This window comes from Pseudomonas sp. GW821-FHT11D10 (genome assembly GCF_058808435.1).
In genome coordinates, this window is record NZ_JBXARR010000004.1 from 422149 (window position 1) to 479819 (window position 57671).

43 protein-coding genes and 1 pseudogene (2 of these 44 only partly in view) are annotated in these 57671 nt (G+C 63.2%); 18 read left to right on the forward strand and 26 right to left on the reverse strand.

Going from position 1 to position 57671, the window contains the following annotated elements; all coding sequences use genetic code 11:
* Positions 1 to 299 carry the 5' end (the start) of a DUF1615 domain-containing protein gene (locus tag AC1RT4_RS15635; RefSeq protein WP_493086131.1) on the reverse strand. It extends 790 nt beyond the left edge of the window, so only the first 299 of its 1089 coding nucleotides appear in the window; it begins with the start codon at positions 297 to 299; the stop codon falls past the left edge of the window.
* A gap of 194 nt (positions 300 to 493) precedes the next feature.
* Here AC1RT4_RS15635 and AC1RT4_RS15640 point away from each other — a divergent pair, with 194 nt between their 5' ends.
* On the forward strand, positions 494 to 2029 hold the full coding sequence (locus tag AC1RT4_RS15640; protein WP_493086133.1) for an FAD-dependent oxidoreductase: 1536 nt from the start codon (positions 494 to 496) through the stop codon (positions 2027 to 2029).
* 4 nt (positions 2030 to 2033) lie between these two features.
* Here the strand turns inward: AC1RT4_RS15640 and hemB are convergent, their stop codons facing one another.
* Positions 2034 to 3008, reverse strand: a complete 975-nt coding sequence (hemB, locus tag AC1RT4_RS15645) for a porphobilinogen synthase (protein WP_493086135.1) — start codon at positions 3006 to 3008, stop codon at positions 2034 to 2036.
* A 142-nt stretch (positions 3009 to 3150) separates the two neighbouring features.
* The gene (locus tag AC1RT4_RS15650; RefSeq protein WP_007958984.1) at positions 3151 to 3849 is read right to left on the reverse strand and encodes a glutathione S-transferase family protein; all 699 of its coding nucleotides are present in this window, start codon (positions 3847 to 3849) and stop codon (positions 3151 to 3153) included.
* 295 nt (positions 3850 to 4144) lie between these two features.
* On the opposite strand from AC1RT4_RS15650, the gene AC1RT4_RS15655 reads away from it, so the two are divergent.
* On the forward strand, positions 4145 to 4819 hold the full coding sequence (locus AC1RT4_RS15655; protein ID WP_007958986.1) for a hypothetical protein: 675 nt from the start codon (positions 4145 to 4147) through the stop codon (positions 4817 to 4819).
* A 27-nt stretch (positions 4820 to 4846) separates the two neighbouring features.
* Here the strand turns inward: AC1RT4_RS15655 and mnmH are convergent, their stop codons facing one another.
* The 3 genes from mnmH to AC1RT4_RS15670 form a co-directional block, all read right to left on the reverse strand.
* Positions 4847 to 5950: a tRNA 2-selenouridine(34) synthase MnmH gene (gene mnmH, locus AC1RT4_RS15660; RefSeq protein ID WP_493086137.1), complete on the reverse strand. Its 1104-nt coding sequence runs from the start codon at positions 5948 to 5950 to the stop codon at positions 4847 to 4849.
* Positions 5950 to 6984 carry a selenide, water dikinase SelD gene (gene selD, locus AC1RT4_RS15665; RefSeq protein ID WP_493086139.1) on the reverse strand — a complete coding sequence of 345 codons (1035 nt, stop codon included), beginning with the start codon at positions 6982 to 6984 and terminating at the stop codon, positions 5950 to 5952. Before selD ends, mnmH begins: the two co-directional genes overlap by 1 nt.
* A gap of 99 nt (positions 6985 to 7083) precedes the next feature.
* The gene (locus AC1RT4_RS15670) at positions 7084 to 17610 is read right to left on the reverse strand and encodes an autotransporter-associated beta strand repeat-containing protein (RefSeq protein ID WP_493086141.1); all 10527 of its coding nucleotides are present in this window, start codon (positions 17608 to 17610) and stop codon (positions 7084 to 7086) included.
* A 409-nt stretch (positions 17611 to 18019) separates the two neighbouring features.
* On the opposite strand from AC1RT4_RS15670, the gene AC1RT4_RS15675 reads away from it, so the two are divergent.
* On the forward strand, positions 18020 to 18979 hold the full coding sequence (locus tag AC1RT4_RS15675; RefSeq protein ID WP_493086143.1) for a nucleoside-specific channel-forming protein Tsx: 960 nt from the start codon (positions 18020 to 18022) through the stop codon (positions 18977 to 18979).
* A gap of 47 nt (positions 18980 to 19026) precedes the next feature.
* Here the strand turns inward: AC1RT4_RS15675 and AC1RT4_RS15680 are convergent, their stop codons facing one another.
* The 3 genes from AC1RT4_RS15680 to AC1RT4_RS15690 all read right to left on the reverse strand — a co-directional run bounded on the left by AC1RT4_RS15680 (position 19027) and on the right by AC1RT4_RS15690 (position 21066).
* Entirely contained in the window at positions 19027 to 19983 is a 957-nt protein-coding gene (locus tag AC1RT4_RS15680; protein ID WP_493086146.1) for a quinone oxidoreductase family protein, read from the reverse strand.
* A 31-nt stretch (positions 19984 to 20014) separates the two neighbouring features.
* Positions 20015 to 20188: a DUF1427 family protein gene (locus AC1RT4_RS15685; RefSeq protein WP_007958996.1), complete on the reverse strand. Its 174-nt coding sequence runs from the start codon at positions 20186 to 20188 to the stop codon at positions 20015 to 20017.
* Between the two features lie 89 nt (positions 20189 to 20277).
* Positions 20278 to 21066, reverse strand: a complete 789-nt coding sequence (locus AC1RT4_RS15690; protein WP_085608280.1) for an AraC family transcriptional regulator — start codon at positions 21064 to 21066, stop codon at positions 20278 to 20280.
* A gap of 137 nt (positions 21067 to 21203) precedes the next feature.
* Between AC1RT4_RS15690 and AC1RT4_RS15695 the strand changes: the two genes are divergently transcribed.
* Both AC1RT4_RS15695 and AC1RT4_RS15700 read left to right on the forward strand, forming a co-directional pair.
* Positions 21204 to 21431: a DUF6555 family protein gene (locus AC1RT4_RS15695; RefSeq protein ID WP_011335095.1), complete on the forward strand. Its 228-nt coding sequence runs from the start codon at positions 21204 to 21206 to the stop codon at positions 21429 to 21431.
* A gap of 38 nt (positions 21432 to 21469) precedes the next feature.
* Positions 21470 to 21742, forward strand: a complete 273-nt coding sequence (locus tag AC1RT4_RS15700; RefSeq protein ID WP_273898807.1) for a hypothetical protein — start codon at positions 21470 to 21472, stop codon at positions 21740 to 21742.
* 24 nt (positions 21743 to 21766) lie between these two features.
* Here AC1RT4_RS15700 and AC1RT4_RS15705 read toward each other — a convergent pair whose 3' ends face one another.
* The 3 genes from AC1RT4_RS15705 to AC1RT4_RS15715 form a co-directional block, all read right to left on the reverse strand.
* On the reverse strand, positions 21767 to 21934 hold the full coding sequence (locus AC1RT4_RS15705) for a metallothionein (RefSeq protein WP_074689145.1): 168 nt from the start codon (positions 21932 to 21934) through the stop codon (positions 21767 to 21769).
* A gap of 481 nt (positions 21935 to 22415) precedes the next feature.
* Positions 22416 to 22871, reverse strand: a complete 456-nt coding sequence (locus AC1RT4_RS15710; protein ID WP_493086152.1) for a DMT family transporter — start codon at positions 22869 to 22871, stop codon at positions 22416 to 22418.
* 3 nt (positions 22872 to 22874) lie between these two features.
* Complete coding sequence (locus tag AC1RT4_RS15715; protein ID WP_493086369.1) at positions 22875 to 23363, reverse strand: DMT family transporter; 489 nt, start codon at positions 23361 to 23363, stop codon at positions 22875 to 22877.
* A gap of 112 nt (positions 23364 to 23475) precedes the next feature.
* Between AC1RT4_RS15715 and AC1RT4_RS15720 the strand changes: the two genes are divergently transcribed.
* Positions 23476 to 24411 (forward strand): LysR family transcriptional regulator, encoded by a 936-nt coding sequence (locus AC1RT4_RS15720; protein WP_493086154.1) that lies wholly within the window; start codon positions 23476 to 23478, stop codon positions 24409 to 24411.
* 21 nt (positions 24412 to 24432) lie between these two features.
* Here the strand turns inward: AC1RT4_RS15720 and ctpM are convergent, their stop codons facing one another.
* Both ctpM and AC1RT4_RS15730 read right to left on the reverse strand, forming a co-directional pair.
* Complete coding sequence (gene ctpM / locus AC1RT4_RS15725) at positions 24433 to 26115, reverse strand: methyl-accepting chemotaxis protein CtpM (protein ID WP_493086156.1); 1683 nt, start codon at positions 26113 to 26115, stop codon at positions 24433 to 24435.
* Positions 26116 to 26203: 88 nt separating this feature from the next.
* On the reverse strand, positions 26204 to 27523 hold the full coding sequence (locus tag AC1RT4_RS15730) for a Na+/H+ antiporter family protein (protein ID WP_007955962.1): 1320 nt from the start codon (positions 27521 to 27523) through the stop codon (positions 26204 to 26206).
* Positions 27524 to 28980: 1457 nt separating this feature from the next.
* Here AC1RT4_RS15730 and AC1RT4_RS15735 point away from each other — a divergent pair.
* Both AC1RT4_RS15735 and AC1RT4_RS15740 read left to right on the forward strand, forming a co-directional pair.
* Positions 28981 to 29127, forward strand: a pseudogene (locus AC1RT4_RS15735) (HAMP domain-containing protein); the annotation flags it as partial.
* Between the two features lie 102 nt (positions 29128 to 29229).
* Entirely contained in the window at positions 29230 to 29985 is a 756-nt protein-coding gene (locus AC1RT4_RS15740; RefSeq protein ID WP_371807414.1) for a methyl-accepting chemotaxis protein, read from the forward strand.
* Between the two features lie 214 nt (positions 29986 to 30199).
* On the opposite strand, the gene AC1RT4_RS15745 is transcribed toward AC1RT4_RS15740, so the two are convergent.
* Genes AC1RT4_RS15745 through AC1RT4_RS15760 form a run of 4 tightly spaced genes read right to left on the reverse strand, consistent with a single transcriptional unit; the run spans position 30200 to position 32819 of the window.
* Positions 30200 to 31513 carry a sensor histidine kinase gene (locus tag AC1RT4_RS15745; protein ID WP_493086158.1) on the reverse strand — a complete coding sequence of 438 codons (1314 nt, stop codon included), beginning with the start codon at positions 31511 to 31513 and terminating at the stop codon, positions 30200 to 30202.
* Complete coding sequence (locus AC1RT4_RS15750) at positions 31510 to 32178, reverse strand: response regulator transcription factor (RefSeq protein WP_011335105.1); 669 nt, start codon at positions 32176 to 32178, stop codon at positions 31510 to 31512. Before AC1RT4_RS15750 ends, AC1RT4_RS15745 begins: the two co-directional genes overlap by 4 nt.
* 3 nt (positions 32179 to 32181) lie before the next feature.
* Complete coding sequence (locus AC1RT4_RS15755; protein WP_493086160.1) at positions 32182 to 32508, reverse strand: PepSY domain-containing protein; 327 nt, start codon at positions 32506 to 32508, stop codon at positions 32182 to 32184.
* Positions 32508 to 32819, reverse strand: a complete 312-nt coding sequence (locus AC1RT4_RS15760; RefSeq protein WP_493086162.1) for a PepSY domain-containing protein — start codon at positions 32817 to 32819, stop codon at positions 32508 to 32510. The genes AC1RT4_RS15755 and AC1RT4_RS15760 overlap by 1 nt, the downstream gene beginning before the upstream one ends.
* 148 nt (positions 32820 to 32967) lie before the next feature.
* Between AC1RT4_RS15760 and AC1RT4_RS15765 the strand changes: the two genes are divergently transcribed.
* The 6 genes from AC1RT4_RS15765 (at position 32968) to AC1RT4_RS15790 (ending at position 39785) form a co-directional block, all read left to right on the forward strand.
* On the forward strand, positions 32968 to 34047 hold the full coding sequence (locus AC1RT4_RS15765) for a patatin-like phospholipase family protein (protein WP_493086164.1): 1080 nt from the start codon (positions 32968 to 32970) through the stop codon (positions 34045 to 34047).
* An 86-nt stretch (positions 34048 to 34133) separates the two neighbouring features.
* Positions 34134 to 34490 (forward strand): 6-carboxytetrahydropterin synthase QueD, encoded by a 357-nt coding sequence (gene queD / locus AC1RT4_RS15770; protein WP_007955941.1) that lies wholly within the window; start codon positions 34134 to 34136, stop codon positions 34488 to 34490.
* An 85-nt stretch (positions 34491 to 34575) separates the two neighbouring features.
* On the forward strand, positions 34576 to 35388 hold the full coding sequence (locus tag AC1RT4_RS15775) for an alpha/beta fold hydrolase (RefSeq protein WP_493086166.1): 813 nt from the start codon (positions 34576 to 34578) through the stop codon (positions 35386 to 35388).
* A 173-nt stretch (positions 35389 to 35561) separates the two neighbouring features.
* Positions 35562 to 36833 (forward strand): cytosine permease, encoded by a 1272-nt coding sequence (gene codB, locus AC1RT4_RS15780; protein WP_493086168.1) that lies wholly within the window; start codon positions 35562 to 35564, stop codon positions 36831 to 36833.
* Between the two features lie 13 nt (positions 36834 to 36846).
* On the forward strand, positions 36847 to 38088 hold the full coding sequence (gene codA, locus AC1RT4_RS15785; RefSeq protein ID WP_493086170.1) for a cytosine deaminase: 1242 nt from the start codon (positions 36847 to 36849) through the stop codon (positions 38086 to 38088).
* 131 nt (positions 38089 to 38219) lie between these two features.
* Positions 38220 to 39785, forward strand: coding sequence for a glucan 1,4-alpha-maltotetraohydrolase domain-containing protein (locus AC1RT4_RS15790; RefSeq protein ID WP_493086172.1), 1566 nt, complete (start codon positions 38220 to 38222; stop codon positions 39783 to 39785).
* 10 nt (positions 39786 to 39795) lie between these two features.
* On the opposite strand, the gene AC1RT4_RS15795 is transcribed toward AC1RT4_RS15790, so the two are convergent.
* Positions 39796 to 40791: a diaminopimelate epimerase gene (locus tag AC1RT4_RS15795; protein ID WP_493086174.1), complete on the reverse strand. Its 996-nt coding sequence runs from the start codon at positions 40789 to 40791 to the stop codon at positions 39796 to 39798.
* A gap of 136 nt (positions 40792 to 40927) precedes the next feature.
* Between AC1RT4_RS15795 and AC1RT4_RS15800 the strand changes: the two genes are divergently transcribed.
* Complete coding sequence (locus AC1RT4_RS15800; RefSeq protein ID WP_221535659.1) at positions 40928 to 42079, forward strand: MFS transporter; 1152 nt, start codon at positions 40928 to 40930, stop codon at positions 42077 to 42079.
* A 44-nt stretch (positions 42080 to 42123) separates the two neighbouring features.
* Here AC1RT4_RS15800 and AC1RT4_RS15805 read toward each other — a convergent pair whose 3' ends face one another.
* From AC1RT4_RS15805 to AC1RT4_RS15820, 4 genes are all read right to left on the reverse strand, one after another.
* Positions 42124 to 44547, reverse strand: a complete 2424-nt coding sequence (locus AC1RT4_RS15805) for a TonB-dependent siderophore receptor (protein WP_007955926.1) — start codon at positions 44545 to 44547, stop codon at positions 42124 to 42126.
* A 98-nt stretch (positions 44548 to 44645) separates the two neighbouring features.
* Positions 44646 to 45629, reverse strand: coding sequence for a FecR family protein (locus AC1RT4_RS15810; RefSeq protein WP_493086176.1), 984 nt, complete (start codon positions 45627 to 45629; stop codon positions 44646 to 44648).
* Positions 45630 to 45669: 40 nt separating this feature from the next.
* Positions 45670 to 46170 carry a sigma-70 family RNA polymerase sigma factor gene (locus AC1RT4_RS15815; RefSeq protein ID WP_045121794.1) on the reverse strand — a complete coding sequence of 167 codons (501 nt, stop codon included), beginning with the start codon at positions 46168 to 46170 and terminating at the stop codon, positions 45670 to 45672.
* Positions 46171 to 46279: 109 nt separating this feature from the next.
* Positions 46280 to 46993, reverse strand: a complete 714-nt coding sequence (locus AC1RT4_RS15820; RefSeq protein ID WP_493086178.1) for a class I SAM-dependent methyltransferase — start codon at positions 46991 to 46993, stop codon at positions 46280 to 46282.
* Between the two features lie 180 nt (positions 46994 to 47173).
* Between AC1RT4_RS15820 and AC1RT4_RS15825 the strand changes: the two genes are divergently transcribed.
* From AC1RT4_RS15825 to AC1RT4_RS15835, 3 genes are read left to right on the forward strand one after another with little or no spacing between them, the layout of a single operon-like run.
* Entirely contained in the window at positions 47174 to 48343 is a 1170-nt protein-coding gene (locus AC1RT4_RS15825) for an aromatic ring-hydroxylating oxygenase subunit alpha (RefSeq protein ID WP_493086180.1), read from the forward strand.
* A gap of 39 nt (positions 48344 to 48382) precedes the next feature.
* Complete coding sequence (locus tag AC1RT4_RS15830; RefSeq protein WP_493086182.1) at positions 48383 to 50044, forward strand: choline dehydrogenase; 1662 nt, start codon at positions 48383 to 48385, stop codon at positions 50042 to 50044.
* Positions 50045 to 50057: 13 nt separating this feature from the next.
* Positions 50058 to 51092 carry a GlxA family transcriptional regulator gene (locus AC1RT4_RS15835; RefSeq protein WP_493086184.1) on the forward strand — a complete coding sequence of 345 codons (1035 nt, stop codon included), beginning with the start codon at positions 50058 to 50060 and terminating at the stop codon, positions 51090 to 51092.
* A gap of 1 nt (position 51093) precedes the next feature.
* On the opposite strand, the gene AC1RT4_RS15840 is transcribed toward AC1RT4_RS15835, so the two are convergent.
* The 3 genes from AC1RT4_RS15840 to AC1RT4_RS15850 all read right to left on the reverse strand — a co-directional run.
* On the reverse strand, positions 51094 to 51822 hold the full coding sequence (locus AC1RT4_RS15840; RefSeq protein WP_493086186.1) for a class II aldolase and adducin N-terminal domain-containing protein: 729 nt from the start codon (positions 51820 to 51822) through the stop codon (positions 51094 to 51096).
* A gap of 145 nt (positions 51823 to 51967) precedes the next feature.
* On the reverse strand, positions 51968 to 56437 hold the full coding sequence (locus AC1RT4_RS15845; protein WP_493086188.1) for a hemagglutinin repeat-containing protein: 4470 nt from the start codon (positions 56435 to 56437) through the stop codon (positions 51968 to 51970).
* Between the two features lie 94 nt (positions 56438 to 56531).
* Positions 56532 to 57671, reverse strand: partial view of a ShlB/FhaC/HecB family hemolysin secretion/activation protein gene (locus AC1RT4_RS15850; protein WP_493086190.1) — the 3' portion only. Its footprint extends 588 nt past the window's final position; only the last 1140 of its 1728 coding nucleotides appear in the window; its start codon lies beyond the right edge, outside the window — the gene reads right to left on this strand; the stop codon is at positions 56532 to 56534.

Here is a 57671-nt window from a genome sequence, read left to right on the forward strand (position 1 = left end):
CGGGCGATCTTGCCCAGGCCGGGCACTGGCGGATCGACCTGGAAAGTGGATTCCTGCTCGGCGACGGCCAGCACCGAACACAGATTCTGCGTGGTCGGGCTGATGCCCTGGGCGGCGAACGCCGCGTAGATGTCGGTGGCCCAGCCTTGGCGGTCGACGGTTTTTGCCGGCAACAGGCGCACGATCTGCGCCTTGACCTCGGCGGGCGGGCGCGGCGCCGGTTCTTCGCTGCGTTGACCGGCGCAACCGGCCAGCACCAGCAGCGCGGCGAGGCTGACGATTAATCGAGGGGTGTGCATAACGCTTCATCCAGTCCGTTGAGCCGGGTTAACCCTACGCGCAATCGCAGGGTGCAGGATAGGACTGCGGGCCGGCGGCGCTGTTCCATCGCCCCGTTTGGCAGGCCGACTGGCCGCCCTCGCCGTCTGATCCATACTTGCTGCTGCACACTCAGTGGCAAGCCTGGGGTCAGGACACGCGAGGAGGACAGACCATGAACCGCAGTGATGTTCTGATCATCGGCGCAGGCCCCACCGGACTGGTGCTGGCCCTGTGGCTGAGCAAACTGGGCGTGCGCGTGCGCATCATCGACAAGGCTTCCGCGCCGGGCACCACTTCGCGGGCGCTGGCGGTGCAGGCGCGCACCCTTGAGCTGTACCGGCAACTGGATCTGGCCGATGCGGTGGTGCGCAACGGTCACCGGGTGGCGGCGGCGAATTTCTGGGTCAAGGGCAAACCCGTGGCGCAGCTGCCGCTGAACCGGATCGGCGAAGGCCTGACGCCCTATGCCTTTCTGGAAATGTACCCGCAGGACGAACACGAGCGACTGTTGATCGACCGCCTCGAAGACTACGACGTAACCGTCGAGCGCAACACGACGCTGGAGAGTTTCACCGAAAACGGCGACGGCCTCACCGCCCATTTGCGCCTGCCGGATGGCGAGCAGGAAATCTGCCAGGCCTGCTATCTGGCCGGGTGTGACGGAGCCCGTTCGGTCGTGCGCAAAACCCTCGACACCGGTTTTCCCGGCGGCACTTATCAGCAGATTTTCTACGTCGCGGATGTGCAGGCCAGCGGCCCGGCGCTCAATGGCGAGTTGCATCTGGACCTGGATGAAGCGGACTTTCTCGCGGTGTTCCCGCTGGCCGGCGAAGGCCGTGCGCGGTTGATCGGCACTGTGCGTGACGAACGTGCAGATCGCGCCGAAACCCTGGAATTCTCGGATGTCAGCAATCGCGCCATCGAACATTTGAACGTGCACATCGACGACGTCAACTGGTTCTCCACCTACCGCGTGCATCACCGGGTGGCGGATCACTTTCGCAAGGGCCGGGCGTTCCTGCTCGGCGATGCGGCGCACGTACACAGCCCGGCTGGCGGTCAGGGCATGAACACCGGCATCGGCGATGCGATCAATCTGGCGTGGAAACTCGCGGCAGTGCTCGGCGGCGCGGCCACACCCAAACTGCTCGACAGCTACCAAACCGAGCGCATCGCCTTCGCCCGGCGACTGGTGTCGACCACCGACAAGGTCTTCAGCTTCGTCACCGCCGAAGGCCGTATGGCCGACCTGTTGCGGACGCGGCTGGCGCCGTTCCTGATCCCGAAAATGGCCTCATTCGAGACCAGCCGCGAATTCCTGTTTCGCACCGTCTCGCAAATCACCGTCAACTATCGAGGCATGACGTTGAGTGAAGGCGTGGCCGGGCACGTGCACGGCGGCGACCGCTTGCCGTGGGCCCATGATGGCGAGGGGGATAATTACGAGCCGTTGCGCCATCCGTGCTGGCAGGTGCATGTGTACGGCGACACCAGCGACGAGATGATCGCCTGGTGCAATGAACATCACTTGCCGCTGCACGTGTTCGATTGGCGTCCGGCGTTTGAAACGGCGGGACTGGGGCGCAACGGCTTTTACCTGCTGCGCCCGGACACCTACGTGGCGATTGCCGACAACAGCGCGGATCCGAAGGTGATCGAACGGTACTTCCGTGACCACGGGATCCGGCCGTTTTTCAATTGCCCCTGAAGGATCAGATCCCGGCCAGGGCCAGGTCCATCGCAAAGTAGGTGAAGATCAGATCCGCACCCGCGCGCTTGATCGCACCGAGGCTTTCGCGCACCACGCGATCTTCGTCGATGGCCCCGGCCTGGGCGCCGAACTTGATCATTGCGTACTCACCGCTGACCTGATACGCCGCCAGCGGCAGGGTCGTGGCTTCGCGGATGTCGCGGATGATGTCCAGGTACGCACCGGCCGGTTTGACCATCAGCGCATCGGCGCCTTCCTGCTCGTCGAGCAACGATTCGCGCAGGGCTTCGCGGCGGTTCATCGGGTTCATCTGATAGCTTTTGCGATCGCCCTTCAGCGCGCTGCCACCGGCCTCGCGGAACGGGCCGTAGAGCGCCGAGGCGAATTTGGTCGAGTAGGCCATGATCGGAATCTGCGTGAAGCCGGCATCGTCCAGCGCCCGGCGAATCGCCCGCACCTGGCCGTCCATCGCTGCCGACGGCGCGATCACGTCGGCACCGGCACGCGCTGCCGCCACCGCTTGCTTGCCAAGGTTGATCAGGGTCTGGTCGTTGTCGACTTCATGGTTGTGCATCACGCCGCAATGGCCGTGGTCGGTGTACTCGCAGAAGCAGGTGTCGGACATCACGATCATTTCCGGCACGGCATCCTTGGCGATCCGCGACATGCGCGACACCAGACCGTTTTCGCGCCAGGTGTCGCTGCCGCTGGCATCCAGGTGATGGGACACGCCAAACGTCATCACCGACTTGATCCCGGCCCGGGCGTAACGCTCGATCTCGCCGGCCAGCTTGCGCTCCGGAATGCGCATCACGCCGGGCATGCTCTTGATCGGCACGAAGTCGTCGATCTCTTCTTCGACGAAGATCGGCAACACCAGATCGTTGAGGGAAAACTCGGTTTCCTGGAACAGGCTGCGCAGGCTCGCATTGCGGCGCAGACGGCGTGGACGTGCTTCGGGGAACTGACTGGACATGGGGCCTTTCCTGAAAACAGCGAATGAGACGAAAGTCGTAGGGGGCGAAGCTTATGCCTTGCGGGGGACGGGGTACAAACCTGGATCAATCAACAGTGCATTACCGGGCACGCAATAATCTGCGCACCCGGCTGCAACAGGGTCAGGAAGGGATGGTCAGGCCGCGCACAACCGCCGGCCGCGCCAGGAAGCGCTCCAGCACCCGGGTGACGTTCGGGAAGTTGTTGATGCCGACCAGATCGCCGGCTTCGTAGAAGCCGATCAGGTTGCGCACCCACGGGAACGTGGCGATGTCGGCGATGGTGTAGCGCTCGCCCATGATCCAGTCGCGCCCTTCCAGGCGGGTGTTCAGGACGCTGAGCAGGCGTTTGCTTTCGTCAACGTAGCGGTCACGGGGACGCTTGTCTTCGTAGTCCTTGCCGGCGAATTTGTTGAAGAAACCGAGCTGGCCGAACATCGGGCCGATACCGCCCATCTGGAACATCAGCCACTGAATGGTTTCGTAGCGCAGCGCGCCTTCCTGGGCCAGCAACTGGCCGCTCTTGTCGGCGAGGTAGATCAGGATCGCGCCGGACTCGAACAACGGCAGCGGTTTGTCCTCGGGGCCGTGGGGGTCGAGGATCGCTGGAATCTTGTTGTTCGGGTTCAGCGACAGGAACTCCGGGGACATCTGGTCATTGGTGTCGAAACCCACGCGGTGCGGCTCGTACGGCAGGCCGATCTCTTCGAGCATGATCGAGACCTTGACGCCGTTGGGGGTCGGCAGGGAATAGAGCTGAATCCAGTCAGGGTACTGCGCCGGCCATTTCTGGGTGATCGGGAACGCGGACAGATCAGTCATGTGTAGCATCCAGTCACAAAATGAAAGGCCTGAGCATAATCCACGATCAGCGCTCTGGCTCGGGTTCTTTACGCCTCTCTCCGCAGGCTTACTTAAATCCGCAACATCCTGTGGTTAACCTTCCCTTCAATCGCACAGGCTGAACGGTAAAGTGCGGCGCACGTAGCCGGATCGAACCAAACGGGCCTCAGGGGGCTCCAAGCAAGCCATTGATGACAGGGAAAACATCCGGCGCGCGAGCCCCGGTGCAGAGGTTTGTCAGCCTTAACCGAACAGACTGAAGAATCCTTATCCCATGACGAACTTGATGAAAGTCGCCAAACGCTTCAAACATCGCGCGTATGTGGCCCTGCCCACCCTGCTGGCGGTCAGCGCGCTGTTCCTGTCGCTGGAATCCAGTGAAAGCCGTGCGCAACCGGTGGATGGCACCCAGACCCTGGTGTTCCTGCGCCACGCGGAGAAACCGGCCGGAGGTCTCGGTCAGCTCAACTGCCAGGGCCTGAACCGGGCCATCGACCTGTCGACCCTGCTGCCGGAAAAATTCGGCAAGGCCGACTATGTGTTCGCCGCCAACCCGACGCGCAATGTCGAGGAAGGCGAACTGGACAACTCCTACAGCTACATCCGCCCGCTGATGACCATCAGCCCCGCCGCGATCAAGCTCGGCCTGCCGGTGAACATCGAGTTCTCGGCCAATGACACCAGCGATCTGGCCCGCGAGCTGATCGAAGACAAGTACCACAACTCGACCATCTACACCGCCTGGTCCCACGGCTACCTGCCGGAACTGATCAACAAGGTCGCGGGCAAGGCTGTCGGCGAGAAGCAGAAGATCACCGAGGATTGGGAATCCAGCGATTACGACTCGCTGTATGTGCTGACCCTGACCTGGCACAACGGCAAGGCCAGCCTGCAGAGCCACAGCTACAAACAGGGACTGGATAACGGCCAGGAAAGCTGTCCGACCTGAGCTTGCCCGGGGCCCGCTCGGGCCCCGTCAGGCCTTGGGTTTGTCGCGTTGACGCAAGTACTCGATAACAGCCTGCCGCTCCCCGGCAAACTCGATCCGCCCCCCCTTCTTCTCGCGCTGAAATACATACATCGGGTCGTAGTATTCGCGCAGCAAACCCTCGATCCATGCGCGGTGCAAATCCACCGCTCCGCTGCGGCCCTGCTCCGCCAGCGCCTCTTCCATCAACACCCGCATCCGTCGATGGCGCTCGCCACCCAGGCGCTTGTGCACGTTGTCGAGGCTATCCAGCAACCGCTCGGAAAACCGCCCGAACCCCTCCTCCCCATGCACCGCCTGAAACTCGGCGGACAAATCCACCACGTAATCGCGCAGGATCCGCTCGACGCGCTGTTCGAAACGATCTTCCAGCCAGACCATCGGGTATTGCTGCATGCCCTGATACAGCGACAGCGGCAGCGCACAGCTGCCCACCACCCGGCTCTCATCCTCCAGCACAAACTGATCGATGCCGGCGGCACGTTTTTTCAGGAAGTCGATGGCCAGCCGGTTTTCGAAATCGATGTTCGACGGCTGACCGGTGGCTCGCTTGCCGAAACTGGAGCCCCGATGATTGGCATGACCTTCCAGATCCACGCTGTGGCGCAGTTGCACCAGCACCTCGGTCTTGCCGGTGCCGGTCATGCCGCCCAGCAACACGAAATCACACTCGGCCTGGGCCGACTCGAGAGTGTCGATCAGAAAGCCCCGCAGCGCCTTGTAGCCACCACCGATACGCGGATAGTCGATGCCGGCTTCCGACTTCAGCCACTGCTGGACGATCTGCGAACGCAGGCCGCCACGAAAGCAATACAGAAACCCCTCGGGATGCGCCCGGGCAAACGCCGCCCAGGCCTGGAGGCGTTCAGCCTTCACCGTGCCGGACACCAATTGATGGCCCAGCTCAAGGGCCGCCTGCTGCCCGTGATGCTTGTAGCAAGTGCCGACTCGCTGGCGCTCGATGTCGTTCATCAGCGGCAGATTGAGCGCGCCGGGAAACGCGCCCTTGTGAAATTCGACCGGCGCACGGGCGTCCATCAGCGGCCGGTCGTTGAGGAAGATGTCGCGATAGTCCGTGAAGTCAACGGCCATCAATTCACCTCGACGGCGGTACTCTTTCGCTCCAGCAGTTCGCCGATAGGTTCCAGTGTCAGGCCCAGTTCGGCAGCGACGGCGAGGAATTCGGCATTGCCTTCGGGGGTCACGGCCACCAGCAGACCGCCGCTGGTCTGCGGATCGCACAACACTCGCTTGTGCAATTCCTGCACCCGCCCGACGCGGCTCGAATAGCTGTCGAAATTGCGCAGGGTGCCGCCCGGCACACAGCCCTGTTCGAGGTAATACTCGACGCTCGCCAGTCGCGGCACCCGCTCATAAAAAATGCGCGCCGTCAGGTGACTGCCGTCGGCCATTTCCACCAGATGCCCGAGCAGGCCGAAGCCAGTGACATCGGTCATCGCGGTGACCCCCGCAAGTTTGCCGAAACGGCTGCCGGGCTTGTTCAGCGTACACATCCAGTCCCGGGCCACACCGATGTCGTCGGGGCGCAGCTTGCCCTTCTTCTCGGCGGTGGTGAGGATGCCGATGCCCAACGGTTTGGTCAGATACAGCAGGCAACCGGCGGTGGCGGTGTCGTTGCGTTTCATGAAGCGTTTTTCCACCAGCCCCGTGACGGCCAGACCGAAGATCGGTTCCGGCGCATCGATCGAATGCCCGCCGGCCAACGGAATCCCCGCCGCATCGCACACCGCACGTCCGCCACGAATCACCTCGCGCGCGACTTCCGGCGCCAGCACATTGACCGGCCAGCCGAGGATCGCAATCGCCATCAGCGGATCGCCGCCCATGGCGTAGATGTCGCTGATGGCATTGGTGGCGGCGATGCGGCCGAAGTCGAACGGATCGTCGACGATCGGCATGAAGAAGTCCGTGGTCGAGACCACCCCGCGCTCGGCATCGATTTCATACACCGCCGCATCATCGCGCGACGCGTTGCCGACCCACAGTTTCGGATCAAGGTTCTGCGCCCCGCTGCCGGCCAGAATCACCTCCAGCACCTTGGGCGAAATCTTGCAGCCACAACCGGCGCCGTGGCTGTATTGGGTCAGACGGATGGGCTCGGTCATGGGGCAGTCTCCGGGAGGCAGTGGGAGGGATTTTAGCAGAGGGGTCGACGGGCAAAAAAAAACCGCCCTTGCGGGCGGCTGAAGTGCTTCGCTCCTGAATCAGAACCCAAGACTGAAGCTGATGGTCATCGCGTGGTCGTTGCTCTCGTTCGACAGCTGCCCCGAATAGCCGATGCCGAGTTTGCCGGTCGGGCTGATCTGGAAGTCCACGCCTGCTTCGACCACCGCGCTGTCCTTGGCAATCGGCACGCCCTGGGTGTTGAACGAGGCGCCGCCGTCGATGAAGGTCAGGTCGGCGTCGGGTTTGGTGTCGCCGAAGGCATGTCGCCAGCCGAGGGCCGCGCGCGGGGTGAACTGCCCGCCGTTGGCCAGAGTGATGACCTTGCCGGCGCGCACGCCCAGGGTCGAGAAGGTGATGTCCTGATCCGACTCCGCGCGCAGGCGCCCTACTCCGCCTTTCTCCTTGGCCTTGTCGCTGTCGTAGTTGACGTACGCCAGGCCGGCGAACGGTTCCAGAGCAATCCCGGCCGCTTCGATGGCATAGCCGACTTCACCGAATACCTGGGCGCTGCGGGCGTCGTAATTGGCCTTCAACCGATCGTTGTAGGCACCGACGCTGACGTCGCGCTTGGTCTCGATGTCGTGCCAGCTGTATGCCGCGCCGAGGCGCACCGCCAAAGCATCGAATTGCGAGTTGAGGTACGCCGCCAGGTGGTAGCTCTCGACCGTGGCATCCGAGCGACGATCGTGAGCATCCAGATCGCTGCGGGTGTAGCCGGCGGCCATGCCGACGCGCCATTGATCGTCGAGCTGCTTGTCGGTGCCGAGCATGAAGCCGCTCAGGTTGCGATCCAGTTTCGCACTGTTGCTGTCGCCGTCCGACTCGCCCCAGGCGCCGAGTGCGCGGGCCCAACCGACCATTTCGCCGTGGCAGCCGTTGCTGCTCAGTTGGTTGTCGCTCGGGGCCAGAGCACGACGTGGATCGTCCGGTGCGCTGCACGACGGCTGGCGCATGCGATCGTTGACCGCGTCCCGCACGTAGCGCGAATCCTCGAGGATTGCGCTGGCGGTGCTGGCATGGATTTCACCCGACAGACTGTCGAAGGCGTTACGTGCACCCGCCACGCTGAGGTTGACGATTTCGTTCTGCAACACCGCACCGGCTGCGCCATTGCGCATCAACGCCGAAGCGGTGTTGCCCTGGTTGCCGGTGGCGGCAACGTCGACGAACGAATTGCCGTTGCGGCTGACGACCAGATTCACCGCGTTGGCATCGTATGCCAGCGTCGTATTCAGGAACGCGTATTGCGGCAGATCAGCGGCGCTGAAGGTACCAGTCACCCCGCCGCCAGCGGTGATCAACGAATACACGGCGTTACCGGTAAATGGCGCAAGGCTGTTGACCAGCAGGCCACCACCAAGGGTCGCCGTGCCACCGATGGTCAGCGGTGTCGCCGTTGGCGAACTGACGGTCAGGGCCAGCAGACCGTCGGCGGCGTTGGTCAGGTTACCGGTCACGCTCAGCGTACCGGCCTCGGCACCGGAAGAAACCACCCCGTGGTTGACCACCGAACCGACGCTGCCATTACCGCTCAAGCCTGCGCCATTGGCTACGGTCACCTGCCCGGCCAGCGAAGCCCTCGCCGCTGGACTGCCGATCTGCAGCACGCCCTGGTCCACCGACACTGTGCCGCTGAACGGATGATTACCGGTCAACAACAACGTCCCGGTGCCACGTTTGGCCAATGCCCCGAGACCGCTGAGTGTCCCGTTGAACTGACCGTTGGCGTTTTGCTGGAACACCAGCGATGCGTTGTTGAGGATGTTGCCCTGCAGGCTGGTGGTGTTGCCGATCAACGTACCGCCGCTGACCGTGGTTCCTCCGCTGTAAGTATTGGCGCCACTGAGGATCAGGGTGCCGGAATCCAGCTTCTCGATCCCGCCGCTGCCAATCAGCGGTACGGAAATTTCCGCGCTCGCCCCGGCATTGACCCGCACCGGAGCAAGACTGCCCCCAGGCCCGTTGACCGGCGTCAGCGTGCCGCCGGCGCCCGGAACCAGACTGTAACCGCCGGTGAGGAACTGCAACCCGGTGAAGTTCTGATTGCCTTGCACGGTGACCGTGCCGGCCTGTCCGCCGAATACGGCGAACTGACCGCTGGAAGCCTGCGCCTGAGTGCCGGTCGGATCGGTCCAGTTGGTGCCCGGCCCCCACACGCCGCTGCCACCACCGATGCTGCCGTCCGGATTGGTTTTGCCGCCGTTCCAGAACTGCACTTCATTCGGCGCGTTCTGCACCAGCAGGTTGATCTGATTGGCCAGTGCGGTCTGCAGGGTCAGGTTGGCCACCGGCACCGGCAGGCTGCCGTAGACCAGACCGTTGTCGGTCAGGCTGCCGCCGTAGGTGAACAGTTGATAGACCCCGGTGCCGAAACCGCCAGCGTTGCTGATGTTCAGCGTGCCGTCGAGGGTCAGGTTGCCGGCGACGTTGACCACGGTTGTGGAGCTGGCGGCCGAGCCGAGGGAGAAGTCCAGGTTGGTGCCCGAAGACAACGCCAGCGAACCGACTGACAACGGCGTTGCAGCGCCGCCGCCGGTCAAAGTCGCACCGTTGGCCAGTTGCACGGCGCCTGCAAACACGCCGCTGCCGCCGATTTTCGCCCCGCTGGCAACGTTGACGCTGGCACTGTTGAGCGCACCGTTGACGTTCAGCGAACCGGCCTGCACCGCGGTGTTGCCGGTGAAGGTGTTGTTGCCGGTCAGCAGCAAGGCGCCGGTGCCGGTTTTGTTCAGAGTGCCGACGCCCGTCAGGTTGCCGGTGTAGCTGCCGTCGCTGTTCTGCTCGAAGGTCAGCGTCGCGTTGTTGGCGATGGCGCCTTGCAGGCTGCTGGTGTCGCCGCGGGTGCTGCCACCGTTCAACGTGGTGCCGCCACTGTAGGTGTTGGCACCGCTGAGGACGAGATCGCCACTGCCGTTTTTCACCAGGCTGCCGCTGCCGGTGATCGCACCGATCAGCGTGGTGTTCTGGTTACCGGCCAGGGTCAGTTGCGCACCCAGGTTGATGGCGTTGGCCAGTTGCAGCGTAGAGGTGCTGTCGAGGGTGCCGTTACCCAGCACGCTGAGGGCGCCGCTGCTGATCGCGCTGTTGTTGCCCAGGATCAGCGAGCCGCCGGACAGTTGAGTACCGCCGCTGTAGGTGTTGCTGCCGTTGAGGGTCAGGCTCGATGCGCCGGTCTTGATCAGACTGCCGCTGCCGCTGACCACGCCGCCGAGGGTCAACGCGTTGGAGCCGGCGACGGTGAGTCCGCCGTTGAGCACCACATCGTTGGCCAGACTGATCGCCGTGTTGCTGTCCAGCGCCGTGCCGTTGGCGGCGGTCAACACACCGGTGCCGAGGGCCGAGTTGTTGCCGACCACGATTTTGCCGCCATTGAGCGCGGTGCCGCCGGTGTAGCCGTTGGGGCCACTGAGTATCAAAGTGCCGGCGTCGTATTTGCCAAGGGTGGCGTTGCCGCCGACATAGATACTGATCGACGCTTCGGAACCCGGGTCCACTCGAATCGACGCATTGCCCAGGGAGCCATTAACCAGGTACAGCAAGCCATGTATACCCTGAGTCAGGGTATACATGCCGGTGCTGGCGAACTGCATGCCCGTTACCAATTGCGCACCGTTGATCGATACGGTGCCGCCCGCCCCCTGGAATACGGCAAAATTATTGCTGCCCCACGTCTGATTGACGGTACCGTCGACATTGGTCCAGTTCGTACTGCCGAACACCCAGCTACCGGAGCCACCGTCCACCGAACCATTGGCAACCGTCTGGTTGCCGTCCCAGAACTGCACATTGACGCCCGGTGCGGTGACCAGCAGGTTGACCTGGTTGGCCAGCGAGGTTTGCAGGGTCAGGTCGCCCGGGGTGACGCTGCCCGGCACGGTACCGATCAGCATGCCGTTGTCGGTCAGACCGCCGGTGTAGTTGATCAGCCGGTACACGCCGCTGCCAAAACCACCGATGTCGCTGACGTTGAGCGTGCCGTCCAGGGTCAGGTTGCCGCCGACATTGACCAGCGGGTTGCCGCCACCGGAAACCGGTGTACCGAGGCCGACATCGAAGTTGGAGTTGGCGTTGAACACCAGCGAGTTCACCGACAGCGTGCTGCCGGTAGCGCCGGCCAGATGACCGCCATCCGCCACGGTCACCGCCCCGCCGAGCGAGCCGACGCCGGTCAGGGTGCCGCCGCTGTTGACCAGCACACTGGCGCTGTCCAGCGAACCACTGACGTTCAACGTACCAGCGTTGATAGTGGTGTTGCCGGTCAGGCTGTTGAGGCCGGTCAGGGTCAGCGTACCGGTGCCGAGTTTGCTCAACTCGCCGGTGCCGGTGAGCACACCATCGAAAATGCTGCTGGCGTTGTTGCCGCCGATGCTCAGCGTGTTGCCGCCGCCGATCAGTGCGGTGCCGCTGCCGGTCAGGCTGGCGAGGCTGCCGGAGCCGCCGAGGTTGAGGGTCGCCGCGGCGCCGAGATTGACCCCGGCATTGCTGCCCAGTGCCGAGTTGCCCAGGGTGGTCAGGCTGCCGGATTGCACATCGAAGGTGCCGCTGAAGGTGTTGTTGCCGGACAGCGTCAGGTCGGCCAGACCGTTCTTGGTCAGGGTGCCAGCCCCGGCGATCACGCCGCCAAGGGTCAGGTTGTTGTTGCCGGCCACGCTCAGGTTGGCATTGACGTTGAGGTTGTTGGCCAGCACCAGCGGCGCCGTGGTGTCGAGAGTCGACGCACCCGCCACGGTCACTGCGCCGGAGCCCAGGCCCGCCGAGGTGCCGAGGGTCACGGTGCCGGCGTTCAGCGTGGTGCCGCCGCTGTAGGTGTTGATACCGTTGAGGGTCAGGTTGGAAGCGCCGTTCTTGATCAATCCGCCGGTGCCGCTGACCACGCCGCTGAGGGCCACGTCGCTGTTGCCGGTGTTGGTCAGGTTGGCGTTGAGCACCACGTTGTTGCCCAGCGAGACCGAGGTGTTGCTGTCCAGCGCCGAGGCACCGGCCACGGTCAGGTTGCCCAGACCAAGGGCGCCGTTGCTGCCGGCGGTCAGGGTGCCGGCATTGAGGGTAATGCCGCCGAGGAAGTTGTTGGCACCGCTGAGGATCAGGTTGGCCGCGCCGTTCTTGGTCAGGCTGCCGGCGCCGTTGATGGCCCCGCTGAGTGTCAGATCGTTGCTGCCGACGATGCCAAGGTTACCCGCCAGGTTGATCGCGTTACCCGCCGTGAAAGCGCCGCTGGCATCCAGAGTGGTGCCATTCGCCGCGTTCAGCGTGGCCGAGCCCAGCGCGCTGTTCGACGCCAGAATCAGACCGCCCGCGTTCAGTGCCACCGGCCCGAGGAAGGCGTTGTTGCCGCCGAGGGTCAGGCTGGCCGAGCCGTTTTTGATCAAGCCGCCAGTGCCGGAAATGACACCGTTGAGGGTCAGCGCATTGCTACCGAGCACAGTGAGGTTGCCGTTCAGCGTGGCGGCGTTGGCCAGGGTCACGGCGGTGTTGCTGTCGAGTTGCGTGCCGGCATTGGCGATCAGCGCGCCGCTGCCCAGCGCGGTGTTGCTGCCGACGACCAATGTGCCGCCGTCCAGTTGCGTACCGCCGGTGTAGCTGTTGGCGCCGTTGAGCACCAAGGTGCCCGCGTCGAGTTTGTTGATGATGCCGCTGCCGTCGATGTTCACACCGACCGTGGCGGTCACGCCCGGATCAACCCGCATTGCCGTGGTGCCGCCGCTGCCGTTGACTGCAGTCAACAGCCCCGACGTACCGTTGACCACGTTGTAGCCATCGGTGAGGAACTGCATCCCGGTGAACAGTTGCGTGCCGTTGACCGACACCGTGCCGGCCGTGCCCTGGAACACCGCGAAGTCGCCGGCCCAGGTCTGGTTCAGCGTGCCGTTGGAATTGGTCCAGTTGGTGCCGCCGGCAGTCCATGTGCCGGTGCCGCCGTCCACTGTGCCGTTCGGGATCGTCTGGCTACCATCCCAGAAACGCAGGTTGGTGTTCGGCGCCGACACCACCAGGTTGATCTGATTGCCCAAGGTCTGCACGAGTATGTCGCCGAGGCCGTAACCCACCGGCACACCGGCCACGGTCAGGCCATTGTCGGTCAGCGCGCCGATGTAGTTGAACAAGCGATAGACACCTACGCCAAAGCCGCCGGCATCGGTGACGTTGAGGTTACCGTCGAGGGTCAGATTGCCGCCGATGTCCATCAGCGATGTGGTCGATGGCGTGGCGAGGCTCGCGTCGACATTACTGTTGGCGGTGAGAATCAGCGACGAGGTGGACAAAGTATTGCCCGAAGACAACGCCAGATGACCGCCGCTGTTGACGGTGATGAAGCCAAGCGCCGAACCGGTACCCGTGAGGGTCGCACCGTTGTTGACGTTGAGCTGGGAACTGGCCAGCGAACCGGTGAGGTTCAGCGTACCGCCGTTGACGTTGGTGTTGCCGGTGATGCCGTTGATACCGGTGAGGTTCAGCGTCCCGGTACCGACTTTGGTCAGGGTGCCGCTGCCACCGAGGTCGCCGTCGAAGGTGCTGGTGCTGCTCACGCCGCCCACGGTCAAGGTGTTGCCGCCGGCGACCTGCACGCTGCCGCTGCCGCTCAGCCCGTTGAGGCTGTTGCTGCTGTTGAGAAAGAGATTGGCACCGGCGCTGATGTTGGCGCCGGAGGTGTTGCCCAGCGCCCCGCTGCTCACCGTGGTGACGCTGCCGGAGGCGATGTTCAGCGCGCCGGTGAAGGTGTTGTTGCCGCTGAGCGTCAGGTCGCCAAAGCCGTCCTTGGTCAGACTGCCGGCACCATCGATCACGCCGCTGAGGTTCAGGGTGTTATTGCCGGCCAGGGTCAGGCCGGCGTTGAGAGTGATGTTGTTGCCAACGCTCATGCCGGTGCTGGTGTCCAGCGTCGAAGCGCCGCCGACAGTCAGGCCGCCACTGCCCAGCGCAGCGGCCGAGCCCAGGGTCAGCGTTCCCGCGTTGAGCGTGCTGCCGCCGCTGAAGGTGTTGGTGCCGTTGACGGTCAGGTTGGCCGCGCCGTTCTTGATCAACTGGCCTGCGCCGCTGATCACACCGCCGAGGGTCAGGTCCTGGGTACCGCCGACGCTCAGCGCCGCATTCAGCACGACCGCGTTCGCCAGGCTGACCAGCGGTGAACTGCTGTCGAGCGTTGCCGCACCGCCGACGGTCAAGGCACCCGTGCCGAGCGCCGAACTGTTGCCGGCTGTCACTGTGCCGGCGTTCAAGGTGGTGCCGCCGGCGTAAGTGTTGGTGCCATTCAGATTCAGATTGGCCGCACCGTTTTTCACCAGGCTGCCGGCACCGGCGACGGTACCGGTGAGGGTCAGATCGGCGCTGCCGCCGATGTTCATCGCACCTGCCAGGTTGACCTGATTGCCCAGGGTGACGGCGGTGTTGGTGTCCAGCGTGGTGCCCGCCGCTGCGTTCAATGCACCGCTGCCGATCGCGGTGTTGCTGCCGACAATCAGCTTGCCGACGTTGAGGGCGGTGTTGCCGAAGTAGGTGTTGGCGCCGTTGAGAATCAGGTCGGCCGGGCCGCTTTTGGTCAGGCCACCGACCCCGGAGACCACGCCCGCGAGGGTCAGCGCATTGCTGCCGCCGATGGTCACGTTGCCACCGAGGTTGACGTTATTCGCCAGACTCGTCGCGGTGCTGGCGTCCAGCGTGGTGTTATTGCCGGCGTTGAGAATGCCGGTACCGAGGGCGGTGTCGGAGCCGACGACCAGTGTCCCGGCGTTCAGCGACGTAGAACCGGTGTAGGTGTTGTTGCCGGTCAGGGTCAGGGTCGAAGCACCGGTCTTGATCAGGTTGCTGCCGCCACTGATGACGCCGCCGAGGGTCAGCGGGTTGGCGCCGCCGGCAGTCAGGTTGGCGTTAAGGGCAATCGCGTTGTTCAGGGTCACATCGGCGCTGCTGTTGAGCGTTGCGCCCGCCCCGCCCACGGTCAGCGTGCCGGTGCCGAGTGCCGCGCCGTTGCCGACGGTCAGGCTGCCGGCGTTGAGCGCTGTGCCGCCGGTGAAGGTGTTGGCGCCGTTGAGGGTCAGGTTGGCAGTGCCGTTCTTGATCAGTTGACTGGCGCCGCTGAGCACGCCGCCCAGGATCATGCCGTTGCTGCCGCCGAGGGTCAGGTTGCCGTTGAGGGCCACGTTGTTGTTCAGAATGACCGAGGTGTTGCTGTCGAGGGTCGCGGCGCCGGCGACGGTCAGATCACCGCTGCCCAGTGCGGCGGCGTTGCCGACGGTCAGGGTCCCGGCGTTGAGGGTGGTGCCGCCGCTGAAGGTGTTGGCGCCGTTGAGAATCAGGTTGGCCGCGCCGTTCTTGGTCAGCCCGCCGCTGCCGCTGACCACGCCACCGAGGGTCAGGTTGGCGTTGCCGGCGATATTCAGGTTGCCGCCGAGGGCGACCGCGTTGCCCAGCGCCACGGTGGTGCTGGCGTCGAGGGTGGTACCCGCCGCCGTGGTCAGTGCGCCGGTGCCGAGCGCGGTGTTGGAGCCGACGATCAGCGTTCCGTTATTCAGCGCGGTGCCGCCGGAGAAAGTGTTGTTGCCGCTGAGGGTCAGGTTCGCGGTGCCGCCCTTGATCAGGTTGCCGGCGCCGCTGATGACACCGCTCAGACCCAGCGTCTGGGTGCCGCCGATGGTCAACCCGCCAGCCAGTGCCACCGCGTTGGCCAGGGTCACGGCGGTCGTCGCATCCAGCGTGGTGCCGGCCGCCGCGTTCAAGGCGCCCGTGCCGAGGGCGGTGTTGCTGCCGACGAACAGGCTGCCGCCGTTGAGCGCGGTGGTGCCGCTGTTGGTGTTGTTGCCGGTCAGGGTCAGGCTGGCGCTGCCGCTTTTGGTGATCGCGCCGGTGCCGGACACGATGCCGGCCAGGGTCAGGGCATTGCTGCCGAGCACGTTCAACGCACCGGTGATGCCGACGTTGTTGGCCAGGGTCACGTTGCCGGTGCTGTCGAGACTGGTGCCGTTGCTGGTGTTGAGGACACCGGTGCCCAGGGCGTTGTTGTTGCCGACGCGCAAGGTCCCGGCGCTGAGGCTGGTGATCCCGGTGTAGGTGTTGATGCCGTTGAGGGTCAGGCTGCCGCTGCCGGTTTTGGTCAGGTTGGCGGCGCCGCTGATCACCCCGCCCAGGGTCAGCGCACCGGTGCCGGTTGCGGTCAGGGTGCTGTTGAGCGTGATCGCGTTAGCCAGCGAAATCGGCGCCGTCGCCGAGATGCTCGAAGAGCCGCCAACGGTGATGCCGCCGGTGCTGAACGCCTGATTGTTGCCCACCAGCACCACACCGCCGTTGAGCACGGTGTTGCCGGAGTAGGTGTTGATACCGTTGAGGTTGATCTGGCCGCTGCCGATCTTGGTCAGGCCGCCCGTGCCGGAGATCACCCCGTTCAGGGTCATGCCGTTGATGCCCTGCAGAGTCAGGCCAGTCCCGCCCAGGTTGATCTGGTTGGACAGCGTCAAACCGGCATTGCTGGCCTGGAGAATCCCGCCGTTGGACGTCAGCACACCGCTGCCGAACGCCGCGTTGTCATTGAACTGCGCGACACCGCCATTGAGGGTGGTCGCACCGCTAACCAATGGCCCCTGCAAGGTCCAGGTGCCGCTGTTGAGGGTCAGATTGTTGAAGTTGACGTAGGTTGCGCTGGACGCGGTGCCGGTCCCGGTGGTGCCGCCGCCGAGGCCGATCGGGTTTTGCAGGATCAGCGTGTTGGTACCGGCCGCGCCGCCATCGATCGTCCCGGTCGGAGCGAAGGTCAGGTTGATGCCGATCAGGCCACCGAGGCCGACGGAGACTTGCACGCCGTCACCGACGTTAACGCTGGAACCGGTGATCGCGTAAAAGGTGTTGGTACTGCCCGCCCCCATCGACACGCCGCCGGTGATGTTACCGGCGTTGGTGAAGGTGTTGCCCGCCACCGACGTCTCGAACGCGACCCGGCCGTTGATCGTACCGGTGGCGCTGTTAGTCATGTTGACTTGCGAACCGCCATACACCCCGACCACTGGCGTATCGGCCAGGGTGATCCCGCCGACCGACAGCCCGGTCGAGGTAATCGTGCCGTCGTTGGTGATGGTCGTGGTGCCCGACACCGAGTTGTTCACGGCAATCCCCAGCCCGTCGATGCTGGTCAGGTTGAGGCCGAGCAACATGCCGGTGCCGCGAATGAGCCCGGTGGTGTTGTTGACGATGCTCACCGTGCTGGTTGCGCCGGTGCCGATGAACGCGCCGCCACTGAGGATCGACACCAGGCCGAGCAGGGCCGGGTCGAGGGTGCCGGAGTTGTTCAGGTTGATGTTGGCCCCGGTCAGGTTGATGACCTTGCCGCCCAGCGTCGCGTTCATCTGCGCGCCGTTGGTGACGTTGACCGTCAGGCCGCTGGTGGCGCTGCTGTAGTCATTGAGAAACAGCGGCAGGGTCGGAACGCCCGAACAGGTAATAGTGGAGCCCGCCGCCGAACAGGTGGCGAACGCCTGCTCGCTGACACCACCGAACAGCAGCCCGGCGACACTCAGATGCACAGCAAGGGACAGAGGGGAAAAACGCGAGACGAGGGCAACACCAAACCTTGCTTCCACGGGCTACTCCTTGCGTGGCCAATTTCGTCCTTGAAGGCGTGTAACAGCGGCAAGATCCAACACGCGTATCAAGCGTATGACGGTCATCAGATAAACCATCTCATTCCAGACACACGCTAGTTGATGCCCTGCGATGGAGCACCGGTTAAATAGTGTTAATACTTTTGTGCGATAAGGCCCTGCGTCGATACTTCCGGCCGTTCTGAGCACGGGTTCGGGCTTTTTCAGGCGCGCTTGAGGCGGAGTTGACCGAGCCGCCAGGTAAACTCACGAATCAATCGATTTTTCAGAGAGTTGAGAAACTGGTACGGCTTGTGCAAACGTTTGCGAGTCGCTGTTGACCGCCTTTTCGTTACAAAACCGTACAGGCCCCATGATTCCGGGCCTTGATCCGCAAAAAGGACTTTGAATGCACGTTTCCTCCTGCCACCGTCGTCGCGGTGCGCGCACCTTTGCTGTTTCCCTGCTACTGGCCGGCGTTACCGGAGTTCTCAGTCAGACCACGCTGGCGCAGCCTGCCCTGCCCGAGGAATCCGCCCAGGGCGAAGCCCTCAGCCCCGAAGCCAGTCCGCCGAAAAAAGGCGCGTACCTGTCGGACTGGTACAACCAGGACCTGATGCTGATCGGCAGCAAAGACATCAGCTTCGGCCCGCAACCGGCCGACGACATCTATCTGGAATATGAGTATTTCGGGCGCAAGGGTCCGTTCGAGCTGTACGGCTACATCGACATCCCGAAGATCTTCAACATCGGCAACAGCCACGACAAAGGCGTGTGGGACCATGGCTCGCCGGTGTTCATGGAGCACGAACCGCGCATCTCCATCGACTACCTCGCCGGCCGCAGCCTGGCCATCGGGCCGTTCAAGGAATGGTATGTGGCGTTCGACTGGATCTACGACCACGGCAGCCGTAAAGAGAACCGCGCCAACACGCTGTACAGCGGTTTCGGCACCGACATCGACACCCATTCGCGGGTCAATCTGTCGGCCAACCTGTACGGGCGCTACCAGTGGGAAAACTACGGCGCCAGCAACGAATACTCGTGGGACGGCTACCGCGCGCAACTCAAGTACATCGTGCCGATCGACAAATTCAGCAACGGCGCCTCGCTGACCTACATCGGCTTCACCAACTTCGATTTCGGCTCGGACATCCACAAGGACAACCCGGCGCGCACCGCCAATGCCACGGTGGCAACCAACGTGTTGCTGTACTCGTTCACCCACTTGCGCTTCACCCTGGTCGGCCGTTATTTCCACAACGGCGGCAACTGGGAAGACGGCAGCGAGCTGAATTTTGGCGACGGTAATTTCCGGGCGCGTTCCAATGGCTGGGGGTATTACGCGGGGGTCGGGTATCAGTTCTAAAGCGCAAGGGCTCGCAGCCATTGGCTGCGAGCCCTTGTCGTTTTGCATCAAGGGATGAGGATGACCTTGTCGCCACTGCCCTGATTCACATCGGCATACCGCGCCAGCCCTTCGGCCAGCGGCGCTTCGACCAGCCCTTGTGGCAGTGGCAGCAGGTCTTCGTCGAAGAACCGGCCGAACTGCTCGAGCATCGCCGCACAGGCTTCAACGCCATACAGCAACGAGTTGATGCCGACCACCGAACCGCCCTTGCGATACAGCGCCAGCGCCGGCAACTGCACATGCCCGTCCACCGGCGCAGCGATGATCGCGATCCGACCGAAGGTCGCCAATGCCGCCACCGAGGCCGGCAGCCAGAAACCGGTGGTGTCGAAGATCACGTCGGCGCCGCCGCGATACACCGCGTTGACCTGCGCGCCCAGCTCCTCGGGTTTATCCAGCTGAATCGTCTGATAACCCTGCGCCTGCAAATCCTTGACCTGCTCCGGCCGCCGCGCCGCCGCCAGCAACTGCGCGCCACGTACCTTGGCCAGCGCCAGCGCCGCCGTCGCCACCGCCCCGCCACCGATCACCAACAAACGGGTTTCGGCACTCACCAGACTGCGCTCCAGCGCATCCCACGCCGTGGTGTAAGGCACGCCGAGGCTGGCTGCCTGGGTGAAACTCAAATGCGAAGGTTTATGCGCCACGCCGTTGGCCGGCAGTTTGACGAACTGCGCGTGAGAGCCATCGGCGAAAAAACCCAGCTCACGCCCGGTGCCCCAGACCTCCTGACCGATCAACGCCTGCGGACCTTCGACCACCACACCGGCAAAGTCCCGACCGGGAATGCGCGGCAGCGTGGTGTAAGGGAAACGCCCGAGCACGTTCTTCACGTCGCTGGGATTGAGGCCCGCGGCCTTGATCTGCACCAGCACCTCGTCAGCGCCCGGCACCGGCGTCGGCACCTCGACGAAGCGCAGGGACGACAGATCGCCGGTTTTATCGAATTGCAGTGCTTTCATGGAAATCTCCACCGAAGGAAAAAGACAGGATTCAGGACAGCCAGCCACTGACCAGTTGCCGGCCCATCGGCCACAACTGCTCGCCCGCCAGCATGCCCAACAGGCCCACCAGCGCGATGGTCGGCGGCGCCGGAGAACGGACATCCAGCGCGCCATACAGCAGGCCGACACCCAGACCGACGCCCAGTGAAATCAGGTAATTCATGGGATCACTCCGCCACACAAAGGGAATGGGCAAAGTCTAGGGAAAGGCGGCGACCGGCATCGGCCAAGGACTTCTGAATTTCGGCCAAATCAGCCGGCAAGCGGCCCGCCATCGAACTGCGAAGGCGCGACACCCAGTTCCCGGCGGAACATGTCGCTGAAACTGCTCGGCGAATAACCCAGCTCACGGGCAATCGCACTGACCGGCACGCCCTGGATCAACTCCGCCACCGCCGTCGCCAACTGCACCTGCCGCCGCCACTCGGCAAAGCCCATGCCCAGCCCTTCCTTGAACAACCGCGCCAGGGTGCGCACGCTGGCCCCGGCGTTTTCGGCATGTTGCTCGAAAGGAATGTCCAGCGACGGCGCGGCCATCACTGCCTGACACAGACTCATCAGCCGCCGGTCGGCATCGTCCGGCAGCGGGATCTTCAACTGCGAACGCCTTGCGCGTTTCAGCTCCAGCAGCGCCAGCCCGACCAACGCCTCGTAATACTCGGCATCACCGCTGTCGCCCTGCGCCACCAGCCCGACGATCAACTCGCGTAGCAGACCACCGACCTCGATCACCTGCACCGTCTGATCCAGCGTCGCCGCCAGCGCCGGGCGCAGGTAGATATTGCGCATCTGCAAATCCGACACCACCCGAATCCCGTGCGGCACCCCCGGCGGCAACCAAACCGCCCGCTGCGGCGGCACCACCAGCGCCTCGTGCGGGGTCTCGACCCACATCACCCCGCTCATCGCATACAGCAACTGTCCCCAGACATGCTCGTGCGGCTCGATGAACAACCCACGCGGATACGTCCGCGCCAGCGGCTGCACCGGCACATCGGTATCACTCAGATCAGGGGGCGCAGCGAGGGCCATGGCGAACATTCATCGAGGTTGGCGAAAGCGCCATGGTAACCAGTCCGGCCGGAACCTCGCCATTGATAGATACCGTCGGACAATCCGAGTGAATTTTCCCGCAGCCCAGCGATCCTTCTATTACCACAGGGAGGAAGATGGGCTTTATGAACAACGCAAAACTGTACGTCATCGATTACACCCTTCACGGCGCGCCAAAGTCGTTCATTATCCGCTCGGACAAAATGGACAACACCGAGGCGTGGCACTGGGCAAGCTGCGACGCAGGGGTCGGCCGCATCCCGCGTTTCGGCCGGGAGAAAGTGCAAAAGACCAGCAAGCCGATGGCAGAAAAATTCGGCGTGGAAAACGTCACATGGCGACCGGCAAGCTAAGCTTGCGCGCAGGCGGGGACTATTTCGGGGGGAACAACATGACAACCATCAACAGCCCGGCGCACCTGGACTACGGCCTGGACACCCTCTTGGGCCGCATCACCAAAAGCGTCGACTGCCCGGTTGGCCTGGAACCCGTCGAAAACGACCCCTACCGCTTCGCCCTGCGCGTCCCGGCCCCCTTGCCGGAAGACCTTGAACAGGCCAAAACCATCGTCGTCAACGTCGAAGGCCGCCGCCTGCAAGGCAACGTCCGCCACACCGAACGCCTGGACGACGACAGCCTGAAACTGGAAGTGGAGCCCGACTAGGCTCCACTCATTCAATACCCAAAATTACTTGGGATGCGCACACTGACACCCCTTGCCAGAACACTCCTCACCACTCTTGTGATGATGCGCACAGGCCTCACAGCAATAATGCTTACCGTGCGCCACATAAGAATGCTCACCCTCCTTGATCGTGCAACGACATCCCGGACAATCGCATTTTCTATCTGCCATGGAACAGACTCCTCTGGTGGTGGTTGCCTGAGGCCGAAAGAACAAGCCGTGCTACCAGTGTAGAAGGTGAAAACCACCAAACAACCAAACAACCAAACCACTCACTCCCCCGCCCACCACGATGAGCGTTAGCTCGAGTACCGCTTTTGATCTCAAGGCCCGTCGGCAGGCTGAGTGGAGGGATTGATCCGGGGGTGGGAGCGCAGCGACCGTGCGGCGCAGCCGCATGCATCGAGAGGAGGTGTAGCGAAGCAAACCGTAGGCGATGCCCCCGGATCAATCCCGGAGCGAAGGAACCCGAGCCACAGCGAGGGCCGTACGTCAGGGTAAAGCCTTTTGGGTTACCTTTTCGCTGGGCCGGCACTCCGGCGTTTGGAAAAGGTGACTCGCCGTAAGGGCGAAACCGCCAGCAGCAGCCCCCGAAGCAACGGATATTCACCCAAAAAACCCATGAATCTGGTCGGCCCGAAGGCCGCCAAGTTCAAACGGACTGGCGCACGCTGCTGCGATACATGAATACCAGCGCCAGCCCCAAACAAACCATCGCCAGAATCCGCGCCCCGGACAATTCGATTGCGGGGTTACCCAGCCAGCCAAAGTTATCGATCAGCATCCCCATTCCAAGCTGCCCGACAATAACCGCCACCGTGGCCACGGCCGTACCAACGCGCGGTACCGCACCGACCATCACCATCATATAAACCACCCCGAACAAAGCACCGCTGAGCTGCCATTTCGGCACATCCAGCAGGCTGACCGCATGGGCCGGTTCGAAAAACAGGATCAGCAGCCCCGTACTCACCGCGCCAACCACGAAAGTCAGGAGGCTACTGCGCAACACACCAACGGTTTCCCCAAGACGCCCATTGATCGCCGCCTGCACACTCAACACCGCACCGGCCAACACCACCACCGCCAACAAAATAACCAGACTCATCACTCACCCCCGCGCAATCAAAATCAAAGCCACCACAATCAACCCCAACGCCAGCCACCGCTCAGCATTGACCTTTTTGCGCGTAGCCCCAAACCACCCGAAATGGTCAATCAGCACACTCTTGCCAACCTGCCCCGACAGAATCGCAATCATCGTCATCGCAATCCCGATATGCGGCGTGGCCAGCGTCAGCACCACCACATACATCGGCCCCAGAAACCCGCCGATCAACTGCCAGCGCGGCAGATCCGTCAGCGCCGGCCCCTTCTGCGGCCCCGCAAACAACAACAGCAAAAACAGAATCGCCGACCCAACCCCGAAGATGCTCAAGGTCGCCCACAAATGCCCGACCTGCTCACCCAACGGCCCCAGCAACCCCGCCTCCACCGACAATCCCATGCCGGCCAGAATCACCAGCGGCAACAGCAACAAACGCAAACCAGCCCGCGCGACCGGGGCCGGCGCGGCACTCACTTCATCAAACGACTGCATCTGAAAAAACCTCTGAAAGAAACGATGGCGCGGATTATCGGCTGGCGCAGCTGTGCGATAAATGGGAGCATCCGGACAACACTTTTGCGCAACTCGCACAGCAGGACACACGATGCACGGACTCAACGAACTGGGATTCAAGGCACTAAGGCTGTTTGTGGCGGTGCTCGACCACGGCAGCTTTTCCGAAGTCGCCCGCCGCGAGGGCGTGGCGCCCTCCTCGATTTCCCGGCAGATCCAGTTGATGGAACAGGCGCTGAACCAGCAATTGCTCTACCGCCACACCCGTGCGGTCACGCCGACCGAGGCCGGGCGCATGCTCGGCCACCACGCGCGGCTGGTGCTGGTGCAACTGGAAGAAGCCGAACAGGCATTGCAGGAACAGCAAAGCGAACCAACCGGCCTGGTACGGATCAACGCCCCGGTGGTGTTCGGCCAGCGCCACCTGACGCCGTGGCTGGGCCGTTTGTGCGAGCGCTATCCGAAGCTGCAACTGGACATCCAGCAGACCGATCACTACATCGATCCACTGCAGGAAGGCGCCGACCTGCTGTTCCGCATCGGCCCGCTGCACGACTCGAGCATGCAGGCGAGGATCCTCGCGCCGCACCGCTTTCAGGTCGCGGCCAGCCCGGCGTATCTCAAGCGACTTGGCACACCACAGCATCCCGACGACCTCGCCCGCCACCAGTGCCTGGCCTACAAGGGCGCGACCGGCCAGCAGCGCTGGTTCTTCCGTCAGGATCAGGGTGAATGGACACCCTATGCAGTCAAGGGCCCGATTACCGGCAACCATGCGGACACGTTGACCCAGGCCGCTGTGCAAGGGCTGGGGCTGGTGATGTTTCCGTCATGGCTGATCGGCGAGGCGGTGCGGGAAGGCACGCTGGTGCCGGTGTTGGGGGGGTATCAGGTGTCGAACAGTGTCGAGCCGCAGCAGATTTCGGTGCTGTGGCCGGGGAGTCGGCGATTGTCGGTGAAGGTGCGGACGGTGATTGATTTCTTTATTGAGTGTTTTGGCGAGGTGCCGTATTGGGACAGACCCTGACGGTCTGTCCCGACTACGCCATCAGATACGGAACTGGCCCACCAGCTTGCCCAACCGCTGCCCCAGATCCGCCAGACTCCGCGAAGTCTGCGCCCCCAACTGGGTCTCATCCGCCACGTTATCCACCGCCACCGCAATCTGATGCACGCTGCGGTTGATCTCTTCCGCCACCGCCGTCTGCTCTTCAGCAGCACTGGCGATCTGCGCGTTCATCGAGTTGATGGTCGCAATCAGATCCGCCATCGCATCCAGCGACGCCCCCGCTTGATTGGCCTGGGCCGACGTGCCGTCACCCGCCTCGCTGGAACGGCGCATCGCTTCAACCGCCGACTGCGTCCCCGCCTGCAAGCGGTCGATCATCCCCTGAATTTCCTGAGTGCTGATCTGCGTGCGCGAAGCCAGTGCCCGCACTTCATCCGCCACCACCGCAAACCCGCGCCCGGCCTCGCCCGCCCGGGCTGCTTCGATCGCGGCGTTGAGCGCCAGCAGGTTGGTCTGTTCGGCAATCGAACGGATCACCCCGAGCACGCCGACAATCGACGACACGTCCTGCTGCAGGCTGTCGAGGGACACGCCGCTGCTGCGGATGTCGTCCACCAGCGCATGAATCTGCTTGATGCTGCCGGCCACCACGCGCTTGGCGGTCTGGCCTTCTTCGTCTGTCTGCTGCGCGGCGACGGCGGCGTTCTGTGCGCTCTTGGCAACTTCCTGCGCAGCGGCGGACATCTCGTTGATTGCCGTGGCGACCTGATCGGTTTCGTGACGCTGACGTTCCATGGCCTGATCGGAGCGCTGGGCCTGATCGGACACCTGCGTCACCAGACCGGTCAGTTGCGACGTCATCTCGGTGATCTGCCGCACCAGGCTGTGGATCTTGTCGACAAAGCGGTTGAACGAGCCGGCCAGTTCGCCGAGTTCGTCCTGGCTGGTGATGGTCAGGCGCCGGGTCAGGTCGCCCTCGCCCGCCGCGATGTCGTCGAGGTTGGCTTTCATCAAGGTCAACGGTCGCAGGATGGTGTTGGCCAGCAACATCCCCGCCGCCGCGATCACCAACAGCACCACCACCGCCACGCCGACGATGCTCAGCACCACGCCCTGCATGCGCTCCTGCACCTTGGCCTCGACCACCGCCACTTGCGCTTCGATGCCGTCGAGGTTGACCGATGTACCAACCGCCATGTCCCACTTCGCCAGGTATTCGGTGTAGCCGAGTTTCGGCACCAGCACTTGCGCGTTACCCGGCAGCGGCGAGCTGTATTGCAGGTAGTGGGTGCCGTCCTTCGCGACTTTCACCAGATCGCGGTTGACGTAAACGCCGTTCGGGTCGCGGTTGTCCTTGAAGCTTTTGCCCACGCCTTCGGGGTCGTTGGCCTTGAACAGGCGCACGGTCTCGGAGTCGTAGCCGAAGAAGTAACCGTCCTTGCCGTACTTGATGCTCGACAGCAGTTTGATCACCTGCGCCCGCGCGTCGGCGTCACCGGGGGCGGCAGCGTCGTACAGCGGTTTGATGGTGGTCATGGCCACGGCGACGTAGCTGGCCAGGGTGGCCTTGGCGTCGCCGAGCAGGCGTTCGCGGGTCTGTTCGACTTCCTTGCGCGCCTGTTCCTGAAGGATGAACAGCGTGGTCAGGCTGATCACCAGCGCAAAGAGCAAGACCGGAAGGACGGCAAGGGACAGGACTTTAGCCTTGAGACTCAGGCGCATGGGGGCTCACTCTTTTGGTTTTATTGGCGTGGATAAAGGCTTTAACGGCACACCGGAACAAAAGTTGAGTGAGTCCCCCCAGGGGGCGTTACAACACCATCGCGGCAACCCAGCCAAACGCCAGCAGCGGCAGGTTGTAGTGCAGGAAGGTCGGAACCACGGTGTCCCAGATGTGGTGATGCTGGCCGTCGACGTTCAGGCCGGAGGTCGGGCCGAGGGTCGAATCCGAGGCTGGCGAACCGGTGTCGCCCAGCGCCCCGGCCGTGCCGACGATGCACACGATCGCCATCGGGCTGAAGCCCAGTTGCACGCACAGCGGCACAAAAATCGCCGCGAGGATCGGCACCGTTGAAAACGACGAACCGATGCCGATGGTCACCATCAGCCCCACCAGCAACATCAGCAGCGCGCCGATGGCCTGGCTGTGATCGATCCACGCCGCCGCGCTTTCCACCAGCGAACGTACTTCACCGGTGGCCTTGAGCACTTCGGCAAAACCCGAGGCGGAGATCATGATGAAGCCGATCATCGCCATCATCTTCATGCCTTCGGTGAACAGGTCGTCGGTCTCACGCCACTTGACGATGCCCGACGCCGAGAAGATCAGGAACCCGGCCAGCGCGCCGATAATCATCGAATCCAGCAGCAACTGAATGATGAACGCCGCCGCGATGGCCAGACCGGCGATGCCGATCGTCATCGGGTTGTAGGCGACGCTGACCTGCTCCACCTGCTCGATCTTTTCCAGGTCGTAGACGCGCTTCTTGCGGTAGCTGAAGAACACCGCCAGCAACAGGCCGAAGACCATGCCCGCCGCCGGAATGGCCATGGCGTGCATGACGTTGATCTGGCTGATGTCAACGCCGGCCTTGCTGACGTTGGCCAGCAGGATCTGGTTGAGAAAGATGTTGCCGAAACCGACCGGAAACACCATGTACGGCGTGATCAGGCCGAAGGTCATGACGCAGGCGATCAACCGGCGGTCCAGTTGCAGTTTGGTCAGTACATATAAAAGCGGCGGCACCAGCAGCGGAATGAACGCGATGTGGATCGGCAGGATGTTCTGCGAGGCAATCGCCACCACCCACAGCAGGCCGATCAGCATCCATTTGACGCTGCCGCCACCGGTCGCATGCTGGCGGTCGACCATCGCCAGAGCCTTGTCGGCCAGCGCATGGGCCAGGCCGGACTTGGCAATCGCCACGGCGAAAGCGCCGAGCAACGCGTAGGACAACGCCACCGTCGCCCCGCCACCCAGGCCACTGTTGAAGGCCTTGAGCGTGGCGTCGATGCCCAGACCACCGGTCAGGCCACCGACCAGCGCACCGACGATCAACGCGATCACCACATGCACCCGGGACAGGCTGAGGATCAGCATGACGCCGACCGCAGCAATCACTGCATTCATTTCACTACCTCAAAAACACGACGGTAAAGCCATTCACCGCCAGACAGGATGAGTCCGGCCGGCAAGCCACGAGGGTCGCCAGCGGATTTGCATAGAGGGTCTTATTAGAAGGGCGCGCACTGTGCCGCAGAGCGGGCGCAGTGTCAAAGCGAGCGGTCGGGGCACTGTGTAACTTTGCATGATCAAAGCGCTGAAGACGGCATATCCGCCACAACATGCGTCAATTCGCCATATTGCATTTGCACCATAAAGAAAGTCGAAACGCGGCCGTTACAGTGCAAAGTCTCAGATATTTATCGAATAAGGACGTCTCCATGTCGCTCAGACAACTTTCCATCCAATGGAAAATCACCCTGCTCGCCGGACTCTGCCTGGCCGGTATCGTGACCCTGTTGGTGGGTCTTTCGCTGTATCGCATGGAGCACAGTTCCGAACTGGTAAAAGCTTCGAGCATGGAAATGCTCACCGAATCGGCCCAGGCTCGCATCGAATCCCAGGGCGAAGTCCAGGCAGCAGGCATTCGCCAGCAGTTCATGGACGCCTATCAATATGGTCACGGTTTCTCGCGTCAGGTACTGTTCCTGCGCGAACAGGCCGAAAAGCGCTTCCTCGATGCCTTCGACCTGCGCGAAGACATGACCCGTCAGGTGAAATCGGCGTTGCAGGCCAACCCGGATCTGCTCGGCCTGTCGCTGGTGTTCGAAGCCAACGCGCTGGACGGCAAGGACGAGCTATTCGCTGGGCAAAATGAATTAGGCAGCAACGACAAGGGCCGCTTCGCCCTGTACTGGTCGCAACCGACCCCGGGCAAAGTGACCTCGATGGCACTGCCGGAAAGCGACATGGCCGACACCAGCACCGGCCCCAGCGGTCAGGCCGCCAACGCCTGGTTCACCTGCCCGCGCACCACGCTCAAACCGTGCGTGATCGAACCCTACTTCTACGTGATCGACGGGCAGAAGGTGCTGATGACCAGCATCGTGTTCCCGCTGATGGTCAACGGCAAAGTCATCGCCTCGCTGTCGGTGGACATCAACCTCAACAGCCTGCAAGCGATCAGCCAGAGCGCCAGCAAAAAGCTCTATGACGGCCAGACCGCCGTGAGCATCATCAGCCCCGCCGGCCTGCTCGCCGGTTACAGCCCGGACGCCAATAAACTCAGCCAACGCCTGGACGCCGTGGACACCACCAGCGGTGCCGAACTGCTGCGTCTGCTCGCTTCGAGCCACACCGTCAGCAGCCTGCACAGCAATGCGCAACTGAAAGTGCTGTCGCCGTTCCAGCCGATTCCCGGCGGCCCGTCGTGGGGCGTGCTGCTCGATGTACCTGAGAAAGTGCTGGTCAGCCGCGCCGAAGCGCTCAAGCAACAACTGGATGCCAGCAACACCTCGGGCACCCTGATCGAACTGAGCCTCGGTGTGCTCGCCGCGCTGATCGGCCTGTTGCTGGTGTGGCTGATGGCTCGCAGCGTGACCAAGCCGATCCTCGGCGTGGCCCATATGCTGGAAGACATCGCCAGCGGTGAAGGCGACCTGACCCGTCGTCTGGCCTACGACAAGAAGGATGAACTCGGTCAACTGGCCGGCTGGTTCAACCGCTTCCTCGACAAGCTGCAACCGATCATCGCCGAGGTGAAACGCTCGGTGCAGGACGCGCGCAACACTGCCGACCAGTCTTCGGCGATCGCGACCCAGACCAGCGCCGGCATGGAGCAGCAATACCGTCAGGTCGATCAGGTCGCCACTGCGTCCCACGAAATGAGCGCCACCGCTCAGGACGTCGCCCGCAGCGCGGCGCAAGCTGCCGAAGCCGCCAAGGATGCCGACCGCGCCACCCGTCAGGGCCTGACCGTGATCGACCGCACCACCGCCAGCATCGACACCCTCGCCGCCGACATGAGCGCAGCGATGGTGCAGGTCGAAGGCCTGGCCGCCAACAGCGAGAAGATCGGCACCGTGCTGGAAACCATCCGCGCCATCGCCGAACAGACCAACCTGCTGGCCCTCAACGCCGCCATCGAAGCCGCCCGTGCCGGTGAAGCCGGTCGCGGTTTTGCGGTGGTCGCCGACGAAGTGCGCAACCTCGCACGTCGTACTCAGGAATCGGTGGAAGAAACCCGCCAGGTGATCGAACAGTTGCAGAACGGCACCCAGGACGTGGTCGGCTCGATGGGCAACAGCCATCGCCAAGCCCAGGGTAGCGTCGAACAGGTCGGCCAGGCCGTGACCGCACTGCGCCAGATCGGCGATGCGGTGACTGTAATCAGCGACATGAACCTGCAGATCGCCAGCGCTGCCGAAGAGCAGAGCGCGGTGGCTGAAGAGATCAACAACAACGTGGCAACGATTCGTGATGTGACGGAGTCGCTGTCGGGACAGGCGAATGAATCGGCGCGGGTGAGTCAGTCGCTCAATAGCCTGGCGAATCAGCAGCAGAGTTTGATGGATCAGTTTCGGGTTTGACTCGGGATTGCTGAAGATCAAGAGCTACCCCCTCACCCCAGCCCTCCCGAAACGTCGGACCGCCCCCAAGGGGGCGAGGGGAAAGGGAGCCGATCTCCGTCGTTGTCAGAACGTACGTTCAACTCGATAGATCAGGTCGGCGTAACTCGGAAAAACAACTCGGTCAGTCCCCTCTCCCTCCGGGAGAGGGTTAGGGTGAGGGCGCTTTTGAACCTCACCGCCGAGGCAACTGAATCTCCACCTTCAACCCGCCCCACTCGCTTTCGCCCAACACCAAAACCCCGCCCCACGTCTCGACAATATCCCGCACAATCCCCAGCCCCAACCCATGCCCATGGGTCTGCTCATCCAGCCGCGTCCCCCGGCTGAACACCTGAGCCCGCTGCGCTTCGGGAATCCCCGGCCCGTCATCTTCCACGCTCAGCACAAAACCTTCGGCCGTTTCGACCACGCTCAGCCGCACCTCGGCATCCGCCCACTTGCAGGCGTTGTCCAGCAGGTTGCCGAGCAGCTCCAGCAGGTCCTCACGATCCCACGGCAATTGCAGGCCCGGCGGTGCCACGTAATTCAGCTCCAGATGCTCGCCATGGATCATGTTCAACGTCGACAACAACCCCGGAAGCTCCGCATCGCAATCGAACAGCGCTCCCGGCAACGCATCGCCAGAGAGCCGCGCGCGGTTGAGCTCGCGGTTCAGTCGTTGCTGAACCTGCTCCAGTTGTTCCCTGAGAATCTTGCGCAGCTCCGGGTGCGCGTCGAGCCTTTCACTCGACGCCAGACTGAGCAGCACCGCCAACGGGGTTTTCAGCGCATGCCCGAGATTGCCCAGGGCATTGCGCGAACGCTTGAGGCTGTCTTCGGTGTGCGCCAGCAAATGGTTGATCTGCGCCACCAGCGGTTCCAGTTCCGCCGGCACTTGCTCATCGAGTTGTGAGCGCTGGCCCTGCTGCAACTGGGCGATCTGTTCGCGAGCCTTTTCCAGCGGACGCAACGCGCGGCGCACGGTCAGGCGTTGCAACAACAGAATCAGCAGCAACCCGGCCAGCCCGAGACCGAGGCCGATCTGACGCATGCGCTGGAAGCTCTCGCGCACCGGCGTGTAATCCTGGGCCACGCTGATGGAAATCGACTGGCCGAGCCGTCGATAGTCCGAACGCAACACCAGCAGTTGCTGGCCGTCCGGCCCCAATTGCAGGTTGCTGTGCAGGCCCGGACGTTCAAGCATCGGCAGCTCCTGATCCCACAGCGAGCGGGAACGCCAGTGGCTGTCGGCAAAATCAATACGGAAATAATGCCCGGAAAACGGCCGCTGATAGGCCGGCGACAGGTGCCGCTCATCCAGTTGCAGACCCTGCGGGCCGCGCACCAGCGCCACCAGCAGGTTTTCACTGTCGTTGCGCAGACCCGCTTCGAGGTAACGCTGCAATCCCACTTCGAACAGCCACAGACTGGTTTGCGCCAGCACCAGGCCGACGATCACCATCACACTGATCAGGCCCAGGCTCAAGCGGCGCTGGATCGATCTCACGAAGCCTGTCCGCCAAACAGATAACCCTGGCCGCGACGGGTTTCGATCACGCTTTTGCCGAGTTTGCGCCGCAGGTGATTGACGTGGACTTCAAGCACGTTGGAATCACGCTCGGTCTCACCGTCGTAGAGGTGTTCGGCGAGGTGGCTTTTGGAGAGGATCTGTTCCGGGTGCAGCATGAAGTAGCGCAGCAGACGGAATTCGGCGGCGGTCAGCTGAATGTCGGCGCCGTCGCGCACGACACACTGGCGGCCTTCGTCCAGGTGCAGCCCGGCAGCCTTGAGCGTCGGCTGGTTGGCCTGGCCCTTGGAGCGGCGCAGCAGCGACTGAATGCGCAAATACAGTTCTTCCGGGTGGAAGGGTTTGGTCAGGTAATCGTCGGCACCGGCCTTCAGGCCTTCGATGCGCTCGGCCCAGGAATCGCGAGCGGTGAGGATCAGCACCGGAATCGTCAGACCGCCGGCTCGCCACTGCGCCAGCACCTCAAGCCCCGGCACGCCGGGCAGACCGAGGTCGAGGACGATCAGGTCGTAGGGCTCGCTGCTGCCCTGATAGACGGCATCGCGCCCGTCCGCCAGCCAGTCCACCGCGTAGCCCTGACGTTGCAGGCCGGCGAGCAGTTCGTCGGCCAGCGGTACGTGGTCTTCCACCAGAAGCAAGCGCATCGGTCAATCTTCCTTGTCTTTGATCAGGTTGCCGGTGGCGGCCTCGAAATGCAGCTCGCGGGCCACGCCGTCGACGGTCAGCAGCTCGACTTCGTAAATGTAGACGTCGTGCTTCTCTTCGAGCTCGGCTTCCAGCAGTTTCGCGCCGGGGTAGCGCTCCATCGCGTTATGCAGCACTTGCTCCAGCGGCAGAATCACACCTTGCTGGCGCAGGCGCAGGGCTTCGTCCTGATTGAGGTCGCGCGCCAGTGCTACCGAGCAGAATGCAACGAGCGCCAGGGCGAGAAGGCCCGTGGCGCGCGTCGATGAATAAGGCAAAAACAATTTCATTAAATGTCCTGATGGTCCTTGCGCAGCAGCCCGTCGCTTGCGTCCAGTTCCAGCTCCCATTCCACACCTTGCGAGTCTTTCAGCTCGATCTGATACAGGTAAATGCCATAGCGTTTTTCCAGTTCGATATCGATCAGGGTCGAATCCGGATGGCGGGCCATGGCCGTGGCTTTGACGGTTTCAATCGGCACAATGGTACCAGCGTCGATCAGTTTCCGGGCTTCATCTGCGTGCAGGTCGCAGGTATGAGCGCGGTTGGCTGTGAGACCGAATAGCAGGAACGCGATAAACAGGCTCGCGAGGATTTTCATGGAGGTCTCCGTCTGTGGGTGTTGCTTCCTTGGCGGGCACCTTAACGGTGCGAACTTAACTGAAACTGAATGGCCATCATTGGGCCCGCTCCTGCAGGACCGGCAACATGTGCTTATAATCTTTCGCTTGCTAACGATCGAGACCGGTATGACCGCCATTCACATCAAGTTCCCTGCCCTGACCCTCAAGGCCGGCCCCCGGGCCATGGCGCGCATTCGTGCCCGGGGCCTGAACGCCGCCGACGTCGGTACCCTGCCCGGCGCTGCCGGTGGGCCGAAGGCGCTGGGGATTCAGGGGCTGGATCTGGCGTTGTTCGGCGAGTGGCTGCCGGCGGCGCCGCGCGAGCGTTCGCTGATCGGTGCGTCGGTGGGCTCCTGGCGCTTCGCCAGCGCCTGTTTGCCGGACGCTGCCGAAGGCATCCGCCGTCTCGGTCGTCTGTACACCGAGCAGAACTTCAACAAAGGCGTGACCATCGGCGACGTCAGCCGCAGTTCGCAGCGCATGCTCGATGACCTGCTCGACGGGCGCGATGCCTTGCTTCTCGACAACGCCCATTACCGCCTGAACATCATGGTGGTCAAAAGCCACGGCGGGCTGGCGGACGACCATCGCGGCCGGCTCGGGCTGGCGCTGGGCTCGGTGATCGCCGACAACCTGCGGGGCCGCGCGCGGCTGTCGCGGCACTTCGAACGGCTGATCATCCACGACCCGCGCCTGGCGCCGCCGGTGCATGCGCTGAATGACTTCCCGTCGCGTTTCGTCGCCCTCGATGCCGGCAACCTGCGTCAGGCGCTGCTGGCGTCCGGCTCGATCCCGATGGTCATGGAAGGCGTGCGCGACCTGCCGGGCGCTGGTGCCGGCACGTTCCGCGACGGCGGTCTGCTCGACTACCACCTCGACCTGCCCTACAGCGGTGACGGCATCGTGCTCTATCCGCACTTCACCGACCGAGTGATTCCGGGCTGGTTCGACAAGACCCTGCCGTGGCGTAAAGCCTCGGTGGAACGCTTGCAGGACGTGCTGTTGCTCGCGCCGTCGAAGGAATACCTGGCGCGCCTGCCCTACGGCAAACTCCCCGACCGAAACGACTTCAAGCGCTTTATGGGCGATGCACCGAGCCGGCAGAAATACTGGCGCACGGCGATGGATGAGAGCCGCCGGATGGGTGACGAATTCCTTGAACTGACTGCCAATGGTCGCCTCGCCGAGCGCTTGCTGACCCTTTAGTCAGCACAGCCCTGGACAAGCTGGTAAACTCGCCGCCTGCCCGAATTCGCTGCGGCGAACGCCATCTGAACAGAGCTGAAATCACTGTGGAAATTTTCAAAGAGTTCACCTTCGAATCCGCCCACCGCCTGCCCCACGTACCGGACGGTCACAAGTGCGGACGCCTGCACGGTCACTCGTTCAAAGTGGCGATTCACCTGAGCGGCGACCTCGATCCGCACACCGGCTGGATCCGTGATTTCTCCGAGATCAAGGCGATTTTCAAGCCGCTGTACGAGCGTCTGGACCACAACTACCTCAACGACATTCCGGGCCTCGAGAACCCGACCAGCGAAGTGCTGGCCAAATTCATCTGGAATGAATTGAAGCCCCTGCTGCCGGAACTCAGTGCGATCCGCATCCACGAGACCTGCACCAGCGGTTGCATCTATCGCGGCGAGTAAATCCCGCGACACAAAAAAACCACCGAGACCGGTGGTTTTTTTACGCCTATGCTTTTTGGCTCGAACCCGCCAAGAGGACAGGCCCATGACGGACTGGCTGCTGGATCAGGTCTTTGATTTCAACGGGCGACAGATTCGCCACGGGGTGCGCGGCGACGGCCCCCCGCTGGTGTTCGTGCACGGCACGCCCTTCTCTTCCTACGTGTGGCACCGCATCGCGCCGCACTTTTTCGCCACGCACCGGGTGCATTACTTCGACCTGCTGGGCTACGGCCAATCCGAGCAACCGGACGCCGATGTCTCCCTCGGCGTGCAAAACGATTTGCTCGCGCAGTTGCTCGATCACTGGAATTTGCAACGCCCCGACGTGGTTACCCACGACTTCGGCGGCGCCACCGTGCTGCGCGCGCACCTGCTCAACGGCAAGGATTACCGCAGCCTGACCCTGATCGACCCGGTGGCACTGACGCCGTGGGGTTCGCCGTTCGTGCAGCACGTGCGCCAGCATGAAGCGGCGTTCAGCGGCCTGCCCGATTACATCCAGCGCGCCATCGTGCCGACCTACATTCGCGGGGCGATCCACCGGGATATTCCCGATGACGAACTGGCGCCCTACGTGCAGCCGTGGCTGGGCGATCCGGGCCAAGCGGCGTTCTACCGGCAGATCGCGCAGATGGATCAGCGCTACACGCTGGAAGCGCAACCGCTGTATCCGACGATCCGCTGTCCGGTGCAGATTCTCTGGGGCGAAGAGGATCAGTGGATTCCCATCGAGCGCGGACGCGAGTTGCACCAGATGATTCCCGGATCGCAGTTTCATCCGATCCCGAATGCCGGGCATCTGGTGCAGGAGGATGCGCCTGAAGCCATCGTTGCCGCCCTGTTGCGATTCCTCTGATCCATTCCCGTGACCCTGTGGGAACAACTGCTCCCACATGGTTCGGCACGGCGTCCAATGCACTGCTTTCGCGCCGATCATCCGTGCCTCGTCTATAAATACCCGCAACATCGCGTTTGGCACGACCGCTGCAACCTCTTCGCGTCCTCCCCTTTCCAGCAAGGAACGCCCCCATGACGCAAAACGATCCCGGCAACGATTACCCCCTCAGTGAAGTGCCGATGCACGCGCGCAAAGGCCTGGCCTCCACGGCGATGGTGCTGCTGGGGTTCACCTTCTTCACCGCGACCATGTTTGCCGGCGGCAAGCTCGGCGTGGCGTTCAACTTCGGCGAAATGCTCGCCGTCATCGTCATCGGCAACCTGCTGCTCGGCGTGTACGCCGCAGGCCTGGGTTACATCGCCTTCAAGAGCGGGCTGAATTCGGTGCTGATGGGGCGCTTCTGTTTTGGTGAAGTCGGCAGCAAGCTCAGCGACCTGATTCTCGGGTTCACCCAGATCGGCTGGTATGCCTGGGGCACCGCGACGGCGGCGGTGGTGCTCGGCAAGTATTTCGATCTGAACGAAGCCACGGTGCTGGGGCTGATGGTGCTGTTCGGCCTGGTGTTCTGCGCCACGGCGCATGTCGGATATCGCGGGCTGGAGATTCTGTCGTACATCGCGGTGCCGGCCATGATGTTGCTGCTGATGCTGTCGATGTGGGTCGCCACCGTGAAAGTCGGCGGCCTCGACGGATTGCTCAGCGTCGTGCCCAGCGGTTCGCTGGACTGGTCGACCGCCATCACGCTAGTGTTCGGCACCTTCGTCAGCGGCGCGACCCAGGCCACCAACTGGACGCGATTTTCGCGCTCGGCTCGGGTCGCGGTGCTCGCCAGCCTGATCGGTTTTTTCATCGGCAACGGCCTGATGGTGCTGATCGGCGCCTATGGCGCAATCGTCTACCAACAACCCGACGTGGTCGAAGTGCTGCTGTTGCAGGGCTTCGCCATGGCGGCGATGGCGATGCTGTTGCTGAACATCTGGAGCACCCAGGACAACACCATCTACAACTTCGCCGTCGCTGGCTGCAACCTGCTGCGCACCGGGCGCCGCAAGACCGTGACCCTGGTCGGTGCCGTAATCGGCACGGCGCTCGCGCTGCTGGGCATGTACGACATGCTGGTGCCTTACCTGATCCTGCTCGGCACGGTGATCCCGCCGATTGGCGGCGTGATCATGGCGGACTTTTTCTTCCGCTGGCGCGGGCGTTATCCGCGTCTGGCCGACGCACGGTTACCGGCGTTCAACTGGCCGGGGCTCGCGGCTTACGCGGCCGGAACCGTCGCGGCGTTCGGCTCGCCGTGGGTCGCGCCGCTGGTCGGCATCGCCGTTGCCGCGTTAACGTATATCGCAGTGACCGGCCTGCTCGGCGCCCGCAACGCGGCCGCCCCTCTACAAGATCTATAAAAGGATTCGCCCGATGCACATCATCAATGCCCGACTGCGCAACCAGGAAGGTCTGCACGAATTGCACCTCGAAGACGGCCTGATCCGCAGCATCGCGCGCCAGACCGAAGCGCCGACCCTGGGCCCCGACGACCTCGACGCCGGCGGCAATCTGGTGGTGCCGCCCTTCGTCGAGCCGCACATTCACCTCGACGCCACGCTGACCGCCGGCGAGCCGCGCTGGAACATGAGCGGCACGCTGTTCGAAGGCATCGAGTGCTGGGGCGAGCGCAAGGTCACCATCACCCAGGAAGACACCAGGACCCGGGCGAAGAAAACCATTCAGACCCTCGCCGCCCACGGCATCCAGCACGTGCGCACCCACGTCGACGTCACCGATCCGCAGCTCACTGCGCTCAAAGCGATGCTCGAAGTGCGTGAAGAAAGCCGTCACCTGATCGACCTGCAAATCGTCGCGTTCCCCCAGGAAGGCATCGAGTCGTTCCGCAACGGTCGCGAGCTGATGGAAGAAGCGATCCGCATGGGCGCGGACGTGGTCGGCGGGATCCCGCATTTCGAGTACACCCGCGATCAGGGCGTCAGCTCGGTAAAGTTCCTGATGGACCTGGCCGAACGCACCGGCTGCCTGGTGGACGTGCACTGCGACGAAACCGACGACCCGCATTCGCGCTTCCTCGAAGTGCTGGCCGAAGAGGCCCGCAGCCGCGACATGGGCGCCCTCGTGACCGCCAGCCACACCACCGCGATGGGCTCCTACGACAACGCCTACTGCGCCAAACTGTTCCGTCTGCTCGGGCATTCGGGGATCAGTTTTGTCTCCTGCCCGACCGAAAGCATTCACCTGCAAGGGCGCTTCGACAACTTTCCGAAACGCCGTGGCGTGACCCGCGTCAACGAGTTGCTCGAAGCCGGCATGAACGTCTGCTTCGGTCAGGACTCGATCGTCGATCCGTGGTATCCGCTGGGCAACGGCAACATCCTGCGGGTACTCGAAGCCGGCCTGCACATCTGCCACATGCTCGGTTACCGCAACCTGCAGAGCGCGCTGGATCTGGTCACCGACAACAGCGCCAAGGCCATGCACCTTGGTGAACGCTACGGCCTGGAGCAGGGCCGCCCGGCCAACCTGCTGATCCTGTCGGCGGACAGCGATTACGAGGTGATCCGCAGCCAGGGTTTGCCGCTGTACTCGATCCGCAACGGCAAGGTGCTGATGAAGCGGCAGATGCCGGTGGTGGAGTTCATGGAAAGTTGAGCGGCGGTTATGGTTCGCAGCGGTTTTATCGCGAAAGGATAGTGCCGGACTGTCAGATCTGACAGGCGACAACCGCAGCGAACCGGCCCAAAGTAAGTCCCAAGGGATCCATCGTTCCCGGGGGGACGATCATGAAAGGGACTTCACCATTTCGCCTGTTTTTCGCTGTCTGTCTGGCCTTCGCCACGACGGCAGCGGCGATGGCCGCCGTTCGCAACGGCAGCGGTGAAGAGATCCTGCTGCAAGGCTTTCACTGGAACTCCAGCCGCAATCAAACACCCTGGTATTCGGTCCTTGCGCAACAGGCGATGACCATTGGCAACGACGGATTTACCCTGATCTGGATGCCGCCGCCGTGGACCGACTCCTCGCAGTGGAATACACCCACGGCTGCCGGCGGCGGTGAAGGTTACTTCTGGAACAGCTTCGACAAGAACAGCCGTTACGGCACCGATCAGCAACTCAAACAAGCGGTGTTGGCGCTCAACAACGCGGGCGTGAAAGTCGTCTACGACGTCGTGCCCAATCACATGGACGACAAAGCGGCCTATTCGATGTTTCCGCGAGGGAGCAACGAATGGCGGCAGGACTGCATGCAATGTGATGAAGGTGACCCGTTCATGGATGGCGCAGCTGACCTGAACACTGCCAATCCGACAGTCTTCGACGCCTTCAAAAAAGAATTCACCAATTTGCGTGACAACTACGGGGCTCAGGGTCTGCGTTTTGACTTCGTCCGTGGTTATGCACCGGAAACCGTGGATCGCTGGATGAACGCCTTCGGCAACCAGCAATTCTGTGTCGGCGAAAACTGGAAAGGCCCCAACGAATACCCCCCGGGCGACTGGCGACGCAACGCAAGCTGGCAGGATGTGCTCAAGGACTGGTCGGATCGCTCGCATTGCACGGTGTTCGATTTTGCCCTCAAGGAGCGCATGCAGAACGGCTCGCTCGCCGAGTGGCGCCACGGTTTGAATAGCAATCCGGATCCCGCCTGGCGCGCAATCGCCGTAACCTTCGTCGACAATCACGACACCGGCCCTTCACCCGGCGCCTACGGCGGTCAACGCCATTGGCGGCTACCCGATCCACTGGTCAATCTGGCTTACGCCTACATTCTCAGCAGCCCCGGTACACCGACCGTGTACTGGCCGCACATGTACGACTGGCAACGCGATCAACTGATCCGGGAATTGATCAAACTGCGCAAGGCCGCCGGTATCCGCGCGGATTCGCCGGTTCGCTTCAACACCGCGTATTCGGGATTGGTCGCCACCACGTCGGGCGTGCGCGGGACGCTGGTCATAGCGTTGAAATCCAATCTGCAACAATTGCCGCAGGGTCTGGGCGCGCCATCCTTGAGCTGGGACAACGGCGATATCCGGATCTGGAGCGGCCCTGTCGAACCTGCGACGGTGGCAGTCAACGTGCATTGCGACAACGCCAATCCGCAACCGGGCGAAAGTGTCTATGCGGCGGGTTCATCGCTGGAGTTCGGGGCGTGGGACCCCCAACATGCGATAGCGCTGACGCTGAACAACAACCGCTGGAGCACAACCATTGAGGTGCCGGGTCAGCAAAAGCTCGAGTGGAAGTGCATCGTGCGGGGCCAGACTCCGACAGCGGTGTATTGGCAGGCCGGCGCGAATAACGCATTCACCAGCGGTGCCGTGAATAACACTGTCGGGCGCTTCTGATCTCGGGGATTCAGCTGTTTTCGTCGCGCACGGCGGTGCCGAACAGACGCACGCCCGTCAGCTCTCCATCGCGCTCCTCCAGCAGGATCGGCGCGGTTCCGCCGGGCATCACCACCTGCACCTCTCCCGCCGACACCCAGCCCACCCGCCACGCCGCACTCGCCACCGCACTGGCGCTGGTGCCGGATGAGGCGGTCGGGCCTTCGCCCCGTTCGAACACTCGCGCGACGATGCGTTGATCGCCAGCGCGCATTGCCCATTGCAGGTTGACCCCGGCCGGGCACGGCTGGCCGGCACCGGTAGGCACGGCGTAGGCGATGGCGGTCAGGCTTTCCGTCAGCGGCGATTCAAGCATCTGCGCGTTGCTCGGTAATGCGGCTTCATCCTGCACCAGCGTCACGCAATGCGGATTGCCGATACGCACGAACTGGCTGTACGTCCAGGCAGGATCGAGTTGCGCCAACGGCCGAACACGGCTGACCTCCACACCGCGAAACGGCACCGCTTCATCGCCGAGCGCACCGACCGCTGCCGGGCCGAAACCGGGCTGGCCGAGGTCCAGCCAGAAGCCATGCACGCCCGCCACTTGCGCCGGTTTCACCGAAGTCGGCACTGGCGATTGCGCGTCCTGTTTGTCGTGATGCACCCGCAGCGTCGCCCCCTCCTCCGGCATCAGCCCCTGTTCAAGCAGCGCCTGGGAGAAAATCGTCAGGCCGTTGCCGCTGCGTTCAGCCAGCGTGTCGTCGGTGTTGACGATCAGCAGGTCGAAGGGCGGCGCGGATTGAAACGGGCCGATCAACAGGCCATCGCTGCGATGAGATTTGCTGCCGGCGGGGCGCCGACCTTCGGGCCAATCGCAGCACAGCGCAATGGCGGCAGCACTCCACGCCCGTCGCGACAGCGCGCATTGCGCGGCGCTGGTCGGTAATTCGATCCCGGCATTGTGCAGCGCCTGGGGCGAAACGACCCCGTAGAGATTGCCTCGTGCATCGTAGAACTGCGTCATGAACCCGCCCTTGTTTTTCCCGTCGACAGGGGCGCCACTGTAAATCGCAACGCCCTGCGGACGCGAGCGGGCTCGCTCCAGTGAAAGAGCTGTGCAAGGATGTCCGCTGCTGAAACGTTTTTTGCCAAGGATCGTTATGACCAGCCTCACCCCTCAAGACACGTTCGTTCCCGGACGCCTCGAACAGATGTCCACGCGCATCGCCTTCTTCATCGCCGGGCTCGGCATCGCCGCGTGGGCGCCGCTGGTGCCCTACGCCAAGGCGCGCGCCGGGCTCGATGAGGGCACGTTGGGGTTGTTGCTGCTGTGCCTGGGCGTTGGCTCGATTCTGGCGATGCCGCTGGCGGGGATTCTGGCCTCTCGGTTTGGCTGTCGGAAAGTGGCCACCGGCGGCACGCTGCTGATCTGCGCAGCGTTGCCGTTGCTGGCGACGGTGTCGTCGATTCCGGCGTTGATCGCCACGTTGTTCATGTTCGGCGCCGGGCTCGGCACGGTGGATTCGACGGTGAACCTGCAAGCGGTGATCGTCGAGCGGGCCAGCGGCAAGAACATGATGTCGGGGTTCCACGGTCTTTTCAGCCTCGGCGGGATCGTCGGCGCGGCGGGCGTGAGCGCCCTGCTCGGTCTCGGGCTGTCGCCACTGGCGGCGATGCTGGTGGTGGTCGTGGTGCTGATCGCGGCGTTGTTCAAGGCGGTGCCGCACATGTTGCCTTACGGCAGTGAAAGCTCGGGGCCGGCGTTCGCGGTGCCCCACGGGATCGTGCTGTTCATCGGCGGCATGTGCTTCATCGTGTTCCTCACCGAAGGCGCGGCGCTGGACTGGAGCGCGGTGTTTCTGGCCCAGGAACGCGGGATCGACACCGCCTACGCGGGATTGGGTTACGCAGCGTTCGCATTGACCATGACGGCCGGCCGTCTGACCGGTGACCGGATTGTCCGGGCATTGGGTGCGACCCGGATCATTCTGTTTGGCGGCCTGCTGGCGGCGGCGGGATTGTTTCTGGCGACCTTCGCCCCGAGCTGGCAAGCCGCGCTGCTCGGTTATGCGCTGGTCGGCGCCGGCTGTTCGAACATCGTGCCGGTGCTGTACACAGCGGTGGGCAAGCAGACGGTGATGCCGGAAAGCATCGCCGTGCCGGCAATCACCACGCTGGGTTACGCAGGGATTCTGGCAGGGCCGGCGGTGATCGGGTTCGTCGCCCACGCCAGCAGCCTGAGTTTTGCCTTCGGGTTGATGGCGACGTTGCTGGTGGCGGTGGCGATTGGCGGGAAGGCGCTGAAGGTCTGAGCTGGATCGTTCCCACGTCGAGACGCGGGAACGATCAGTGCAGATCAGAAACCGACGCTGGCCTGCACGAAGAACGTCCGTGGCGTGCCCACGTAGATCCCCGAGTTGTTGTCGCTGGAGCGGGTGAAGTACTGCTTGTCGAAGATGTTTTTCACCCCCGCGCCGAGCTTCAGGTTCGACAGCTGCGAACCGAAGTCATAGCCGCCGCGCACGTTCCAGGTCACGTAGCCCGGAATGTCGCCGTACTGCCCGTCCGCCGTGCCTTCGGTGATGTAGTTGCCGTTGAAGCTGCCGTCGGCGTTCACACCTGTGCCGGGAGCACGCTGTTTGGACTGGGCGAAACCGTCGATGTTGTAGGTCCAGCGGTTGATGTCGTAACGCAGGCCGACGGTCGCCACCTGACGCGAGTAATACGGCAGGTCGCGGCCCTTGAAGCCCGGAATTTCGCCTTCATAGGTCGCGCGGGTGTAGGTGAAACCGGCGTTGGCGGTCAGGCCGTCGAGGCGTGGATCGAGCGCCGCCATGTCGTAGTGCACCGACGCTTCGACACCCTGGTGCTTGGTCGCACCGAGGTTGGTCCAGCCCACATCGTTGCTGACGTATTGCAGCTCATCGTCGAAGTCGATGTAGAACAGCGTCACTTCCCCGCCCCACACGTCATCGTTGTAGCGCGTGCCGATTTCGTAGGTCTTGGCTTTCTCCGGCTCCAGGCCGTTGGCGGTCTGGTCACCCGAGCCGCCCTGGCCGAGCTGGAAGTATTGCAGGCTGCCGAACGACGTCTCGTAGTTGGCGAACAGCTTCCACGCATCGGACAGGTGATACATCACGCTCAGGGCCGGCAGCGGCTCGTTGCTTTCGATGCTGCGGTTTTTCTCCGGCACGCGTTTGCCGGCGGTGTCGAGCACGGCGCGATCGTGCCAGTCGGTGCTGATGTGTTCGAAGCGAATGCCCGGGGTCACGGTCCAGTTGCCGACGTCGATCTTGTTGTCGATGTAGACCGAGTTGGCCTCGGTGCCGCCGGTGCGATCCTGGAACACATGACCGTCGGAGGTCTTGGTGACCACCGGCACATTGTTGACGAGCGCCAGGCGGCTCGATTGCTCGTGCATCGCCTCTTTCAAATAACGGTAACCGACGCTGACTTCCTGAGTGGTCGGGCCTACGTCAAACACACGCGAAACGCGCGGCTCGATGCCCAGCGTGTAGTAAGAACGCGGGAACGAACTGAGGGTTTTCTGATCGCGGGCGGCGATGGTGCTGCCGCGAAAGCTGTCGGAATAGTAGGTCAGCACTTCCGCCTGGGTGCGTTCGTCGATCTGCCGGATCCACTTGAACGACACGTCCTTGCGGCGGCCGCTGAAGCCGTCGTAGTCGCGGTCGGACTGGAACGGTTTGTCGTCGTACTGCTTCTGCGTCAGGCCGCCGGGCATGTCGGCGCTGGCGTCGTAGTAGTGGAAGTTGAGGCTGAAATCGTCCTGATCGGTCGGTGCCCAGTGAGTCTTGAGGATCACGTCGTCGATGTCGTTGCCATTGTTGCGCTCGCGGTAACCGTTGCCGTTCACGCCCGAGTACAACAGCGCCATGCCGATACCGTTGTCGGCAGTGCCGCCGAGGAACGCGGTGTCGATGTGTTTCCAGCCACCGTGCTGCGAGGTTTCCAGGGTCGTGCCGATTTCACCGGTGGTTTTTTCCGGGATCGCACGGGTCACAAAGTTGATCACGCCGCCGACGTTCTGCGGCCCGTAACGCACGGAGCCGGCACCACGAACCACGTCGATGCTGTCGAGGTTGCCGGAAGAGATCGGCGCCATCGACAGTTGTGGCTGGCCGTACGGGGCAAACGCGGCCGGCACGCCGTCGATCAATACGGTGGAGCGTGGCGACAGGCGCGACGTCAAACCCCGCACACCGACGTTCAGCGAAATATCGCTGCCGCCGGTGCCGTTGGCTTCCTGCACCTGCACGCCCGGCACGCGGCGCAGCACGTCGCCGACGTTCATCGCGCCCTGCTCGACCATCGCTTCGCGGCGGATCACGGTGCGCGCGCCGGGGTGGTTCTGCACCACGGCGGCGTTGGCGTCGCCGAGCCAGTCGCCGACCACCTTGATGTCGGTCACGCCCAGTTCCAGCGGGCCGTTGGCGGCGGAAGTCGGGGCCGGCGACAGCGTCACCGAACCTTCATTGATCTGATAATCCAGACCGCTGCCTTGCAGCAATTGGCGCAGGGCCTGTTCCGGGGAGAGATTGCCATCCACGGCCGGCGCCTGTTTGCCGGCGACCAGGTCCGGGCTGAAAAACACCTGCAACGACGTTTGCTGGCCCAATTCGCTCAGGGCCTGACCCAGCGGCTGGGCGCGGATGTGAATGGCTTCAGCGGCGAAAGCCATCGGTACGGCGGCGTTGACCGCCAGCGCAAGTGCCAGCGGCAACCAAGGGGATTTTTTGTTTTTGGCGGTGGAGTTTTTCACGTCGAACGGAGTCCTGTGGATCGCAAGAGTGTGCGGCTGTTAATGCAAACCAGTTGCAGTTGAACAGGAAGACGACGAACTCGAAAAAAACCTGAATTTTATTTTGAAATTATTTCCTGGCTGCCGTCGGCAAGGGTGCGCACGGCCACCGGAAGGATGCTTGGCAACGCCTTGAGCAAGGCATCGGTGTTGTCGGATTTGAACACGCTGGTCAGGCGCAGACTGGCCACGGCCGGGTTGGTGACCTTCAGCGGCTTGTCGCGATAACGCGACACTTCCTCGGCCACTTCGCTGAGGCTGGCGTTGTTGAATACCAGTTTGCCGCTGCGCCAGGCTGTCAGTTCCGCCGGGTTGACCGCATACGCCGGCGCCACTTTGCCCTGGGCATCGATCCGCGTGCCGAGGCCGGCGGTCAGGCTGATGAAATCGGCCTCGGCCGCATCACGGCCCTGCACTTTGACCGTGCCCTGCTCCACCGCGACCCGGGTCTGCGTCACGTCGCGGCGCACATCGAAGCGGGTGCCGGTCACCGTGACCTTGCCGCTGCCGGCCTCGACCACGAACGGGCGAGAAGTATCGTGCTCGACGCTGAACATCGCTTCGCCTTCTGTCAGCTCGATGAGCCGCCGATCCTTCTCGAAACGCACCTGCAGACGACTGCGGCTGTTGAGGTCGATCATCGAACCGTCCGGCAGCGCGACATGCTTGCGCTCGCCCAGCGCGGTGGCGAATTCGGCGCTGTAACCTTGTGGGTGATTCAGACCGCTGAACAGCCCGAGCCCGAGGGCCACCGCGACCACGCTGGCCGCCACGGCATAACGCAACAGCGGACGGCGCTCGCGCCGCGCCGGCGGGGTTTCGCACAAAGCTTTGAGGCGTGGCGCCGGCAGCAGATCCGCCGCCGTCCACAAGCCTTGCAGCAACTGGAATTCGTCACGGTGCTGCGGATGTTCGTTCAGCCACGCGTCGAAGCGCTGCTGTTCGTCGGCACTGACGGCCGGCTCCTGCAAACGCACAAACCAGCGTGCCGCGTCATCGCGCACCGTTGTTTGCCCGCACGCGCAATCACGAGTATCCATCATGGAATGTCCTGTTTGGCTGGGGATGAAAAGACGCCACGGCTCATGATTGCGCCCCGTCCAGGCGATCGCGCAGATGCCGCAGGGTGCGGATCATATACTTTTCCACCATGTTCTTGGACAGGCCCAGGCGTTCGGCGATCTCCGCCTGGGTCAGGCCTTCGATCTTCTGCCAGACGAAAATCCGTCGGCAGTTGACCGGCAGCTCCGTGAGCGCGCGTTCGATGGAATCGGCCAGCTGGATCGCATGCATGTAATGCTCCGGATCGCCGGTCGGCGACTCACTGAGATCGATCGCCTCCGACTCCATGGCGCCCCGCCGGTCCTCACGCCGATAGCCGTCCACCGCGATGTTGCGCGCGGTCTGGTGCAAATACGCCCGGGGTTGCTGCACCGCCGACGAATCGGATTCGAGCACCCGCACAAAGGTGTCGTGCGCCAGATCCTCGGCCTGCGAGCGATTGCGCAGGCGACGGGTCCAGGTGCCGATCAACTCTTCGTAATGCTCGAGAAAGCCGGGTCTGCGGGGCAGCATGGGGATCATTGCGGCGTGCTGAGGAAAGGGGCGTGAATAGTAATGCTTCCTATTAAGCCGAAGCAATGGATTCCTCGGGAATGCCGACGAAGCTGTTTTCCCCAATGCCTTCAGCGCACTAACCCGTGGCAATCTCTGCCTTGCGCGGGCAGAACCAACCGTGCATCAAACCCGCCTGAAAGAACTGGACCGGAGTCTCGAACCCCGCCGACTCGATCAGACCGGCGACTTGCGGCGCCGGCAGAATTGCCACGTCCCGGGCGTAGGCCAAACGCGCTCGCTCAAGCATCTCCGCCGGTACCTGCGCCGAGGCCATCAGCGTCATCCAGTGACGCAGCAATGCTTCATAGGCCGGTGATGCGGTGTCAGAGGCCAGATCAGCATTCGCCAGAACCCCGCCCGGCAGCAGACGACGAGCAATCTCATGGAAAAAGTCGATACGCACCTGAGGGTCGAGCAAGAACTGCGACACCAGAAAACAGGTCGCGCCGTCGTAACCGGATTCATCCGTCAGCGTATCGAGGTAGCCTTCGTGAAAATGGCAACGGTCAATGAAACCACCCTCCGTCGCTCTTTGACGGCACACGTCGAGCATCGCGCCCGAAGGGTCGACTGCAGTGAATTGCCAGCCGGGAAACTGCTGCGCCAGATGGGCCATTTCCACACCGGTGCCCACGCCCACGCAGAGTATCCGGGCATTCTCCGGCAGGCCCACGAATACTGAATCCAGCAGCAAATACAGGGCATCACGAAGGGGCGCCATGCCGCTCCACTGTTTGTCATAGACGGCGGATTGCTGGTCGAACAGGGCCTTGAGTGCTTGATTGTCCATGGAAAACCTTCCTCTGCATCATGATCGCGGTGAAGTTTCATTATCGCAGGGCTGTCAAGACCTCCCCGGTACAGCCTGAGATTGATCATTCCACCCATCAACTGGTCGCAATCCATCAACCCCACACCTGCGCCGCGCCCTAGATTAGATCCCACAACAACACGCCGTGGAGATCGCCTCATGCACAGTTTCCAGACCCGCAAGCAGCACAGTCCGGTCGACGCCTGGGATCAGCAGGATCCGGAGCAGGCCTTCACCCTGCCCTCGCGCTACTTCTACGACGACAGCCTGTTTCGTGCCGAGCGCAACAACATTTTCATGAAGGCCTGGCATGTCGCCGGGCATGTCAGCGAGTTCGCCGAACCGGGGCAGTTCGTGGTCACCGATCTGTTCGACCAGAGCGTGGTGGTGGCGAAGAATCGGCAGGGGCAGATCCACGGTTTTCACAACGTCTGCCAGCATCGCGGCAATCGCTTGCTGGAGGACCGCCGTGGCACCACCGGCGGCGTGGTGCGCTGCGCCTACCACTCATGGTGTTACGAGATGGACGGCAGCCTGCGCGGTGCGCCGCGTTGCGAGCGGATGAAGAATTTCGAGCTGGCGCAGTTCAACATTCCCCAGGTGCGCACCGAAGAACTCGGCGGTTTCATCTACTTCAACCTCGACCCGAATGCGCCGTCGCTGCGAGATCTGTTCCCCGGTGCCGACGAGGAAATGCATCGAGTGTTTCCGGATCTGGCGGACATGCGCCTGATCGAGGAACAGGACGTGATCGTGCCGGCCAACTGGAAAGTGATCATGGACAACTCCATCGAGGGCTATCACTTCAAACTTTCCGGCCCATGCCACATTGACCTCGCGCGGCTGATCGATTTCAAGGGTTACCAGTTGATCAAACGCGACAACTGGTGGACCTACGCCGCACCGGCCAATCTGTCGGCGACCGAGGCCTATGGCGTGCCGCTGAAAAGCGAGCCGAACCCGCAGGAATGCTTTTTCAACATCGGCATGTGGCCGAACAACACCTTCTACACCTTCCCGTTCTCCGAATTTCTCGGCTCGTTCATCATGATTCCGCTGGACGCCGAGCGCTCGCTGCTGCGCTTCGGGTATTACTCCAGCAACCCCGAGACCGCCGCCGTCAGCACGGCGTGCATGAAGTGGATGAACGAAGACCTCGGCCCCGAAGACATCGCCCTGAACATCTCGGTGCAAAAGGGCCTGCGCTCGCTCGGCTACGACCAGGGCCGCTACATGATCGATACCCAGCGCAGCAATGAAAGCGAGCATCTGGTGCATCACTTTCATCGCCTGGTGTTCAACGGCATTCACGGCCACTCCGTGGACTGATACGCCCTTCCCTCGTCATTTGTCAGAACGGAGCAAACCATGGACGAAACCGGGTTTGATTACCTGATCGTGGGCGCCGGCTCGGCCGGTTGTGTGTTGGCCAATCGCCTGAGCGAAGACCCGAACGTGCGTATCCTGCTGCTGGAGGCCGGGCCCGAGGACAAGAGCTGGACGATCGACATGCCGTCCGCCGTGGGCCTTGTGGTGGGCGGGTCGCGCTACAACTGGAGCTATCAGTCGGAGCCCGAGCCGTACCTCGACGGCCGCCGAATCAGCACGCCGAGAGGCCGCACCCTCGGCGGTTCATCGTCGATCAACGGCATGGTCTACATCCGTGGCCATGCCCGGGATTACGACGGCTGGGCCGAACAGGGCTGCACCGGCTGGAGCTATCGCGAAGTGCTGCCGTACTTCAAGCGTGCGCAGACTCACGCCGACGGTGGTGATGACTATCGCGGCGGCGACGGCCATTTGCACGTCACTCCCGGCGATGTCGAAACACCGTTGTGCGCGGCGTTCATCGCGGCCGGGGCCGAGGCCGGTTATGGCGTCAGCGAGGACTTGAACGGCTATCGTCAGGAAGCCTTCGGCCCGGTCGATCGCACCACGCGCAACGGTCGGCGCTGGAGCACTTCGCGCGGTTATCTGAGCGAAGCGCTGGCTCGGGGCAATGTGCGGGTGGTGACCGATGCGCTGGTGCTGCGCATCCTGTTCGAGGGTCGGCGGGCGGTCGGGATTGACTACGAACAGAACGGCGAAACGAACACCGTCCGCGCCCGCCGGGAAGTGTTGCTGACTGCCGGGGCGATCAACTCCCCGCAGTTGCTGTTGCTCTCGGGCGTGGGCCCGGCGGCAGAACTGCGCGACCTCGGAATCAGCGTGATTCACGACCTGCCCGGCGTCGGTAAACGCCTCAACGATCACCCGGATGCCGTGGTGCAATTTCGCTGCAAGCAACCGGTGTCGCTGTATCGCTGGACCACCGCGCCGGGCAAATGGTGGATCGGCGCGCGCTGGTTCGTCCGTCACGATGGCCTGGCGGCGAGCAATCATTTCGAGGCCGGCGCGTTCCTGCGCTCCCGGGCCGGCGTCGAACACCCGGATCTGCAACTGACCTTCATGCCGCTGGCGGTGCAACCGGGCAGCGTCGAGCTGGTGCCGACCCACGCGTTCCAGATCCACATCGACCTGATGCGCCCCACCAGCCTCGGCAGCGTGACCCTGCACAGCGCCGAACCCCGGCGGCCGCCAAGGATTCTGTTCAATTACCTGAAGACCGCGCAGGACCGTGCCGACATGCGTGCCGGCGCACGACTGGTGCGGGAAATCATCGAGCAATCGGCGATGGCGCCGTTCAAGGGTGAAGAGCTGGTGCCGGGCCGTTCGGTGCAGACTGACGCCGAGCTCGATGCCTGGGCGCGGCAGGTCACGGAAACCGGCTACCATGCCAGCGGCACCTGCAAGATGGGGCCGGCAGGCGACCCTGAAGCGGTGGTCGATCCGCAACTGCGAGTGCATGGCCTCGACGGCTTGCGGGTGGTGGATGCGTCGATCATGCCGGTAATCGTCAGCGGCAACACCAACGCACCGACGGTGATGATCGCGGAAAAGGCCAGCGACCTGATCCGCAACTTTGCCCCGTTGCCAGCCCTCGATGTACCGGTGTGGATCAACCCGCACTGGCAGACCGAACAACGATGAAGCAGAGATGGCGATGACCCGATCCGCTGAAGCTGTACCGCGCAATGAAGCACCGCTGCGAGTGGCGGTGCTGTTGCTGCCGGCGTTTTCCAATTTCGGTCTGGCGGCGGTACTGGAACCGCTGGCCATCGCCAACTGGCTGAGCCAGCGCACGCTGTTCGAGTGGACGTTGCTGTCATTGCAGCCGGGCCCGGTGACGGCGAGCAACGGTCTGGCGAGCATCGCCGAGGACGGCTTGAACAACGAGCAGGCTTTCGACGCCTGCGTGGTGCTGGCCAGTTTCGAGGTGCATCAACACAGCCGCAATCCGACGCTCAAGAGTTGGCTGCGCAAGCAGGCGCTGTTCGGCGCGGTGTTGATCGGGGTGGAAACCGGCACCGAACTGCTGGCCGCCGCCGGTGTGCTCGACGGCTACGAGGCGGCGGTGCATTGGGACAACCTGCAGGGTTTTCAGGAGAGTTACCCCAAGGTCCGCGCCCGACCGCAGCTCTACACCCTCGAACGCCAGCGCCTGACCTGCGCCGGCGCCACCACCATTCTCGACATGCTGCTGGGCTGGATCGGCCAGCGCATCGATCCTGATCTGGCCCGGGAAATCGGCCTGCACCTGCTGATGGGCCAGATGCGCGCGCCAGCGGACAATCAGCTCGACGGCGGGCTGGGCAACAGCGGGATGTACGGCAACAAGATCCGCCGCGCCGTGCAGTTGATGGAAAAGGCTCTGGAAGAACCGCTGGACTGCGAGGCGATTGCCAGCGAAGTCGGCCTGTCACGTCGTCAACTCGAGCGCCAGTTCAAACATCAGACCGGGCTCTCGCCGCTCAAGTACTACATCACCCTGCGCCTGGCTCGGGCGCATAACCTGCTGCAACAAACGCAAATGAGCGTGGCCCAGGTGGCGGCGTGTTCCGGGTTTGGATCGCTGGAGCATTTCTCCCGCACTTACCGCGCACGGTTTGGCTGCCCGCCGAGCGAGGATCGGCGTCAGGCGTGGAGCGCGCCGGTGATGCGCCAGCCGTTGAGCAAGGCGCATTTGTCACCGGAATGAATTACTGCCGATACGCCGGCTCTTCCTCATCAAGAATGCCCATCAACGCGTTGAAATGCTTATCCGCAAACCCCGGATAATCCAGCCATTGCCGACACGTCTTGCGCGCCACTTCATCGCTGGCCACGCGCAATTCGCGCCCGGTCGCCAGTGCGGTGATGTACACCTCGCACGCCCGCTCGAAGTAATACAGATCATCAAACGCCTGGGCCACGCTCGGCGCCGCGACCAGCAATCCATGATTGCCCATCAGCAGGATCGGCTTGTCACCGAGCAGCCTGCTCACCCGCTCCGCTTCTTCTCCCAGCCCCATGCCATCGAAGCCGTCATCAATCGCCACCCGCTCGAAAAACCGCATGCTGTTCTGCTCGATCGGTGGCAGCCGCGAGTCCTTCAGGCAGGCCAACGTCGTCGCGTATTTGCTGTGGGTGTGCAGGATGCAACGGGCCTGGGGCTGGTTGCGGTGCAAGGCGCTGTGCAAGGCCCAGGCGGTGATGTCCGGGGCGTCCGGGCGGTCGAGACTGGTCGGATCGTCGGAGTCGAGAAGCAGCAGATCACTCGCGCGGATCCGCGAGAAATGTTTGCCGTAGGGGTTGATCAGAAACTCGCGACCGTCCTGCGAAGTGGCCACGCTGAAGTGATTGGCGATGGATTCGTGCAGGTTCAAACGCGCGGCCCAGCGCAGGGCGCAGGCCAGCTGGATTCTCAGGTGTTCGACGTTGTCGTGCATGGCGCGGCCTCCCGGTTTCACCCGAGTGTAAAGCGCATGCTTTCATCGACTTGACGGGAAACGACAGTGGCTGCCGTTTTGAGCGGGGCATCCATCAGAGGCGGGAGCGAGCAGGCTCGCCCCCGCCGGTTTCACTGACGGTGAATCAGCCTTTTTCGTCGATCCCCGCTTGCAGGGGCTGACCGTCCAGATGACCGCTCAGGGTCACCGGACCGACTTTCCGGTTGCCGTTTTCAAGGGACACCTTCGGTGCGTTTTCTTCAGTTTTGTGTGGCAGGTCCAGGCCGGCTTTTACGCCGTAGTCGAGGTTGCTCAGATCGCTGCTGCTGACCTTCGAACCGCCCAGATCGACCTTGCCTTCGGTGGCGGAAATCCGCGCGCCGGTCAGCTGGGTAGCGCCGCCGACGGTAAGATTCACACCCTGACCAGCGCTGATGCCGGAGGCTTGTTTGACGCTGTCTTTGTGCGCGTATTCGCCGTCGACTTTCAGCGTTGGCTTGTAGTCGGTGCCCGCGAGTTTTCCCTTGTCGTCGGCCGGGGTCTTCTTGGCGGTCAGGCCCAGATCCACATCGACCTTGGCATGAGTGCTGGAGTCCTGACGGCTTTCGACCGACAGATCACCGGCCACTTTGCCGCTGACATTGCGCGCATCAATCCGCGCGCCGTTCAGGCTCGCATCACCGCCGCTGTTCAACACCACCGTGTCAGCCTTGATCTGGCTGTTCTGCTGGGTGGTGCCTTGCAGGTAGTCCACGCCGACTTTGGCCCCGGCATTGAAGCCGTGATCGCTGCTGACTTTTTCATCGGCGGCGGTCGGGGTGCTTTTGCTTAGATTGCCGCCGGCGTTCAGCGCAACGTTCCAGTTATTGCGGTTGTCGGTGGACTGCGCGAACTCCTGAACGAAACCGCCCTTCTGCGCATCGATGCTGACGTTTGGCGCGCTGACCTGAGTGCCTTGCAGGCGCGCAGAATCGCCGCTCAAGGCGATGCCGTTCTGGCTGTTGAGCTGGCCACCGGTAAGGGTCTGGGTGTTTTCGTTGACCCGGCCGATGTTGAAGTTGCCGCTGAGGTTGCCGCCCTGATCACGGCTCTTCTCGCTGCTGGTTTTGCTGCCGCCGGCCTTCAGGCCGCCGCCGAGATTGCTGCCGGTGGCGACGTGCGAATCGGTGGCCGCTTGCAGGTCGAGTTTGCCGTCGGCCTTCAGGTCGATAGCGCCAGCGCTGTCGATCTTCGTGCCCTGCTGCACCTGATTGCCGCCGCTGCTCAATTGCACCGGGCCGTTGCCGCTGAGGCTGGCGACGTGCACCTGGCTGTCGGTGGTCTGGTTGCCTTTGTGATCGAGCTGGAACCCGGCGCCGAGATCGACGTTGGTGCCGTCGGTGCCCGGCAAGGTGCCGACGGTCAGCGAACCGTTGCCGCGCAGGCTGGAGCTGTCGCTGCTTTGGCGGTCGTTGGCTTGATTCAGGGCCAGGTCACCGCCGGTCTTGACGTTGACACCGCCCTGGCCGCCATCGAAACGGCTGCCTTCGAACTGTGCGTCGCGAGCGACATTGATGTTCACACCCTGATTGCCAGCGTAACCGCCGACCACCGCCGTGGAGCTGTTCTTGCTCGACTGGCTGCTGCCACCCGCGCCGCTGCCGGCCACGTTCACGTCTTCACCGGTCTTGGTGTAGACGCGCACATCGACCTTGGCATCGACCGCATTGTCGGTGCTGCTGTGGGTGTTGTTCGCGGCATCGGCCACCAGTTTGTCGGCGCTGATGTTCACTTTGCCGGCGCTGGCGTTGTACTGGGTGCCCTGGTCGTGCAGCGTGCCGCCGACCTTCACGTCCACGGTCTTGCCGTCGAACTGGCTGACAACGGCGTTGCTGCCCTGCTCGGTTTTATCGGTGCTGGCATGACCAACCGCCACGTCGATACCGACGTTCGGCTGACCGAGATTGGCCAGTGCATCCTTGTCCGGCACCTTGCCGTCGAGTACTTCTTTCACCGCGCCGGCAATCGGCCGGGCGATGTCTTTGTACTCGACGTTGGCGCCGATGTCCGCCGACCAGTTGCTCTCGCTGTGGGTGCTGCTTTCGGTGTTGCTGGCGGCACGGTTGTCGACTTCGTTGGCGGCGACGTTCAGACCGTTGCCAGCCTTGAGTTGCGCGCCCTCGGTGGCGAGTTTGTCAGCGTTGATGTTCAGGCTGCCGCTGCTCTGCACGCCGGTGGTTTGCGCGGTGGTTTTGCCGGTGGTGTCTTGCGAAGTGCTGTGCGAGAAGTCCACGCCGCTGCCGGCGCGGTCGAGGCCGCCGGTATAGTAGAAACCGCCGCCGGTGCTGCGGGTTTCGGTCGAGGTGCTGTGGCTGTCCTGCTCGGCCAGCAACGAGACGTTCTTGCCGCTCAGGGTGGTGTCGCCGGCGGTGGATTTCACCTCGGCGCCCTTCAGCGTCACGTCGCCACCTGCCTTCACCTGCACGCTGCCGCCGCTAAGGCTGGAACCCTGCTGCGTGACGTCGTTAGCGGTGACGGTTTGCGCCTTGTCTTCGTAATGCACGCCGGCGCGATACTGCTCCGCCGTCTGCTCTTTGGCGTAGGCATCGAAACCACGGGTCTGCGTGCTGTTGCTGCTGTCGCGGGTGTTCTGCGTCGAATGCACATTCACATCACCCGCCGCCTCCGCCGTCAGCGAACCGCCGGCCTTGACCGTGGAGCCGGCGACTTCGATGTCCTTGGCGCTCTTGAGCTTGAGGTTGCTGTCGGAAGCCAGCTCGCTGCGCACCGTCGTGCTGTCCTTGCTGTTCTGCCGGGACTCGTCCTTGGTGATGCCGAAGAACTTGCTGTCCTTGTCGTGGTTGTTGCTGTGCGAGGTGTCCTGCACGCCGTCGATGGTCAGCGAACCGTTGTCGCTGATGACGCTGGCGTCCTTGGCGCCGCGCACCTGGCTGCCGCTGATGCGCACGTCGTCAGCCTTGACCACGAGTTTGCCGGCCGCGTTGATCTTGCTGCCCTGATGCTGGGTCTGGCCCTTGTCGGCGTCGCCGGTCTTGCCGAAGAAACCGCCGCCAACCAGATCACCGGAATAGCGGTTGTCGCTGCTGCGATGGGTGCGGGTCGCGGTGGTGATTTCCACCTGTTTGCCGGCCATTTGCAGATCGCCGGCGCTGTTCAGCTCGGCACCTTCGGAGCGCAACAGCGCGGCGGTTTGCAGGGCAATGTTGCCGGCCTTCAGCTGGCTGGTGACGCTGCGCTGCTCTTCGCTGCTGCTGTCCCAGTCGGCTTTCCACAGGTGTTTGCGGTGCTTGCCCTGATCGGTCTGGGTGTGGCTTTCAGTGGCGGCGGTCAGGCGCAGATCGCCGCCGCTTTGCACGCTGAGGTTGTTCTTCGCGTCGACCTTGGCGGCTTTCAGTTCGGTGTCTTTGCCGGACGACAATTGCGCGTCGCGGCTGGCGACGATCTGGCCGCCGTGCTGGCGCGAATCGCTGTCGGTCTTGGTGCGTTCGTAGGTTTCCCAGGTGATGCCGATGGTGCTGTTGTTCCAGTTCTCGCGCTGTTCCTGGAGCTTGCGGCTTTCGACGGTGGTCAGGGTCAGATTGCGCTTGGCATCGACCTTCACGTCGCGACCACTGACGTCGGCGGCGGCCAGCGTCAGGTCCTTGCCACTGTGCAGACCGACGTCGCCCTGGCTGCTGCGAATGCCGGTGCGGGTCACGTCGAGGCTGTCCGGAATCGCCTGACCACTGACGCTCAAGTCGCCGGCCGAACGAATCTGCACACCGTCACGCCCGGCGACTTGCACCGCCCCGACCTTCACGCCCGCACCTTCAGCGGTGCTGATGATGTTGATGCGTCCAGCCTGCATCGCGCCGAACAGGCTGGCGTCGATCCGTTGATCGGTGGTGTTGCCCGCCGGGTCCACGGCTTTCACCTGGCCGCTGGCGTAGTCGATCTGATTGCGCCCGACGGTGAGGTTCAGTTGATCGCGAGCGCTGATTGCGCCCTGGCTGTCGATGCGCGGCGCGATCAGGTTAATCGAGCCTTCGCCGTTGCGCAGGCCGCCGCCCTGAATCTGCAACTGACCGGTGGCATCGCGGGTACTCAGGGCTTGCAGTTTGCCGTCATTCAGCTCGGGACGGCCGACCACCAGATTGGCGTTCGGCGTGTTGATGAAACTGCCGCCGTTCACCGAAATGCCGTTCGGGTTGGCGAGCACGTAGTCGGCGGCGCGACCGAAGATTTCCTGGGCGCCGTTGATGGCCGACGGGTTGCGGCTGATCACTTCGTTGAGGATCACGCTTGCGGCCTGACCCTGCAATTGCGGGTTGGCCGCCAGTTGCCCGGCGAGCTGCGATTGCCCGGCCTGAAGGGCGTTGTTCAGCACCAGGCCCTGACGGTCGACGTTGTAGTCGAGGAACTGGTTGTGCGACAGGCCCGAGCCGTTCGGCGCGACGATGTTGACGATCGGGACGCCGCCCTGGGTCTGCAATTGCGCGGTGCCGCCGGGCCCGGGCGCAACCACCACACCGCCGGCCATGGCGCCCGGCAGGTGAGCGACCAGGAACAGGCTGGCGATGGCCCAGCGCAGTTTGCCCCGTGGGGAAAGATGAAACGCAAAGGTATTCATTGGCATAAAAAACTCTCCATGTAGTGCGGCATCACGTTGCGCGTTGAGTTGAAGGCCACGGCTGTCGCGCTCAGATCCGATGGCTGTTGTTCACTGACGTTCATATCTGTAATCCGACCCGCATCAGCCAGGTTTCAGGCTCGCGGTGCAGGCCGGTCGGGGTGTTCAGGCTGCGTTGGTAATCGACGTCCACTTGCAGTTTTTTCCAGCCCAGATTGAGGCCGATGCTGGCGCCGCTCAGGCGTTGAACCGGGGCGCCGTGATCGGCCTTGATCCAGCCGTGGTCGAGGCCGACGCGCGGGGTGAGCTGCACCGGCAGATCGGTGCGCAGCGGCAGGCGCAAGGTGTTGCGCCAGATCGCGCCGCTGGCGCCGGATGCGCTGCTGACCCGATAACCGCGCACGGCGGAATCGTCGGTGCCGAGCAGTTGTTCGATGGCTGGCAGCGGATCCGGGCTGTACTGCAAATTGAGCTGGCTCTGCCATTGCCAGGCTTGCGCGCCGAGCTGGCCGTTGCGCCACTGGCCAAGGCCGGCGCGGTACTTTCGAAACTGTGCCTTGGGCAGGTTTTTGACCTGGCGATCGGCATCGTCGTCGGCGCCAAACCAACGCAAACCCTGGGCGTAGTTGACGTCGAGATTCCACACCGCACGGTCGAGCCAGAACAGATTGAGCCCGGCCTCGGCCACGGTCAGGGTCGGGCTTTGAATGCCGAGGCGGACGTTTTCCAGATAGCTGTCGACATCCTTGTGCGCCAGTTGCAGATTGGCGCTGAGCTGATGGCTCTGATCGCGCCACAACACCCGGTCGGCGCGCAGGCTGAGTTGATCGGTGATGCCGGTGCTGTGGAAAGTCAGCGTGCTGAGCTTGAACGGCGCACGGTATTCGGCGTGGCTGGCGAAGGTGCTGAACGTCCAGTAACCGTAGGGAATCGCGTAATAGAGGCTGGCGTTGCGGCTGTAGCGGTCGCCCTGATTGAGGGTGTCGCTGGCGCTGAGGCTCAACAGATCGTTGAGTTCGAGCGGACTGTCGAGGGTCAGGCTCAGCGTGTCGCGATCACGACCGGTACTGGCGCTGCCGAGGTTGTCGAAACCGGCGCCGAGGGCCCAACGCGACTGCCCCGAGGTCCGCGAACGCAAGATGATTTTCGACGCGCCGGGCTGGCTGCCGGGAGCGATGTCGGCGGTCAGATCAAGCGAGCGCAGGCGGTTCAACTGATCCAGCCCCTGCTCCAGATCCCG

Coding starts and splice junctions, on each gene's coding strand:
- AC1RT4_RS15825 (WP_493086180.1), top strand. CDS start 47,174: ATGCACAGTTTCCAGACCCGCAAGCAGCACAGTCCGGTCGACGCCTGG.
- AC1RT4_RS15795 (WP_493086174.1), bottom strand. CDS start 40,791: ATGACGCAGTTCTACGATGCACGAGGCAATCTCTACGGGGTCGTTTCG.
- selD (WP_493086139.1), bottom strand. CDS start 6,984: ATGACCGAGCCCATCCGTCTGACCCAATACAGCCACGGCGCCGGTTGT.
- AC1RT4_RS15810 (WP_493086176.1), bottom strand. CDS start 45,629: ATGATGGATACTCGTGATTGCGCGTGCGGGCAAACAACGGTGCGCGAT.
- AC1RT4_RS15685 (WP_007958996.1), bottom strand. CDS start 20,188: ATGAATTACCTGATTTCACTGGGCGTCGGTCTGGGTGTCGGCCTGCTG.
- mnmH (WP_493086137.1), bottom strand. CDS start 5,950: ATGGCCGTTGACTTCACGGACTATCGCGACATCTTCCTCAACGACCGG.
- AC1RT4_RS15715 (WP_493086369.1), bottom strand. CDS start 23,363: ATGCAGTCGTTTGATGAAGTGAGTGCCGCGCCGGCCCCGGTCGCGCGG.
- AC1RT4_RS15835 (WP_493086184.1), top strand. CDS start 50,058: ATGACCCGATCCGCTGAAGCTGTACCGCGCAATGAAGCACCGCTGCGA.
- AC1RT4_RS15695 (WP_011335095.1), top strand. CDS start 21,204: ATGAACAACGCAAAACTGTACGTCATCGATTACACCCTTCACGGCGCG.
- AC1RT4_RS15790 (WP_493086172.1), top strand. CDS start 38,220: ATGAAAGGGACTTCACCATTTCGCCTGTTTTTCGCTGTCTGTCTGGCC.
- AC1RT4_RS15720 (WP_493086154.1), top strand. CDS start 23,476: ATGCACGGACTCAACGAACTGGGATTCAAGGCACTAAGGCTGTTTGTG.
- AC1RT4_RS15800 (WP_221535659.1), top strand. CDS start 40,928: ATGACCAGCCTCACCCCTCAAGACACGTTCGTTCCCGGACGCCTCGAA.
- AC1RT4_RS15815 (WP_045121794.1), bottom strand. CDS start 46,170: ATGATCCCCATGCTGCCCCGCAGACCCGGCTTTCTCGAGCATTACGAA.
- AC1RT4_RS15820 (WP_493086178.1), bottom strand. CDS start 46,993: ATGGACAATCAAGCACTCAAGGCCCTGTTCGACCAGCAATCCGCCGTC.
- AC1RT4_RS15705 (WP_074689145.1), bottom strand. CDS start 21,934: ATGGCAGATAGAAAATGCGATTGTCCGGGATGTCGTTGCACGATCAAG.
- codA (WP_493086170.1), top strand. CDS start 36,847: ATGCACATCATCAATGCCCGACTGCGCAACCAGGAAGGTCTGCACGAA.
- AC1RT4_RS15830 (WP_493086182.1), top strand. CDS start 48,383: ATGGACGAAACCGGGTTTGATTACCTGATCGTGGGCGCCGGCTCGGCC.
- hemB (WP_493086135.1), bottom strand. CDS start 3,008: ATGTCCAGTCAGTTCCCCGAAGCACGTCCACGCCGTCTGCGCCGCAAT.
- AC1RT4_RS15750 (WP_011335105.1), bottom strand. CDS start 32,178: ATGCGCTTGCTTCTGGTGGAAGACCACGTACCGCTGGCCGACGAACTG.
- codB (WP_493086168.1), top strand. CDS start 35,562: ATGACGCAAAACGATCCCGGCAACGATTACCCCCTCAGTGAAGTGCCG.
- AC1RT4_RS15840 (WP_493086186.1), bottom strand. CDS start 51,822: ATGCACGACAACGTCGAACACCTGAGAATCCAGCTGGCCTGCGCCCTG.
- AC1RT4_RS15760 (WP_493086162.1), bottom strand. CDS start 32,819: ATGAAAATCCTCGCGAGCCTGTTTATCGCGTTCCTGCTATTCGGTCTC.
- AC1RT4_RS15740 (WP_371807414.1), top strand. CDS start 29,230: ATGGAGCAGCAATACCGTCAGGTCGATCAGGTCGCCACTGCGTCCCAC.
- AC1RT4_RS15775 (WP_493086166.1), top strand. CDS start 34,576: ATGACGGACTGGCTGCTGGATCAGGTCTTTGATTTCAACGGGCGACAG.
- AC1RT4_RS15690 (WP_085608280.1), bottom strand. CDS start 21,066: ATGTTCGCCATGGCCCTCGCTGCGCCCCCTGATCTGAGTGATACCGAT.
- AC1RT4_RS15680 (WP_493086146.1), bottom strand. CDS start 19,983: ATGAAAGCACTGCAATTCGATAAAACCGGCGATCTGTCGTCCCTGCGC.
- AC1RT4_RS15640 (WP_493086133.1), top strand. CDS start 494: ATGAACCGCAGTGATGTTCTGATCATCGGCGCAGGCCCCACCGGACTG.
- AC1RT4_RS15700 (WP_273898807.1), top strand. CDS start 21,470: ATGACAACCATCAACAGCCCGGCGCACCTGGACTACGGCCTGGACACC.
- AC1RT4_RS15765 (WP_493086164.1), top strand. CDS start 32,968: ATGACCGCCATTCACATCAAGTTCCCTGCCCTGACCCTCAAGGCCGGC.
- AC1RT4_RS15730 (WP_007955962.1), bottom strand. CDS start 27,523: ATGAATGCAGTGATTGCTGCGGTCGGCGTCATGCTGATCCTCAGCCTG.
- AC1RT4_RS15650 (WP_007958984.1), bottom strand. CDS start 3,849: ATGACTGATCTGTCCGCGTTCCCGATCACCCAGAAATGGCCGGCGCAG.
- AC1RT4_RS15675 (WP_493086143.1), top strand. CDS start 18,020: ATGCACGTTTCCTCCTGCCACCGTCGTCGCGGTGCGCGCACCTTTGCT.
- AC1RT4_RS15755 (WP_493086160.1), bottom strand. CDS start 32,508: ATGAAATTGTTTTTGCCTTATTCATCGACGCGCGCCACGGGCCTTCTC.
- AC1RT4_RS15655 (WP_007958986.1), top strand. CDS start 4,145: ATGACGAACTTGATGAAAGTCGCCAAACGCTTCAAACATCGCGCGTAT.
- AC1RT4_RS15710 (WP_493086152.1), bottom strand. CDS start 22,871: ATGAGTCTGGTTATTTTGTTGGCGGTGGTGGTGTTGGCCGGTGCGGTG.
- AC1RT4_RS15845 (WP_493086188.1), bottom strand. CDS start 56,437: ATGCCAATGAATACCTTTGCGTTTCATCTTTCCCCACGGGGCAAACTG.
- ctpM (WP_493086156.1), bottom strand. CDS start 26,115: ATGCGCCTGAGTCTCAAGGCTAAAGTCCTGTCCCTTGCCGTCCTTCCG.